Annotated in this window: 55 protein-coding genes (2 of these 55 running past the window's edge); 25 read left to right on the top strand and 30 right to left on the bottom strand. The window is 65.3% G+C overall.

Features of this window, described 5'->3' with window-relative positions:
* Positions 1–1,156, top strand: partial view of a tetratricopeptide repeat protein gene (locus tag ACM42_RS10660; RefSeq protein WP_271527875.1) — the 3' portion only. Its footprint begins 326 nt before the window's first position; only the last 1,156 of its 1,482 coding nucleotides appear in the window; its start codon lies beyond the left edge, outside the window; the stop codon is at positions 1,154–1,156.
* 18 nt (positions 1,157–1,174) lie between these two features.
* On the opposite strand, the gene ACM42_RS10655 is transcribed toward ACM42_RS10660, so the two are convergent.
* The 4 genes from ACM42_RS10655 to ACM42_RS10640 form a co-directional block, all read right to left on the bottom strand.
* Positions 1,175–1,594, bottom strand: coding sequence for a DUF6455 family protein (locus ACM42_RS10655; RefSeq protein WP_271527874.1), 420 nt, complete (start codon positions 1,592–1,594; stop codon positions 1,175–1,177).
* 242 nt (positions 1,595–1,836) lie between these two features.
* Complete coding sequence (locus ACM42_RS10650) at positions 1,837–2,622, bottom strand: hypothetical protein (protein ID WP_271527873.1); 786 nt, start codon at positions 2,620–2,622, stop codon at positions 1,837–1,839.
* Between the two features lie 83 nt (positions 2,623–2,705).
* The gene (gene leuD, locus ACM42_RS10645; RefSeq protein WP_028181050.1) at positions 2,706–3,311 is read right to left on the bottom strand and encodes a 3-isopropylmalate dehydratase small subunit; all 606 of its coding nucleotides are present in this window, start codon (positions 3,309–3,311) and stop codon (positions 2,706–2,708) included.
* 288 nt (positions 3,312–3,599) lie between these two features.
* Positions 3,600–3,998 (bottom strand): metallopeptidase family protein, encoded by a 399-nt coding sequence (locus ACM42_RS10640; RefSeq protein ID WP_271527872.1) that lies wholly within the window; start codon positions 3,996–3,998, stop codon positions 3,600–3,602.
* Between the two features lie 251 nt (positions 3,999–4,249).
* Here ACM42_RS10640 and ACM42_RS10635 point away from each other — a divergent pair, with 251 nt between their 5' ends.
* Positions 4,250–4,531: a hypothetical protein gene (locus ACM42_RS10635; RefSeq protein WP_271527902.1), complete on the top strand. Its 282-nt coding sequence runs from the start codon at positions 4,250–4,252 to the stop codon at positions 4,529–4,531.
* A 317-nt stretch (positions 4,532–4,848) separates the two neighbouring features.
* On the opposite strand, the gene ACM42_RS10625 is transcribed toward ACM42_RS10635, so the two are convergent.
* Complete coding sequence (locus ACM42_RS10625; RefSeq protein WP_271527870.1) at positions 4,849–5,145, bottom strand: DUF1330 domain-containing protein; 297 nt, start codon at positions 5,143–5,145, stop codon at positions 4,849–4,851.
* A 177-nt stretch (positions 5,146–5,322) separates the two neighbouring features.
* Here ACM42_RS10625 and ACM42_RS10620 point away from each other — a divergent pair, with 177 nt between their 5' ends.
* A complete protein-coding gene (locus tag ACM42_RS10620) occupies positions 5,323–5,883 on the top strand; it encodes a hypothetical protein (RefSeq protein WP_271527869.1) in 561 nt (186 codons plus the stop codon).
* A gap of 124 nt (positions 5,884–6,007) precedes the next feature.
* Here ACM42_RS10620 and ACM42_RS10615 read toward each other — a convergent pair whose 3' ends face one another.
* The 7 genes from ACM42_RS10615 to ffh form a co-directional block, all read right to left on the bottom strand.
* On the bottom strand, positions 6,008–6,217 hold the full coding sequence (locus ACM42_RS10615) for a hypothetical protein (RefSeq protein ID WP_271527868.1): 210 nt from the start codon (positions 6,215–6,217) through the stop codon (positions 6,008–6,010).
* Positions 6,218–6,310: 93 nt separating this feature from the next.
* A complete protein-coding gene (gene leuC / locus ACM42_RS10610; protein ID WP_271527867.1) occupies positions 6,311–7,717 on the bottom strand; it encodes a 3-isopropylmalate dehydratase large subunit in 1,407 nt (468 codons plus the stop codon).
* A 325-nt stretch (positions 7,718–8,042) separates the two neighbouring features.
* Complete coding sequence (gene rplS, locus ACM42_RS10605) at positions 8,043–8,423, bottom strand: 50S ribosomal protein L19 (RefSeq protein ID WP_011083318.1); 381 nt, start codon at positions 8,421–8,423, stop codon at positions 8,043–8,045.
* Between the two features lie 110 nt (positions 8,424–8,533).
* On the bottom strand, positions 8,534–9,289 hold the full coding sequence (gene trmD / locus ACM42_RS10600) for a tRNA (guanosine(37)-N1)-methyltransferase TrmD (protein ID WP_271527866.1): 756 nt from the start codon (positions 9,287–9,289) through the stop codon (positions 8,534–8,536).
* A gap of 34 nt (positions 9,290–9,323) precedes the next feature.
* Positions 9,324–9,884, bottom strand: coding sequence for a ribosome maturation factor RimM (gene rimM, locus ACM42_RS10595; protein ID WP_271527865.1), 561 nt, complete (start codon positions 9,882–9,884; stop codon positions 9,324–9,326).
* Positions 9,885–9,893: 9 nt separating this feature from the next.
* Positions 9,894–10,226: a 30S ribosomal protein S16 gene (rpsP, locus tag ACM42_RS10590; RefSeq protein ID WP_028181059.1), complete on the bottom strand. Its 333-nt coding sequence runs from the start codon at positions 10,224–10,226 to the stop codon at positions 9,894–9,896.
* 85 nt (positions 10,227–10,311) lie between these two features.
* On the bottom strand, positions 10,312–11,859 hold the full coding sequence (ffh, locus tag ACM42_RS10585; protein ID WP_271527864.1) for a signal recognition particle protein: 1,548 nt from the start codon (positions 11,857–11,859) through the stop codon (positions 10,312–10,314).
* 388 nt (positions 11,860–12,247) lie between these two features.
* Between ffh and ACM42_RS10580 the strand changes: the two genes are divergently transcribed.
* The gene (locus ACM42_RS10580; protein ID WP_271527863.1) at positions 12,248–13,228 is read left to right on the top strand and encodes an MBL fold metallo-hydrolase; all 981 of its coding nucleotides are present in this window, start codon (positions 12,248–12,250) and stop codon (positions 13,226–13,228) included.
* 197 nt (positions 13,229–13,425) lie between these two features.
* Here ACM42_RS10580 and ACM42_RS10575 read toward each other — a convergent pair whose 3' ends face one another.
* Positions 13,426–14,130: an SIMPL domain-containing protein gene (locus ACM42_RS10575; protein WP_271527862.1), complete on the bottom strand. Its 705-nt coding sequence runs from the start codon at positions 14,128–14,130 to the stop codon at positions 13,426–13,428.
* 5 nt (positions 14,131–14,135) lie between these two features.
* Positions 14,136–14,861, bottom strand: a complete 726-nt coding sequence (locus tag ACM42_RS10570) for a GyrI-like domain-containing protein (RefSeq protein WP_271527861.1) — start codon at positions 14,859–14,861, stop codon at positions 14,136–14,138.
* Positions 14,862–15,096: 235 nt separating this feature from the next.
* Here ACM42_RS10570 and dapF point away from each other — a divergent pair, with 235 nt between their 5' ends.
* Positions 15,097–15,972: a diaminopimelate epimerase gene (gene dapF, locus ACM42_RS10565; RefSeq protein WP_271527860.1), complete on the top strand. Its 876-nt coding sequence runs from the start codon at positions 15,097–15,099 to the stop codon at positions 15,970–15,972.
* Complete coding sequence (mtaB, locus tag ACM42_RS10560) at positions 15,972–17,225, top strand: tRNA (N(6)-L-threonylcarbamoyladenosine(37)-C(2))-methylthiotransferase MtaB (protein ID WP_271527859.1); 1,254 nt, start codon at positions 15,972–15,974, stop codon at positions 17,223–17,225. Before dapF ends, mtaB begins: the two co-directional genes overlap by 1 nt.
* A 33-nt stretch (positions 17,226–17,258) precedes the next feature.
* On the opposite strand, the gene ACM42_RS10555 is transcribed toward mtaB, so the two are convergent.
* Positions 17,259–18,368: a DUF2336 domain-containing protein gene (locus ACM42_RS10555; RefSeq protein ID WP_271527858.1), complete on the bottom strand. Its 1,110-nt coding sequence runs from the start codon at positions 18,366–18,368 to the stop codon at positions 17,259–17,261.
* Between the two features lie 300 nt (positions 18,369–18,668).
* Positions 18,669–19,370, bottom strand: coding sequence for an RluA family pseudouridine synthase (locus tag ACM42_RS10550; RefSeq protein ID WP_271527901.1), 702 nt, complete (start codon positions 19,368–19,370; stop codon positions 18,669–18,671).
* 211 nt (positions 19,371–19,581) lie between these two features.
* Between ACM42_RS10550 and ftsY the strand changes: the two genes are divergently transcribed.
* Both ftsY and ACM42_RS10540 read left to right on the top strand, forming a co-directional pair.
* Entirely contained in the window at positions 19,582–20,523 is a 942-nt protein-coding gene (ftsY, locus tag ACM42_RS10545) for a signal recognition particle-docking protein FtsY (RefSeq protein ID WP_271527857.1), read from the top strand.
* Positions 20,524–20,645: 122 nt separating this feature from the next.
* On the top strand, positions 20,646–21,248 hold the full coding sequence (locus ACM42_RS10540; RefSeq protein WP_271527856.1) for a septation protein A: 603 nt from the start codon (positions 20,646–20,648) through the stop codon (positions 21,246–21,248).
* Positions 21,249–21,403: 155 nt separating this feature from the next.
* On the opposite strand, the gene ACM42_RS10535 is transcribed toward ACM42_RS10540, so the two are convergent.
* The 5 genes from ACM42_RS10535 to ccmA form a co-directional block, all read right to left on the bottom strand.
* Complete coding sequence (locus ACM42_RS10535) at positions 21,404–22,000, bottom strand: DsbE family thiol:disulfide interchange protein (protein ID WP_271527855.1); 597 nt, start codon at positions 21,998–22,000, stop codon at positions 21,404–21,406.
* Complete coding sequence (ccmD, locus tag ACM42_RS10530; protein WP_271527854.1) at positions 21,997–22,182, bottom strand: heme exporter protein CcmD; 186 nt, start codon at positions 22,180–22,182, stop codon at positions 21,997–21,999. Before ccmD ends, ACM42_RS10535 begins: the two co-directional genes overlap by 4 nt.
* Complete coding sequence (locus tag ACM42_RS10525) at positions 22,179–22,964, bottom strand: heme ABC transporter permease (protein ID WP_271527853.1); 786 nt, start codon at positions 22,962–22,964, stop codon at positions 22,179–22,181. The genes ccmD and ACM42_RS10525 overlap by 4 nt, the downstream gene beginning before the upstream one ends.
* Before the next feature lie 91 nt (positions 22,965–23,055).
* The gene (ccmB, locus tag ACM42_RS10520; protein ID WP_271527851.1) at positions 23,056–23,724 is read right to left on the bottom strand and encodes a heme exporter protein CcmB; all 669 of its coding nucleotides are present in this window, start codon (positions 23,722–23,724) and stop codon (positions 23,056–23,058) included.
* Between the two features lie 274 nt (positions 23,725–23,998).
* Complete coding sequence (ccmA, locus tag ACM42_RS10515) at positions 23,999–24,601, bottom strand: heme ABC exporter ATP-binding protein CcmA (protein ID WP_271527850.1); 603 nt, start codon at positions 24,599–24,601, stop codon at positions 23,999–24,001.
* A gap of 241 nt (positions 24,602–24,842) precedes the next feature.
* Here ccmA and acnA point away from each other — a divergent pair, with 241 nt between their 5' ends.
* The 3 genes from acnA (at position 24,843) to ACM42_RS10500 (ending at position 29,500) form a co-directional block, all read left to right on the top strand.
* Complete coding sequence (gene acnA, locus ACM42_RS10510; RefSeq protein WP_271527849.1) at positions 24,843–27,563, top strand: aconitate hydratase AcnA; 2,721 nt, start codon at positions 24,843–24,845, stop codon at positions 27,561–27,563.
* A gap of 233 nt (positions 27,564–27,796) precedes the next feature.
* Positions 27,797–28,573, top strand: a complete 777-nt coding sequence (locus ACM42_RS10505) for a DUF1223 domain-containing protein (RefSeq protein WP_271527848.1) — start codon at positions 27,797–27,799, stop codon at positions 28,571–28,573.
* 555 nt (positions 28,574–29,128) lie between these two features.
* Positions 29,129–29,500, top strand: coding sequence for a DUF2794 domain-containing protein (locus tag ACM42_RS10500; RefSeq protein ID WP_028177741.1), 372 nt, complete (start codon positions 29,129–29,131; stop codon positions 29,498–29,500).
* Between the two features lie 93 nt (positions 29,501–29,593).
* Here ACM42_RS10500 and ACM42_RS10495 read toward each other — a convergent pair whose 3' ends face one another.
* From ACM42_RS10495 to ACM42_RS10480, 4 genes are all read right to left on the bottom strand, one after another.
* Positions 29,594–30,124 carry a GNAT family N-acetyltransferase gene (locus ACM42_RS10495; protein WP_271527847.1) on the bottom strand — a complete coding sequence of 177 codons (531 nt, stop codon included), beginning with the start codon at positions 30,122–30,124 and terminating at the stop codon, positions 29,594–29,596.
* Between the two features lie 135 nt (positions 30,125–30,259).
* Positions 30,260–31,051 carry a Bax inhibitor-1/YccA family protein gene (locus ACM42_RS10490; protein WP_028177739.1) on the bottom strand — a complete coding sequence of 264 codons (792 nt, stop codon included), beginning with the start codon at positions 31,049–31,051 and terminating at the stop codon, positions 30,260–30,262.
* A 270-nt stretch (positions 31,052–31,321) separates the two neighbouring features.
* Entirely contained in the window at positions 31,322–33,892 is a 2,571-nt protein-coding gene (locus ACM42_RS10485; protein ID WP_271527846.1) for an ABC transporter permease, read from the bottom strand.
* Positions 33,889–34,611 (bottom strand): ABC transporter ATP-binding protein, encoded by a 723-nt coding sequence (locus tag ACM42_RS10480; RefSeq protein ID WP_194390809.1) that lies wholly within the window; start codon positions 34,609–34,611, stop codon positions 33,889–33,891. Before ACM42_RS10480 ends, ACM42_RS10485 begins: the two co-directional genes overlap by 4 nt.
* A 55-nt stretch (positions 34,612–34,666) precedes the next feature.
* Between ACM42_RS10480 and ACM42_RS10475 the strand changes: the two genes are divergently transcribed.
* Complete coding sequence (locus tag ACM42_RS10475; protein ID WP_271527900.1) at positions 34,667–35,302, top strand: arylesterase; 636 nt, start codon at positions 34,667–34,669, stop codon at positions 35,300–35,302.
* Between the two features lie 174 nt (positions 35,303–35,476).
* Entirely contained in the window at positions 35,477–36,013 is a 537-nt protein-coding gene (thpR, locus tag ACM42_RS10470) for an RNA 2',3'-cyclic phosphodiesterase (RefSeq protein WP_271527845.1), read from the top strand.
* Between the two features lie 18 nt (positions 36,014–36,031).
* Here the strand turns inward: thpR and ACM42_RS10465 are convergent, their stop codons facing one another.
* Entirely contained in the window at positions 36,032–36,436 is a 405-nt protein-coding gene (locus ACM42_RS10465) for a type II toxin-antitoxin system VapC family toxin (protein ID WP_271527844.1), read from the bottom strand.
* Positions 36,436–36,690: a type II toxin-antitoxin system VapB family antitoxin gene (locus tag ACM42_RS10460; RefSeq protein WP_271527843.1), complete on the bottom strand. Its 255-nt coding sequence runs from the start codon at positions 36,688–36,690 to the stop codon at positions 36,436–36,438. The genes ACM42_RS10465 and ACM42_RS10460 overlap by 1 nt, the downstream gene beginning before the upstream one ends.
* A 196-nt stretch (positions 36,691–36,886) precedes the next feature.
* Between ACM42_RS10460 and zapE the strand changes: the two genes are divergently transcribed.
* The 10 genes from zapE (at position 36,887) to ACM42_RS10410 (ending at position 49,473) form a co-directional block, all read left to right on the top strand.
* The gene (zapE, locus tag ACM42_RS10455; protein WP_271527842.1) at positions 36,887–38,074 is read left to right on the top strand and encodes a cell division protein ZapE; all 1,188 of its coding nucleotides are present in this window, start codon (positions 36,887–36,889) and stop codon (positions 38,072–38,074) included.
* Positions 38,075–38,326: 252 nt separating this feature from the next.
* Entirely contained in the window at positions 38,327–39,295 is a 969-nt protein-coding gene (mdh, locus tag ACM42_RS10450; RefSeq protein WP_028177733.1) for a malate dehydrogenase, read from the top strand.
* Positions 39,296–39,514: 219 nt separating this feature from the next.
* Positions 39,515–40,711 carry an ADP-forming succinate--CoA ligase subunit beta gene (sucC, locus tag ACM42_RS10445; RefSeq protein ID WP_271527841.1) on the top strand — a complete coding sequence of 399 codons (1,197 nt, stop codon included), beginning with the start codon at positions 39,515–39,517 and terminating at the stop codon, positions 40,709–40,711.
* A gap of 4 nt (positions 40,712–40,715) precedes the next feature.
* Positions 40,716–41,195 carry a DUF1579 domain-containing protein gene (locus ACM42_RS10440; RefSeq protein ID WP_271527840.1) on the top strand — a complete coding sequence of 160 codons (480 nt, stop codon included), beginning with the start codon at positions 40,716–40,718 and terminating at the stop codon, positions 41,193–41,195.
* Positions 41,196–41,228: 33 nt separating this feature from the next.
* A complete protein-coding gene (gene sucD / locus ACM42_RS10435; protein WP_028177730.1) occupies positions 41,229–42,113 on the top strand; it encodes a succinate--CoA ligase subunit alpha in 885 nt (294 codons plus the stop codon).
* Between the two features lie 137 nt (positions 42,114–42,250).
* Complete coding sequence (locus ACM42_RS10430; RefSeq protein ID WP_271527839.1) at positions 42,251–45,208, top strand: 2-oxoglutarate dehydrogenase E1 component; 2,958 nt, start codon at positions 42,251–42,253, stop codon at positions 45,206–45,208.
* Positions 45,209–45,388: 180 nt separating this feature from the next.
* Positions 45,389–46,633 (top strand): 2-oxoglutarate dehydrogenase complex dihydrolipoyllysine-residue succinyltransferase, encoded by a 1,245-nt coding sequence (odhB, locus tag ACM42_RS10425; protein WP_028177728.1) that lies wholly within the window; start codon positions 45,389–45,391, stop codon positions 46,631–46,633.
* Positions 46,634–46,687: 54 nt separating this feature from the next.
* Entirely contained in the window at positions 46,688–47,449 is a 762-nt protein-coding gene (locus ACM42_RS10420) for an SDR family oxidoreductase (protein ID WP_271527838.1), read from the top strand.
* A gap of 58 nt (positions 47,450–47,507) precedes the next feature.
* Positions 47,508–48,908: a dihydrolipoyl dehydrogenase gene (gene lpdA, locus ACM42_RS10415; protein WP_271527837.1), complete on the top strand. Its 1,401-nt coding sequence runs from the start codon at positions 47,508–47,510 to the stop codon at positions 48,906–48,908.
* A gap of 34 nt (positions 48,909–48,942) precedes the next feature.
* Positions 48,943–49,473 (top strand): hypothetical protein, encoded by a 531-nt coding sequence (locus tag ACM42_RS10410; protein ID WP_271527835.1) that lies wholly within the window; start codon positions 48,943–48,945, stop codon positions 49,471–49,473.
* Positions 49,474–49,577: 104 nt separating this feature from the next.
* On the opposite strand, the gene ACM42_RS10405 is transcribed toward ACM42_RS10410, so the two are convergent.
* Together ACM42_RS10405 and ACM42_RS10400 are read right to left on the bottom strand one after the other, a co-directional pair.
* Positions 49,578–50,168, bottom strand: coding sequence for a DUF4337 domain-containing protein (locus ACM42_RS10405; protein WP_271527834.1), 591 nt, complete (start codon positions 50,166–50,168; stop codon positions 49,578–49,580).
* Between the two features lie 83 nt (positions 50,169–50,251).
* Positions 50,252–51,217: a tyrosine recombinase XerC gene (locus ACM42_RS10400; RefSeq protein ID WP_271527833.1), complete on the bottom strand. Its 966-nt coding sequence runs from the start codon at positions 51,215–51,217 to the stop codon at positions 50,252–50,254.
* 111 nt (positions 51,218–51,328) lie between these two features.
* Between ACM42_RS10400 and ACM42_RS10395 the strand changes: the two genes are divergently transcribed.
* Positions 51,329–53,536, top strand: a complete 2,208-nt coding sequence (locus ACM42_RS10395) for a primosomal protein N' (RefSeq protein WP_271527832.1) — start codon at positions 51,329–51,331, stop codon at positions 53,534–53,536.
* 231 nt (positions 53,537–53,767) lie between these two features.
* Here ACM42_RS10395 and ACM42_RS10390 read toward each other — a convergent pair whose 3' ends face one another.
* Positions 53,768–54,268, bottom strand: a complete 501-nt coding sequence (locus tag ACM42_RS10390; protein WP_271527831.1) for a septal ring lytic transglycosylase RlpA family protein — start codon at positions 54,266–54,268, stop codon at positions 53,768–53,770.
* Positions 54,269–54,918: 650 nt separating this feature from the next.
* Here ACM42_RS10390 and ACM42_RS10385 point away from each other — a divergent pair.
* Positions 54,919–55,408 carry the 5' portion of a F0F1 ATP synthase subunit delta gene (locus ACM42_RS10385; protein WP_131874110.1) on the top strand. It continues 71 nt past the right edge of the window, so the window shows 490 of its 561 coding nt (coding positions 1–490); it begins with the start codon at positions 54,919–54,921; its stop codon lies beyond the right edge, outside the window.

The following is a 55,408-nucleotide window of genomic DNA, read 5'->3' as shown; positions in this document are numbered from 1 at the left end:
CGATCCCGCCTATGCCAACGCGTACTACAACCGAGGCAATGCCTACAGCAACAAGGGCAACATCGATCGGGCCATTGCCGATTATGCCGAAGCGATCCGCCTGCAGCCGACGAATGCAAACGCGTATTTCAACCGCGGCAACGCCTACGGCAACAAGGGTGACACCGATCGTGCCATCGCGGACTACACTGACGCGATACGCGTGGATCCCACCTATGCGAACGCCTATGTCAATCGCGGGCTGGCCTACGAGAGGCGCGGCGACTTCGCCAGGGCAAGAGCCGACTTCAACGCGACGCTCGGACTGACCCGGAGCGCCACAAGATGGGCTCTGGACAAGGCGCGTGAGCGGCTCTCCGCGCTGCCGCCGCCGCGGCCAGCTACGATCTTGGTCGAGAAAGCGGGCGTCCCTCCGGCTGTCATGGCGCCCGGAGTTGCGAACGGTGATCGCCGTATCGCCCTCGTCATCGGCAACTCGGCCTATGAAAACGTCGCCGCACTGCCGAACCCCGTCCGCGACGCAAGCCTCGTCGCTGATGTGCTGAGGCTCACCGGGTTCGAAGCAGTCACTCTGCTGACCGATCTCCGCAAGGATGCGTTGGTGAATGCCTTGCGCGAGTTCGCTGCACGTGCGGAAACGGCGGACTGGGCCGTCGTATACTATGCCGGACACGGCATGGAGGTCGGCGGAGTCAATTATCTCATTCCGACGGACGCGAGGATCGCGGCGGACCGCGAGATCGGATTCGAAGCGGTGCCGGTCGATCAGGTTCTCAATGCGGCGGAGCGCGCCAGGAAGCTGCGTCTCGTCATCCTCGATGCGTGCCGTGACAATCCATTCGCCGCCCAGATGAAACGCACGATGACGGTGGCGTCGCGTTCGGTGTCGCGAGGTCTCGCCCCGGTCGAGCCGGAGGCGGGCACGCTGGTGGTCTATGCCGCCAAGGACGGCGAGACCGCGCTCGACGGTGACGGGATCAACAGTCCGTTCGCGACCGCCTTCGTCAAGAATCTTCCGACGCCGGGCCTCGAAGTCCGCAGGCTGTTCGATTTCGTTCGCGACGACGTCATGGAGGCGACCGGCCGGAGGCAAAAGCCGTTCAGCTACGGCTCGATCTCCGGACGGCAGGATTTCTATTTCGTGGCTGGCAAGTGACTTCCGACGAGGTGCAACTCAGCGCGGCGCGAGGTCGGCGCGATCGAGCGACTCCAGCGTCGAGGCGTTGGCGCAATAGCCGTGATAGTTCTCCGCGGCGGTGCCGTCGGCGAGATCGCGGTCGCACTGTCCCTTGTGACCGCAGAGCGAGCAGGTCCGCTCCATGTCGCGCAGCAGCAGGGGCTGCGCCCGCCCGAGCCGCTCCGCGCTGATGCCGAGCTGCTCTAGCATCTTCGGGAGTTCGTCGGCGGCGTGCCGGCCGTGACGGACCAGCTCTTCGAGATCATCAGGCGCGATCCGGAGATCATTCGCGATCCGGTCGAAATCGGCGCGATCGAGCTGCCGCATCTCGTTCATCTCGCGGCGATGCTTCAGCCAGTTCGCAAAGGACTCGATGAGGTCCTGAACGATGGGATAGGGCTTGCTTGCGGTGCTCATGGAAAGCTCCATTCGGACGTCGGAATTGGAGCGAACTAAGCACAATGGTGCAGGGGCGCGTTGCGCTGGATCAAACTGGAAAGAAGCCACGGCTTCCGCTGCACCTCTCCCGCTTGCGGGAGAGGGCGACGCGAAACGTCGGGTGAGGGCTTTCTCCTGCTGGGGATTCTCCCATTGCGGAAACACCCTCTCCCCGACCCTCTCCCGCAAGCGGGAGAGGGAGCGCACGTCGTCCGCGGCAACTAGCCAAACCGCTCCGCTGCCCAGGCATACAGGCTGCCCGGAATCGGTTTTTCGCCGCCGCGGCCCTTGGGCGAGATGTGCAGGCCGATGATCTCGGGGCTGGTGACGAGGCCGAGATAGCTCGAGGGGTCGAAGAAAAGTTTCGGCTCGGCATGCACGGCATAGAACGACTGCTTCGGGAGTGCGTTCTGCAATTCACCGGTGCGGCGCGCGAGCGCGGTCAGCGCGGCAGGGCCGTAGATCGCGACGCGAATATCCGAGAGGCGGCTCGAGGCGCCGCGCAGGCGGCGCATGATGAATGTGATGCGGTGGCGCAGCGACAGCCAGTTCGGCGTCAGCTCCTCCTGCTCCATCAGCTCCTCGAACGCGCGCACGATGCCGTGCCCGGGTGGAAGATAGATCACGGAATTGCCGAGCTGGCGCCGCCGCTCCCAGGCGAAGTAGGGCTTTGCCGGATCGATCTCGATGGGCTTCAGGAGCAGCACGTCGGCATCGAGCCAGAGGCCGAGATTCTTCGCCATCAGCTTCATGCGGAAGAAGTCGCTGAACTGCAGCGTGGTCCAGTCGCGCCAGCTGCCGTCCGGCTGCGGCGGCCGCAGCCGTTCCGAGAAGGCGTGCGGCAGGATCGCCTCGGCCTCGGCATTCTCGACGCCAGCCGGAAGGCCGGGAATGGGATCAAAGCTGTAGACCGTGATCTTGTGGCCGGCAGCGAGCTGCGAGCGCAGACAGGTCTGGCGCAGCGCATCCATCGGGCCATGCCAGAAGGTGACGATCTCGGGGAGCATGAGGAAAAGCTATACGGGATAACCGGAGCAAAGAAAAAGCCCCGGCGCGGATGGCGCACCGGGGCTCGAACGAGAATCTGAAGTCAGGCCCAGGCGCGTTCGCGCTTGAGCTTCTCCTCGTAGCTGTCGATCGAGGCCTTCTTCTCCATGGTGAGACCGATGTCGTCGAGACCGTTGATCAGGCAGTGCTTGCGGAACGGATCGATCTCGAACTTGACCTTGCCGCCGTCGGGGCCGCGGATCTCCTGGTTCGGCAGGTCGATCGTCAGCGTCGCGTTGGCGCCGCGCTCGGCATCGTCGAACAGCTTGTCGAGGTCTTCCTGCGAGACGCGGATCGGCAGAATGCCGTTCTTGAAGCAGTTGTTGTAGAAGATGTCGCCGAACGAGGTCGAGATCACGCAGCGGATTCCGAAATCGAGCAGCGCCCAGGGCGCGTGCTCGCGGCTCGAGCCGCAGCCGAAATTGTCGCCGGCGACCAGAATCTTGGCGTTGCGATAGGCGGGCTGGTTGAGAACGAAGTCCGGGTTCTCGCTGCCGTCGTCCTTGTAGCGCTGCTCGGAGAAGAGCCCCTTGCCAAGGCCGGTGCGCTTGATGGTCTTGAGATACTGCTTCGGAATGATCATGTCGGTGTCGACATTGATGATCTTCAGCGGCGCCGCGACGCCTTCCAGCGAGGTGAACTTGTCCATGGTTGCGCTTTCCCGGATGGGTCTAGAGGAACGGGTATTTATCGCGATCGGGGCGGGAATCCTAGGCCGAATTCGGCGGGGCTGCCTTACCTCTCCCGCTTGCGATTGAGCCGGGGTTGGTGCGGCATCGGGACTTCACCTCTCCCGCTGCGCTTGCGGGAGAGGTCGCGCCGGAGGTGCGGGTGAGGGTTCTCTCCTCTGGGGGATTGTCCCGTTGCGGAAACACCCTCTCCCCAACCCTCCCCCGCAAGCGGGGGAGGGGGCGCACCGCCGCTGCGGCGACGCTTCCTACTCCGCCCGTGCCTCGATCGCCGCCATATCGTCGTCGGAGAGGCCGAAATGGTGGCCGATCTCGTGGATCAGGACGTGGCGGACGATATGGCCGAGGCTTTCGTCGTGCTCGGCCCAGTAGTCCAGGATCGGCCGGCGGTAGAGCCAGACCATGTTGGGCAGCCGCGCCACGTCGCCAAGACTCTGCTGGGGCAGGCCGACGCCCTGGAACAGGCCGAGCAGGTCGAACTCGCTCTCGCACCCCATCTCGTCCAGGACCTCCTCGGTCGGGAAGTCGTCGACGCGGACGATCACGCCCTCGCAGAGCTTGCGAAACGACGCCGGCAGGCGCTCGAATACCTCGTGAGCCATCGCTTCCATCTCGGCCAGCGAGGGCGCTTTCAATTCCGTCCACATGGGCTTCTTCTAGTGCGTTTTCGAGCGAAGTGGATACCGGTTTCGCGTGAAGAGGACGCGTCAAAATGGAATCCAGAGCCCTTTCCGATTCCCATCGGAACGGCTCCGGCGCGGGTTCCGCGGCGATGCATCTGGCTTTATAAGCGCGGCGAGGTTGACGGACGCCGCCAAAACGGGGAGCGTGGGGCCGTCATGGGACGTTTCAGGTGGGCGGAAAAATGCGAGCGAAAACAGCGCTGACTCTACTGTGCATGGGGTTGTTTTCGCAGTTTTGCGTCGGCGCGGAAGCCCAGACCGCCAGCCCCGGGATCCGCCTCGCCCAGGCGGTTCCGCCTGACGACATTCCCCCGCCGCGCAAGCGGCCCCCGGCGCGCTTGCGCGTCACGCCCTATTACAGCCCGGACGGTGTCTATCCCCGCTACAATCCGGGTCCCGACGCAGTCCGCGTGTGCAACGCCACCTATGTGCAGGAGTACCGGCCGAGCGGCACCGTGATCGTGCCGCGTGTGAGCTGCTACTGGCGCCGGGGCTGACCGGTTCAATGCCCGCGCCAGCGAACAGCGCGGTGGCCTCGTGGGGTCCGTGATGGCGAGATGGATCGCATTGGCCGTTGCCGTCGCGCTTGCCGCCGGCCTGCCTCGCGCGTCCGCTGCGCAAAGGGTGACCATACCGGAGGCCTCGGCGGGGATCGCGGTTTTCGATGTGCGACGACACGCGCGAACCCGTGACATGGTGCGGCCTGCGGCGCGCCGTGATCCACGCTATTACGCGCGGCCCGTCCACTACCGTCCTTATCCTTACGGCGTGCCCGCACCTTTCGTGTTCAGCTACGGGCCCTTCTGGTGATCCGCTAGCCGGGCGCAAATCCCCTGACCAGCAGCACGGTCGCCTGCGCGCCGGCTTTGCGATCACGCGAGATGTCCTCGTACTCGGGCGAGTTCGAGAAGGCGAGGAACGCGGCCTCGTCGGGAAACGACATCATGACAAGCTTGTCATGCGGCCATGTGCCTTCGAGCACGCGCGGATGTTCGTCGGCGGCGAGCAGCCGTCCGTTGTACTTCTTGAACACGTCGAAGAATCGCGCCTGATAGCGGTCATAGGCCGCGCGGTCCGTCATCTTCAATTGTGCAATGGCGTAGACAGTCATCTGCAAAATTCCTCCCGTCGCGGCACTGCGTCGCATCGCGGGACCCAGCGTCGTTCATTCATGGCGCGTTCACATCGCTCTCCTCAGTTTACCCGAGGGAGCGACCGTTATTGAACAGCAATGGTGCGGCCGAGACGTCGCGACGCAGCCCTGCTGTCCGGATTCAGGGAGGATTCCATGCTGAGAATGTTCGGCCTCGGGACGAGCCCGATGCGCTTGCTCGGGCTTGCGGCCGCCGCGACGCTGATGCTGTCGGCCGGCACCGCGCGTCGCGCTGAAGCTCTCACCTTGATCAATCCGGCGACGTCACCCGCAACGAAGGCTGCGGCCGACGATCTCGTCACGCAGGTTCGCCACGGTGGCGGGCATGGTGGACATGGCTTTCACGGCGGCGGTTTCCGCGGAGGCGGCTTCCATGGCGGCGGGCGACATATCGGCGGTTTCCACGGCGGCGGTTTCCGCGGCGGCCATATCGGCGGCTTCCGTGCCGCGCCGGCCTTTCGTCACGGCCATGTCGGCGGCTACCGCTATGGCGGCTTTCGGCATGGCGGCTACCACCGTCACTGGGGCCATCATCGCCCGCACTACGGTTATCGTCATTTCCACCGACGCTATTATGTGGGCGGATACTATCCCTACTACCACTACCCGCGCCGCTGCCGGATCGTCTGGACCTATTACGGCCCGCGCCGCGTCTGCCACTGGCCGCGCTGGCACTATCCGTACCGCTATTGGTGACGTGGGTGAATTGCTGGCTCTGCATTCGTCATGGCCGGGCTTGTCCCGGCCATCCACGTTCTTGGGGCTTGCGCAGAGAGTTCGTGGATGCCCGGGACGAGCCCGGGCATGACGGAGAGGCTGGTTAGAGCCAATCCTTCAGCTTCCAGGATGCAGACTTCCACCGCATCAAATTCTCGAGCTTCCACTGCCTGAACATCACCGGCGGCCAGCGGCTGAGCCTGGAGGTCTCCTCGACCTCCGGCTTGGTGACGACGCGCAAGGGCGTTGCGCGCCGGCGGTGCTGGCGCGTCGCCTCGCTGATCAGATCGACATATTCCGGCTTGTTGGCCATGAGGCGTGTCCTCGCGAACCGTCGCGGGGACGCAATGTGGGCGACGCGGATTAACGGCGGTTTGCCGCGATCGCTACAATTGCAGGAACTGGCTTACCGCCAGTCCCTGACATCGACGAAGTGCCCTGCGATCGCCGCAGCCGCCGCCATCGCCGGCGATACCAGATGCGTGCGGCCCTTGAAGCCCTGGCGGCCCTCGAAGTTGCGGTTCGAGGTCGAGGCGCAGCGCTCTTCCGGCTTCAGCTTGTCCGGGTTCATGGCAAGGCACATCGAGCAGCCCGGCTCGCGCCATTCGAAGCCGGCCTTGATGAAGATCTTGTCCAGACCCTCGGCTTCCGCCTGCTCCTTCACGATGCCGGAGCCCGGCACGACCATGGCGTTGACGTTCGCTGAAACGGTCTTGCCTTCAGCAATCTTCGCTGCCGCACGCAGATCCTCGATGCGGCCGTTGGTGCAGGAGCCGATGAAGACGCGATCGAGCTTGATGTCGGTGATCCTGGTCCCCGCGGTCAGGCCCATGTATTTCAGCGCGCGATGCTTGGAGATGCGCTTGGCCTCGTCCGCGATCTTGTCGGGATCGGGCACGATGCCGGTCACGGAGATGACGTCTTCAGGCGAGGTGCCCCAGGTCACGATCGGCGGCAGCTTTGCCGCATCGAGGCGCAGCTCGTGGTCGAAATGCGCGCCTTCGTCGGAGCGCAGTGTCTCCCAATAGCGCATCGCCGCATCCCAGGCCGCGCCCTTCGGCGCCTTCGGCCGGTCGCGCAGGAAGTCGTAGGCCTTCTGGTCGGGCGCCACCAGGCCGGCGCGCGCGCCGCCTTCGATCGACATGTTGCAGACCGTCATGCGGCCTTCCATCGAGAGCGCACGGATCGCCTCGCCGGCATATTCCAGCACGTAGCCGGTGCCGCCCGCGGTGCCGATCTCGCCGATGATGGCGAGGATGATGTCCTTGCCCGTCACGCCGTCAGGCAATTTGCCGTCGACGGTGACGCGCATGTTCTTCGCCTTCTTCTGGATCAGCGTCTGCGTCGCCAGCACGTGCTCGACCTCGCTCGTGCCGATGCCGTGCGCGAGCGCGCCGAACGCGCCATGCGTCGAGGTGTGGCTGTCACCGCAGACGATGGTGGTGCCGGGCAGCGTAAATCCCTGCTCGGGGCCGATGACGTGGACGATGCCCTGGCGCCTGTCGAACTCGTTGTAATATTCGACGCCGAATTCCTTGGCGTTCTCGGCCAGCGCCTTGATCTGCTCGATGCTCTCAGGGTCGGGATTCGGCTTGGTGCGGTCGGTGGTCGGAACGTTGTGGTCGACGACGGCGAGCGTCTTCTCGGGCGCATGCACCTTGCGACCCGTTGCGCGCAGGCCTTCGAACGCCTGCGGTGAGGTCACCTCGTGCACCAGGTGGCGGTCGATGTAGAGCAGGCAGGTGCCGTCCTCGGCTTCGTGCACCAGATGGTCGTTCCAGATCTTGTCGTACAATGTGGTCGGCTTGGACATGAGCTTGAGCTCCGGAGAATGTGTGTCAGCGATGAGCGCGGATGGCGCGCGGGCAACAAAATCGTCAGCGCAGCTTTTAGGCTGCGCGCGTAAGCTCTGACGTTGCCGAGGTCGCGAAGCGTCCGAAGAACCGGCCAGGCAGCCGCGAGCGATCGTCGATGACGATGCGTTTGACGGACGAGGGTCTGGTCAGATCTGGAAACATTCTAGAGATATATAGCAGTCCGAATTGGAAGCGCGAGAGCTTTGACGCGCACGGCTGACGCAACAAAAAAGCGCGGAGCCGAGCCCCGCGCTTCTGGAAACTTGCCTGGTGGGGCGAAGCTTACTCGCCGACGGCGGCCTGGCGGTCCTGCTTCTCGACGATGCGGGCCGACTTGCCGCGAAGGTTGCGGAGGTAATAGAGCTTGGCGCGACGCACCTTGCCGCGGCGCACCACCTTGATCGAGTCGATCATCGGCGACATCACCGGGAACACGCGCTCCACGCCTTCGCCGTAGGAGATCTTGCGGACGGTGAAGCTCTCGTTGAGGCCACCGCCGGAACGGCCGATGCAGACACCTTCATAGGCCTGCACGCGGGTGCGGTCGCCTTCGACGACCTTCACGTTGACGATCACGGTGTCGCCGGGGCCGAATTCCGGAATGTCCTTGCCGGCGGACAGCTTGTCGAATTGCTCTTGCTCGAGCTGCTTGATCAGGTTCATGGGTAAATCTCCATCGGCGCGCCCAGCCTTTTCAAACGGGGGCTGCGCGAAATTCGTCTATCCAGCCATTGCGGATGTGGCCGCTCCTATAAGGCAAGCCGGAGCGTTTGTCACCCGTCTGTCTTGCTTTTTGGCGTTTTTTGGCGCCCGGCCCGATTCGGGACGGGGGTCGGCACTTGCGCCCACAAATCCGGCCGCCGGGCCGCCGTCAGGGCCTCCGATTGCGCCCGCCGCCAGCTTGCGACCTTGGCATGGTCGCCCGAGGTCAGGATTTCCGGGATCGGGACCCCCTCGAACAGCTGCGGGCGGGTGTATTGGGGGTATTCGAGCAGCCCGTCCGAAAAGCTCTCTTCGGTTCCCGAGGCCTCCTTGCCCATCACCCCGGGCAGGAGCCGCACACAGGCGTCGATCAGGGCCAGGGCCGCGATCTCACCCCCGGACAGGACGTAGTCGCCGATCGAGACCTCCTCGAGGCCCCGTCCGTCGATCACCCGCTGGTCCACTCCCTCGAACCGCCCGCAGACGATCAGGGGGCCGGGGCCCCTGGCCAACTCCGTGACCCGGGCCTGGGTCAATGGCCGGCCGCGCGGGCTCATCAAGAGGCGCGGCCGCTCCGGGCCGATCTCCGCTGCATCGATGGCGGCGGCCAGAACATCCGCGCGCAGCACCATGCCCGGGCCGCCGCCGGCCGGGGTGTCGTCGACACTGCGGTGGCGGTCGGTGGCTGAGGCGCGGATGTCCCGCGCCTCGAGCTGCCAGAGCCCGCCTGCCAGCGCTCGGCCGGCCAGGCTCACGCCCAGCGGTCCCGGAAACATCTCCGGAAACAGCGTCAGCACCGTCGCGCGCCAGGGTGAGGGGTTGGTCATTGCAGTCAGCTTAGCCAAAAACCACAGCCTGTGGTTATGGGTCCCCACTTTCGCGGGGACGGCCTGGCGAGAGAGCCTCGTCGTCGCGCTCCTCGCCCTCGATTTCCTGCGGCAGCGCGATCACCACGCGCCCGCCGGCGAGATCGACTTCCGGCACCACCGCGTTGGAGAACGGCAGCAGCAGCGTCGGGCCCTTGGGCGGGGCGATCTCGATGATGTCGCCGGCGCCGAAATTCTGGATCGCGACGACGCGGCCGAGCGCCGCGCCGTCCGTGGTGACGGCAGCGAGCCCGATCAGATCGGTGTGATAATATTCGTCCGCGTCGGTCGCGGGCAGCTTGTCGCGCGGAACGTAGAGCTCGATGCCGTTGAGGCGCTCGGCTTCATCACGGGTCGTGACGCCCTTGAACGTCGCGACCAGATGATCTTTCGCCTCGCGCGCCGTTGCGACCTCGAACTGGCGCTTGCCGTCCTTGGACAGCAGCGGGCCGTAGTGCCTGATGGCGAAGGGATCTTCGGTGAAGGTCCACAATTTGACCGCACCGCGCACACCATGCGCGGCGCCGATCCGCGCGACGCAGACCAGCGCCGACATGATCTGGCCTTAGCCCTTCGCGGCGGCTTCGGCCTGCGCCTTGCGCTCCTTGCGCGGCACGGCCTTTTCGGGGTTGTTGCGCGCTTCGCGCTTCTTGACGCCGGCAGCGTCGAGGAAACGCGCCACGCGGTCCGACGGCTGCGCACCCTTGGCGACCCAGGCCTTCACCTTCTCCAGGTCGAGCTTGAGGCGCGCCTCGTTGTCCTTCGGCAGCAGCGGATTGAAATAGCCGAGACGCTCGATGAAGCGGCCGTCGCGCGGAAAGCGCGAGTCGGCAACGACGACGTGATAGACGGGACGCTTCTTGGTACCTGCGCGGGCGAGGCGGATGACGACGGACATTCAGTTCTCCTTCAAAGTACAGTTTGTTCGGTTGATTGGTATTCCGCGTTGCGCGGGACCGGTGCGGTCCCCCGCGACGAATTCCTCATTTCTTCTTGCCCGGAAATCCGCCGAGACCCGGCAGCGTGGGCTTGCCGCTCAGCCCGGTCAGTCCAGGAAGGTTGGGCAGACCTTGGCGAAGCCCAGCCGGCAAATCCTTCGGCAGGTTCGGCAGGCCCTGCCCGCCGCCGCCCTGCATCTTCTCCTGCAGCGCCTTCATCTCTTCCGGAGAGGGAGGCTTCATGCCGCCGCCAAAGCCCATGGCCTGCGCGATGCCGGCGAGTGGGCCGCGCTTGCCCGAGCCCATGGCCTTCATCACGTCGGCCATGTTCCGGTGCATCTTCAGGAGCTTATTCACCTGCTCGACGCTCTGGCCGCTGCCTGCGGCGATGCGCTTCTTGCGGCTCGCTTTCAAGAGGTCCGGATGACGGCGCTCGTCGCGCGTCATGGAATCGATGATCGCGACCTGGCGCTTCAGGATCTTGTCGTCGATGCCGGCCGCCGCGATCTGGTTCTTCATCTTGGAGATGCCGGGCATCATGCCCATCAGCCCGCTGATGCCGCCCATGTTCGTCATCTGCAGCAGCTGCTCGCGCATGTCGTTGAGGTCGAACTGGCCCTTGCGCATGCGCTCGGCCGTGCGCGCGGCCTTTTCGGCGTCGATGTTGGCGGCGGCGCGTTCGACCAGCGACACCACGTCGCCCATGCCGAGGATGCGGCCGGCGATACGATCAGGGTGGAAATCCTCCAGCGCGTCGGTCTTTTCACCGGTGCCGAGCAGCTTGATCGGCTTGCCGGTGACCGCGCGCATCGACAGCGCGGCGCCGCCGCGGCCGTCGCCGTCGACGCGGGTCAGCACGATGCCGGTGAGGCCGACGCGTTGGTCGAAGGCACGGGCGAGGTTCACGGCGTCCTGACCGGTGAGCGAGTCCGCCACCAGCAGCACTTCATGCGGGTTCGCCGCGGCTTTGATCGCGGCCGCCTCGGCCATCATCTCTTCGTCGAGCGTGGTGCGGCCGGCGGTGTCGAGCAGCACGACGTCGTAGCCGCCGAGCTTGCCGGCTTCCAGCGCGCGCTTCGCGATCTGCTGCGGCTGCTGGCCTGCGACGATCGGCAGGGTCGGAATGTCGAGATCGCGGCCGAGCACGGCGAGCTGCTCCATCGCCGCCGGGCGATAGACGTCGAGCGAGGCCATCAGCACCTTGCGCTTGTCGCGCTGGACCAGGCGGCGGGCGAGCTTTGCGGTGGTGGTGGTCTTACCGGAGCCTTGCAGACCGACCATCATGATCGGCACCGGCGGCACGGAATTGACGTCGATGGTCTGACCTTCGGCGCCGAGCGTGTTGATCAGCTCGTCATGGACGATCTTGACCACCATCTGGCCGGGTGTGACCGACTTGACCACGGTGGCGCCGATCGCCTGCTCGCGGACGCGCTCGGTGAAGCTGCGCACCACCTCCAGCGCGACGTCGGCTTCCAGCAGCGCGCGGCGCACCTCGCGCATCGCGGCGTCGACGTCCTTTTCGGTCAGCGCGCCGCGCCCCGTCAGACGATCGAGAATGCCGCCAAGCCGTTCCGACAGATTGTCGAACAATGCCGTTGTCCCTTGTCCTGCTCGCCGAAAAAAGCGATCTTCCAAACACCTTTGCGCCCGAGGGCGCACAGCGCTGTCGGGCGTTGACCTCTGGCCTCCAGGGCCAGTCGGCGGGTCGAAAAGAAAGCCTTTCCGAGAAAGTGGCGGGGTTAAACGCCGCTCCCGCCCAAAAGTCAAGGAAAGTTAGGGTGCCGGGGCGCCCTTGATAAGGCAAGATACTGAAAATGTGACCTTTTTGGCCACGGGTTCCTTTTCTGCCCGCCCGGCCCATATAGCCGGTGATGTCTTACCGCCCGACCATACTTACGAATCCGCCCGTCACCCGACTTTTGGGAGCTGCTCGCGGGCACCGGTGCTCTGGTCGGCGTCCTCGCTCTGGATCTTCCACATGAAAACCCATGACGGCCCCGCCTCCGACCATTTCGACGGCCTGCACTTCTTCGATCCGGACGGGGCGCCGCCGAAATCGCTTCGCGAGGTGCTGCGCTGGCAATTTGGCGGCGGACGGCAGCGCGCGAAATGGCCCGTGTGGGCGCCGAGCCCGCATGCCGACATCCCGCCGGAGCGCGTCGAGGGCGGCAGGGCGCGGCTCTCCTTCGTCGGCCACGCCAGCTGGCTGATCCAGGCCGGCGGCCTCAACATCCTGGTCGATCCGGTCTGGTCGATGCGGGTCGCGCCCGTCGCCTGGGCCGGGCCGAAGCGGCACAACGATCCCGGCATCGCCTTCGAGAAGCTGCCGAAGATCGATGTCGTGCTGGTCTCGCACGGGCACTACGATCATCTGGATATCGCGACGCTGTCGCGGCTCACCAAGAATTTCGCCCCGCGCGTCGTCACCCCGCTCGGCAATGACGTCACGATGCGCGGCGCCGATCCCACCATCAAGGTCGAGGCCTTCGACTGGCACGATCGCGTCGAACTCGGCGGCGGCATCGCCGTGCATCTGGTGCCGACCCGGCACTGGACCGCGCGCAGCCTGTTCGATCGCAACAAGGCGCTGTGGGCGAGCTTCGTGCTGGAGACGCCGGCCGGCAGGATCTACGTCGTCTGCGATTCCGGCTATGGTGACGGCAGGCACTTCCGCCGCGTCGCCGATAGGCACGGGGCACTGCGCCTCGCGATCCTCCCGATCGGCGCCTACGAGCCGCGCTGGTTCATGCGCGACCAGCACATGAACCCGGAAGATGCCGTGAAGGCGCTGCTCGACTGCGGCGCCGAGCAAGCGCTCGGGCACCATCACGGCACGTTCCAGCTGACGGATGAAGCGATCGACGCGCCGGCGAAAGCCTTGGTGGAAGCGCTCGATGCCGCGAAGATTCCGCAGGAAAGATTCGTGGCGATGAAGCCTGGGCAGGTGGTGGAGATTTAGGCTCGCTGCCTCCACGCATACAGCTCGTCGTCCCGGGGCGCGACGAAGTCGTGAGCCCGGGACCCATAGCCACGGGCAGATGTTTGGCGAAGGCTCGGAGTTACCTGTGTCGCGTCATAACCACTCCTCGTGGTTATGGGTCCCCGCTTTCGCGAGGACGACACTGTTGTTGAAGCGGCAGTGTGCCCTCTTGCGGCTCACTGCCCCGGCTTGATCGCCCAGCTCACATTCACCGTTACCGACAGCGTTTCCTCGCCCGGCGCCACCGCGGCCTGCGGTGCTGCGGCCATTGGCGCTGCCATGCGGCCCTTGAAAAGCGGCACCGGGCCGCCGCCCTCGGTGACGCTGAGCGGCGCGCCCAGCGTCACGCCGGTGGCCTTGGCATAGACCTCCGCCTTGCGTCGCGCATCGGCGATCGCCTGCTCGCGCGCATCGTCGAGCAGCTTCGACGCCTGGGTTACCTCGAAGGAGATGTTGCCGATGTCGTTGGCGCCGGCGCTGACCAGTGTGTCGATGACGCCGGCGACCTTGGTCACGTCGCGAATCTTCACGGTGACGCGGTTGCTCGCGCGGAAGCCGACCACGGGCGAGGCGCCGGTGGATTTGTTCTGGCCGTATTGCGGCTGCAGCGACAGGCGCGATGTCTGGTAGTCCTTCTCGGCGATCCCCGCGCCCTTCAGCGCCAGCAGCACCTTGCCCATCGCGGCATTGTTGGCGTCGGAAGCTTCCTTCGCCGTCTTGGCGTCGTTGGCGACGCCGGCATCGATCTGCGCGAGATCTGGGGCCGCGGAAATCGTGGCTTCGCCGCTCACCGAAATGGCGGACGGAAAATCGTCGGCGCGTGCGGGCGCCGTCAGCAGTGCGGTGGCGAATATGGCGGCGAGCAGGGCAGGTTTTTTCATCGGTCTCACTTCAGCGGCACGAAAACGTTGATCACGAGCTTGTCCTCGGCCGTCTTCAGGGGATCGGTGAGGTACTCCTCGATGAAGGTGTCCTTGGCTTCCAGCTTCTTGTCGTCGAGGTGATTGGTGATCGCCTCATAGGTGTTGTCCATGTTGTCGTAGGAGCCGCGATGGACGAATTTCAGGGCCCTGCCCTCCGGCGATTTGCCGATGCTCATGTCCTTGGACAAGTTCTTCGGATCCTGGTCGACCGGGATCTCGGCAAGGAAGGTGAAGCCGGTGTCGTCGGTCGAGGTGTAGACGATCATCGGATTGCCGGCTTGCTTGATGCCCTGCTTGTCCAGCAGCGTGTTCAGTGCCTTGAAGGCGTCGATCAGCGTGTCGAAGGCCGAGTCCCAATTGGCAGTGCCCTTGACCATCACGACCTTCCTGGCTTCGAGCGTGGTCTCGAGGCCGAAGGGATCGGCGGTCTGCACCGGGGCGGGCGTCGCGGCGGCCGCTGGTGGGGCCGTCGGGGCGGGCGACGGTGAGGCGCTGGCCGCCGGCGACGGGCTTGCCGCCGGGGCTGGCGAAGCGCTTGCGGCTGGGGCGGGTGCCGCCGACGGTGCAGGCGAGGGGCTTGCCGACGCGGCCGGTGCCGGGCTGGGTGTCTGTGCCGGAGCCCCGGACAGGCCAATCGACATGGCCGCCGGGATCAGCGCGGCCAGAGCGAGACGACGAAAACCAGTCATTCTATTCTCCCCAAGGCCTGGATTCACCAAGGCCCAAATTCATCAAGGCCTTACCCACCAAGGCCTCAACCTGGCCGCGCGTCCCGGTTCGCGCGAACCGCGCCGTTCTAACACGCGAGCGCCGAATTCGTCCCATGACAGATGCGTCATGGCCGATGTCCTGGCTCGCGGCCGCAAATCACTGGCCAAGCCGGCAAGGATCGCCATATAAGGCAGGCGAAATTCGGGAATTTTCATGAGCGCGCTGGCCAACCACGCATTTGCCAAGATGAACGGCATCGGCAACGAGATCGTCGTTGTCGACATGCGCGATTCCGCAGGCCGGGTGACGCCGGACGATGCGCGGGCGGTGGCGTCTGTGCAAGGCGGCATCGCCTATGACCAGCTCATGGTGCTGCAGAAGCCGCGGCTGGACGGCACCGAAGCCTTCATCCGCATCTACAATCATGACGGCTCCGAGGCCGGGGCCTGCGGCAACGGCATGCGCTGCGTCGTGCGCCGCATCTTCGAGAAGACCGGGCAGACCGCCGCGACCTTCGAAACGGCCGCCGGCCTGCTCAATGCCTGGCAGGGGCCAGCGGCCGATCTCTACACCGTGGACATGGGTGTGCCGAAGTTCGGCTGGCAGGACATTCCGCTGGCGGAAGAGTTTCGCGACACCCGCTACATCGAATTGCAGATCGGACCGATCGACAATCCGATCCTGCATTCGCCCTCCGTGGTGAGCATGGGCAATCCGCATGCGGTGTTCTGGGTCGAGGACGTCAACGCCTATGATCTCGGCCGCTTCGGTCCGCTGCTCGAAAACCATCCGATCTTCCCCGAGCGCGCCAACATCACGCTCGCCCATGTCGTCGATCCCCAGCACATCACGATCCGCACCTGGGAACGCGGTGCGGGCCTGACCAAGGCGTGCGGGTCGGCCGCTTGCGCCACGGCGGTCGCCGCGGCGCGGCTGAAGCGCGCAGAGCGCAAGGTCGAGATCACGCTGCCCGGCGGCAAGCTCGGCATCGAATGGCGCGAGCGCGACGATCACGTGCTGATGACCGGCACGGCGACCTTCGAATATGAGGGCACCTTCGATCCGGCGCTGTTCGCGCCGGCCACGTGATGGGCGTCGAGGTCGTCACCTTTGGCTGCCGCCTCAATGCGTTCGAGGCCGAGGTGATCCGCAGCAAAGCGGAAGACGCAGGCCTTTCAGACACCATCGTCATCAACAGCTGCGCCGTCACCAACGAGGCGGTGGCGCAGGCGCGCCAGTCGATCCGCAAATTGAAGCGCGAGCGGCCCGGTGCGCGCATCGTCGTCACCGGCTGTGCCGCGCAGACGCAAGCTGCGATGTTCGCCGACATGGCCGAGGTCGATCGTGTCGTCGGCAATGACGACAAGCTGCACGGCGATGCGTGGCGCGAGACGCAGGCGGCGTTCGACGTCGGCGCCAGCGAGAAGATCGCCGTCAGTGACATCATGGCTATCAGGGAGATGGCGCCGCATCTCGTCGATGGCTATGCGAGCGGCCTGCCGCGTGTGTTCGTGCAGGTGCAGAACGGCTGCGACCATCGCTGCACCTTCTGCATCATCCCGTTCGGCCGCGGCAATTCGCGCTCGGTGCCGATGGGTGCCGTGGTGGAGCAGGTGCGGACACTGGTCGAGCGGGGTCATGCCGAGATCGTGCTGACTGGCGTCGACCTCACCAGCTACGGCACCGATCTGCCGGGCGCGCCGAAGCTCGGCATGCTGACCAAGCAGATCTTGCGGCACGTGCCGGAGCTGAAGCGCCTGCGCATCTCCTCGATCGATTCGATCGAGGCCGACGACGATCTGCTCGATGCCATCGCCGACGATGCGCGGCTGATGCCGCATCTGCATCTGTCGCTGCAGTCAGGCGACGACATGATCCTGAAGCGCATGAAGCGGCGGCATTCGCGGCAGGATGCGATCGCGTTCTGCGACCAGGTCCGCCGTCTGCGCCCGGACATCGCCTTCGGCGCCGACATCATTGCGGGCTTTCCGACCGAGACGGAGGAGATGTTCTCGCATTCGCTCGACCTCGTCGAGGAATGTGGGCTGACATTCCTGCACGTCTTCCCCTATTCGCCGCGGCCCGGCACCCCGGCCGCGCGGATGCCGCAGGTTGCGGGCGCAGCGATCAAGGACCGTGCGAGGCGGTTGCGTGCAGCCGGTGAAGCCGCACTGCAGAAGCGGCTACAGGCCGAGGTCGGCGCAACGCGCGATGTGCTGATCGAGAGCGCGGGGCAGGGCCGCACGGAGCATTATCTTCCGGTGGCTGTTGCAGGCGAGCGTGTCGGAAGCATCGTGCGGCTTGAGATTACTGCCAGTGATGGCGCGCGTCTGATCGTATAAGCCGCTCGCTCTTCCCCTCTCCCTTGCAGAGTCCTACGACGCCCGCACCTGCCAGAACCGCAGCGTGCGCCGCGCGGCCTCCGTCGTCATTCTCGCAAAATGATCCTGCGCCCTGGCGAGATCGGCCGGCTTCATCGCGCCCGTCGCGTACCGGCTTTCGAGCACGGCGGCTGTCGTCTCCCAGCCGAGCTGCGCGGCCTTGCACGGCACCAGCAGACCGTCCTCGCGCAAGCTCTGCATCAGCGGGCGAATCACCTCGACCGTCGACCCGGATAGCGCCGCAAGGCTCGCCACGGTCTCCTCATAGCGCCGTTGTCTGGCGAAGCCGAGCAGCGCCGCCTCATCAAGCTGGCCGGTCGCCTTGAGGCCTGCGATGGCGCGCTTGGCGCCTTCGAAATCGCGGACACCGGACATCTCGCGCTCGACGCCGATGGTGACGGCTGCGATCGCGCTCTGGATTTCCTCGAACAGATGCGGCGGCGCGCGCGACAACAGGCGGGCGCGCACGGCATCCGTCGCCGAGCGCAGCAATTGGCGGCGCAGATCCGATGGCAAATCGACGCGAACGCCGACGCTGACGGCGAGCTCCGGATCGCTCTCGGCCTGTCCGACGATGATGGCAAATCCGCCTCCGGAGACGCGCGCGCCGGGATTGGCGGCGAGCCGCCGGCTGACGCTGGGATAGCGGCGCGCCAGCAGCGCGTCGGTGACGATCTCCTTCAGCCACCAGCGTCCGGCGATCGCGAGCAGATGCGGCTCACCCTTGCTGGAGGCGATCTTCACCAGTTCGCCGTCGTCGAGGCGCGCGGATTCCTGCAGCACGGGACCGGCGATGCGGATCTCGTCATTGTTGGCGAGGCGGCGGATCACGGACGGCGGTGCCTGCGCGACCGGCGCGAGCTGTGCGCTGATCTCGGCGAGTGCGACGCGTGCGCCCATGTCGGCGATGGCGCGCAGCTCGATGGTGCCGATCAGGCGCTCGAGCACGTCGTCGAACAGTGCGATCTGCTCGTCGTCAAAGCTGCCGGCGGAAGACAGGAACAGGTTGGTGACGCGCCGGGCCGTCTCCAGCCCCTTTTCCGGCGAGCCTGCCCGAATCGCGGATTCGACCTCGTCGGTGACCGATTGCTGGGCCTTGGACATCACGCGCTGCTCGTCCCGAGCGGTTAACGGAAGCTTTTTCTAAGCAACCGTTATCATTAGAGCGGAGCGCTGAAGGTTTGGTAAACCATGCACCGGCGAGAATAGGGCGATCGCTGCCACGGAACGGATGCGTTCCCTCTCCCGCTTGCGGGAGAGGGTTAGGGAGAGGGTGTCTCGTCAATGGGACCATCCCCAAGCGGAGAAAGCCCTCACCCGGCGCTCCGGCGCCGACCTCTCCCGCAAGCGGGAGAGGTGAGAGAGCTCGTGGCGCGATTTGTGTAACCAAAAGCCGGCTGGCGCCTATTCCCCATTCCACCCGCAAGCCCTGAGCTTCTCGTGCATGTGCGGCGGGGCCGGCGCCACGACGCGGATCGGCTCCTTGTTCCGGGAGATCGGCACCACGATCTCGCGGGAATGCAGGTGCAGGCGCGGCTCGCCGAAGCGCGGGCCGTTGCCGTAAATGTTATCGCCGAAGATCGGCCAGCCGGTCGCGGCCGAATGCACCCGCAATTGATGGGTCCGGCCGGTGACGGGTTCCATGGCAAGCCAGGTCAGACCCTCGCCCCGACCCAACACCTTCCAATTGGTGATGGCCTTCTGCCCCTCCGGGTCGGGCTTCTGCCACCAGCCGCGCTCGGCATTGAGCCGGCCGAGCGGCATGTCGATGGTGCCTTCGTCTTCAGTGGGGCCGCCCTCGACCACGGCCCAGTAGGTTTTGCCGATCTTGCCGTGCTTGAAGAGGAGGCCGAGCGATGCGGTCGCCTTGCGATGGCGGCCGAGCACGAGGCAGCCGGAAGTGTCCTTGTCGAGCCGGTGAGCCAGCACCGGCGGCCGCGGCAGGCCGAAGCGCAGCGCGTCGAAGGAATCCTCCAGATTGGCGCCGCCCTTGGGACCGCGATGCACGGGAAGGCCGGCCGGCTTGTTGATGACCAGCATCAAGCCGTCGCGATGGAGCACGCGCGACAAAATCTCCTCGGCGGTCAATTCGGGAACATCGAGCAATTGCAAGACTTTCGTTTAATCGCCGGAACGGCTAACACACCAGTGCGGCGGATTTGGCATTCGCTCGGTGTTCGCCGCAAGCGCGAAGCGAATGCCAAATCCAAAAGCCGCACTGGCAAAGAAATTTTCGCTCGGGCCGCTCTTCGATTTGAAGTTCCTAACCGAACTTGCGGCAAGAGAGTAGGAACTTCAAATCGGCGGCACGAGCACCATGAACGATACCTCCGAGACCCCCAAGCTGAGCTGGTGGCGCCGCCTGTCCAACGGGCTGAAGCGCACGTCGTCCTCGCTGGGAACAGCGGTCGCCGACCTCGTCACCAAGCGCAAGCTCGACCGCGCCATGCTCGACGACATCGAGGACGTGCTGCTGCGCGCCGACCTCGGCACCTCGGTCGCGGTGCGGATCGCCGACGCCGTCGGCACGGGGCGCTACGACAAGGCGATCTCGGCGGACGAGGTCAAGGACGTCGTCGCGACCGAGGTCGAGAAGGTGCTGGCGCCGGTCGCAAAGCCACTCGAGATCGATGTGGGCAAGAAGCCGTTCGTCATTCTCGTCGTCGGCGTCAACGGCTCCGGCAAGACCACCACGATCGGAAAGCTCTCGCAAAAATTCGCGTCCGAGGGCCGCAAGGTAATGCTGGCCGCCGGCGACACGTTTCGCGCGGCGGCCATCGAGCAGCTCAAGGTCTGGGGTGAGCGCACCAGGACGCCCGTTATCGCGGGCGCACAGGGCTCGGATTCGGCCAGCCTCGCCTTCAACGCGCTGACGGCGGCGAAGGAGCAGAGCGTCGACGTGCTCCTGATCGACACCGCCGGCCGCCTGCAGAACAAGGCCGAGCTGATGAACGAGCTCGAAAAGGTCGTGCGCGTCATCCGCAAGGTGGATGCCAGCGCGCCGCACGCGGTGCTGCTGGTGCTGGATGCCACCGTCGGCCAGAACGCGCTGTCGCAGGTCGAGGCCTTCCATCGCACCGCAGGGGTCACCGGCCTCGTGATGACCAAGCTCGACGGCACCGCGCGCGGCGGCATCCTGGTGGCGCTCGCGGAGAAATTCAAGCTGCCGGTGCATTTCATCGGCGTCGGCGAAGGCGTCGACGATCTCGCGCCGTTCACCGCGCGTGACTTCGCCCGTGCCATCGCCGGAATCGAATAGCGTCATCCTTCGAGACGCCGCTTGCGCGGCTCCTCAGGATGAGGTCGTGCCACACATGAGGTCCTCATCCTGAGGAGACCGCGAAGCGGTCGTCTCGAAGGATGGGAGAGACGGAAGAGAGAATGGACAAGACCCAGCCGCATCCGCTGTTCAAGCTCGCGACCGAGCTCGGTCCGCTGCTCGTGTTCTTCTTCGTGAATGCGAAGTTCAATCTGTTCGCCGCGACCGGCGCATTCATGGTCGCGATCGTGGTGGCGATGGCCGCCTCCTATGTGGTGACGCGCCACATCCCGATCATGGCGATCGTGACGGGCGTGGTCGTGCTGGTTTTCGGCACGCTGACCCTGGTGCTGCACGACGAGACCTTCATCAAGGTCAAGCCGACCATCATCTACGGCCTGTTCGCCGCGATCCTCGGCGGCGGCCTGTTGTTCGGCCGCTCCTTCATCGCCGTGATGTTCGACCAGATGTTCAACCTGACCCCGCAGGGCTGGCGCATCCTCACGCTGCGCTGGGCGTTGTTCTTCGCCGGCATGGCGGTGCTGAACGAGATCGTCTGGCGCACCCAGAGCACCGACTTCTGGGTGAACTTCAAGGTGTTCGGCGTGACGCCCATCACGATGATCTTCGCCATCGCCCAGATGCCGCTGACCAAGCGCTACCACCTCGAGCCGGTATCGCTGGAGACCAGCGAGGCGGAGGCGGGGGATGTGAGCAAGGGGTAGGGCGAAACGTCGACCCACATACCGCTGTCATTCCCCGCGAAAGCGGGGAATCCAGTACGCCGCGGCTTCTCCGTATACGTCTGACGTCTCTGGAATACTGGATCGCCCGATCAAGTCGGGCGATGACAGTTGAGTGTGTCGCACGAGCGCGGCGATCAGCTCCCCGCCGCCTTCAGCGCCTTCTCCATCTGCGGCATCAGCACCGTCCGCAGATTGTCCGGCGTGATCGGCCCCACCAGCTTGTAGACGATGGTGCCCTCGCGCCCGACGACGAAGGTCTCCGGCACGCCATAGACGCCCCATTCGATCGAGGCGCGGCCGTTCGCGTCCACGCCGACGCGGCCGAACGGGTTGCCGTAGCGGCCGAGGAAGCGGCGCGCGTTGTCGGAGGCGTCCTTGTAATTGATGCCGATCAGCTGGAAGCGCTTGTCCTTGGCGAGCTCGGTCAGGAGCGGCGCCTCGTCATGGCACGGCACGCACCAGGACGCCCAGACGTTGACCAGGCTGACCTTGCCCTTGAACGCGGCGGGATCGAGCCCCGGCACCTGGGCGCCATCGTCCTGCAATCCCTCCAGCGGCGGCAGCGCCGTCTGCGGCGCCGGCCGACCGATCAGCGCGGAGGGAATCCGCGAGGGATCGCCGCTGCCGAGCCGGAACCAGAACAGCAGCGCAAGTCCGATGAAGGCGATCAGCGGCAGCACCATCAGGAAGGTGCGGCGCTGCGGCGGGGCGGAGGTCGACTGATCGCTCATCGCAGCTCCGTCGCGCTGCGGCCTGAACGACGGGTGATGCCGCGCTCCTCCAGTTCGCGCAGGCGCTGCGTCTGGCTGCGATAATCGAGCACGATCCAGCCGATCAGGATCGCGACCACGACGGCCGCCGCGGCATAGGACGTCACGATGAAAGAGGCGTAGGGACCGAGCGACATGATCAAGCGGCCCCGACTTCGTTTGAAGTGTTTTCTCCACGCGAACCGCTTTCGCTCGAAAACGCGATGCGGCTCGCCTGCATCATCTGCAGCGAGCGGACGCGGCGGCGCAGGATCTCGTTGCGCATCGCAGCCAGGTGCAGCGTGACGAACAGCAGCGTGAACGCGATCGCCATCACCAGCAGCGGAATCAGGAACGACTTGTCGAGGGCCGAGCCGCCCATGCGCATCACCGAGGCCGGCTGGTGCAGCGTGTTCCACCAGTCGACAGAGAACTTGATGATGGGCAGGTTGATGGCACCGACCAGGGTGAGCACCGCAGCCGCACGCGCCGCACGCGAGGGATCGTCGACCGCGCGCCACAGCGCCATCAGGCCGAGATACATCAGGAACAGGATCAGCACCGAGGTCAGCCGCGCATCCCATTCCCAATAGGTGCCCCACATCGGCCGGCCCCACAGCGAGCCCGTGAGCAGCGCAAGGAAGGTGAAGCTGGCGCCGATGGGAGCGGCAGCTTTGGCGGCGACGTCGGCAAGCGGATGCCGCCACACCAGCGTGCCCAGCGAGGCGATGCTCATCACGCCCCAGACGAACATGGACAGCCAGGCATTGGGCACGTGGATGAACATGATCTTCACGGTTGCGCCCTGCTGGTAGTCGTCGGGCGCGTAGGCAGACTGGTAGAGGCCGATCGCGAGCAGGATGACGGTCGCGGCCGCGAGCCACGGCAACACCCGCGCCGTGAGCGCGAGGAACCGTGTCGGATTGGCGAGGTCGATCAGCGTCATGGTATCCTGATAATCACCGGGGGCCGCTCAGGCAATCAGCACGAAAGGCCGCAGCGAAAATTGATCGGAGTCAAGGTCAGTCGAGCTCATCTCAATCGAGACCATGGCGCAGGCTCGCCGCCGCCGCGAACGGGCCGATGACGAGGCTGACCAGGGACAGCGCGCAGAGGATCGAGAACGGCGCCCCGAACGTCATGGGACCGACGATCACGGCCTGCGAGGCCGCAACGCCGAAGATCAGCACGGGAATCGACAGCGGCAGCACGAGAACGGCCATCAGCAGACCGCCGCGGTGCAGCGTCACTGCCAGTGCCGCGCCGATCATGCCGGTGAAGGTCAGGGCCGGCGTGCCCGCCAGCAGCGTCAGCGCCACCGCACCGGTTGCGACCATGTCGAGGTTGAGCAACAGGCCGAGCACGGGGGTTGCGACGATCAGCGGCAGGCCGGCGGCCAGCCAATGCGCCAGCGCCTTGGCGGCGCAGGCGAGTTCCAGCGGCGTCCGGCTCATCGTGATCAGGTCGAGCGAGCCGTCCTCATGGTCGGCCATGAACAGTCGGTCGAGGGTGAGCAGGCTCGCCAGCAGTGCGCCAAGCCACAGGATCGCCGGCCCGAGCCGCGACAGCAGCGCCAGATCCGGCCCGACCGCGAACGGCATCAGCACCACCACGGTCAGGAAGAACAGCACGCCAATCAGCGCCCCGCCCCCGACGCGCAGCGCGATCCGGATGTCCCGGCGAATGAGGGCGCCAAGGGCGGTCATGGGGTGACCTCGCCGAGTGATACGGCTGCGTCGGAGCCTGGCCGCGAGCACCCTGCGCTCCCTCCCCCCTTGTGGGGGAGGGTAGGGGAGGGGGGTAGCCCCGGGAGGGATGGTTGTCGGGGGCGGGCGGCCAGCAACAGAGCGCCTGCTTCCCCAACACATGAAGCGAGAGGTCCTGCCGTGTGGCACCCCCCTCCCTGACCCTCCCCCACAAGGGGGGAGGGAACGGAGAGAGCGCCGGCCGGCCACTTGGAAAACTGAGGGTCGATGAATTTCACGCGGCACCCCCGATCCGCAGCTCCCGCGAATCGATCCCCAGCGGCGCGTGGGTGGCGGCGATGATCAGGCCGCCGCGCGACAGGTGCTCATGCATCAGGCCGCCGAACATGTCCTGGCCGGCCACGTCCAGCGCCGTGGTCGGCTCGTCCAGGAGCCAGACCGGGCGCCGCACGGTCAGCAGCCGGGCCAGCGAGAGCCGGCGGCGCTGGCCGGCGGAGAGGAAGGCGGCCGGAAGATGGGTCGCGTGGTCGAGGCCGACTTTGGCGAGGCTCTCGGTCGCGTCGCAACGCTCGCCGCCGAGAAAATCAGCCCAGAAGACCAGATTTTCCGCAACGCTCAGCGCCGGCTTCAGGGCATCGCGATGGCCGAGATAGTGACACTGCTCCGGCACCGTCAGCTCGGCGTCGCCCCCGTCCAGCGCGATCGTCCCGGCGGCGGGAACGAGCAGGCCCGCGATCAGCCGCAGCAGCGAGGTCTTGCCCGATCCGTTGCGACCCGTCACCGCCACGGCTTCGCCCGAGCCGGCCGCGAATTCGAGGCCGGCGAACACCTCGCGTCCGCCTCGTACGCATCTGAGCCCGTGACCTGAAAGCCGCATCTCGCCTCGTTTCAACCCACTCAAAGCCAGGCCTCAGGAAATCTTGGGGTAGCGCATGGGAATTTTTGGCTCGCGGATTGCTGCGGCACGATTGTGGCTGTGGCGGCGCCGTTAGAAAGCTTCTATAAGCCCGGAACTACTTGATGCAGCAACTCAACCTGCCCCTGCAAGCGGCCCAGCCTGATACGCTAACGGTGTTAAAATACCCTGCCGGGTATAACTAACAATTGGGATCTCCTACATGACCTCGCTCGACAGCTTCAAATGCAAAAAGACCCTCAAGGTCGGCGCCAAGACCTATGTGTATTACAGCCTGCCCACGGCCGAGAAGAATGGTCTGAAGGGAATTTCGAAACTTCCCTATTCGATGAAGGTCCTGCTCGAGAACCTGCTGCGCAACGAGGACGGCCGCTCGGTCAAGAAGGAAGACATCGTCGCGGTGTCGAAATGGCTGCGCAAGAAGTCGCTGGAGCATGAGATCGCCTTCCGTCCCGCGCGCGTCCTGATGCAGGACTTCACCGGCGTGCCCGCGGTGGTCGACCTCGCCGCGATGCGCAACGCGATGCAGAAGCTCGGCGGCGATGCAGAGAAGATCAATCCCCTGGTTCCCGTCGATCTCGTCATCGACCACTCCGTGATCGTGAACTTCTTCGGCGACAACAAGGCCTTCGGCAAGAACGTCACCGAGGAATACAAGCAGAACCAGGAGCGCTACGAGTTCCTGAAGTGGGGCCAGAAGGCGTTCTCGAACTTCGCCGTCGTGCCGCCCGGCACCGGCATCTGCCACCAGGTCAACCTCGAATATCTGGCCCAGACGGTCTGGACCAAGAAGGAGAAGATGACGGTCGGCAAGAAGACCGGCACCTTCGAGGTCGCTTATCCCGACTCGCTCGTCGGCACTGATTCGCACACCACCATGGTCAACGGTCTCGCCGTGCTCGGCTGGGGCGTCGGCGGCATCGAGGCGGAAGCCTGCATGCTCGGTCAGCCGCTGTCGATGCTGCTGCCCAACGTCGTCGGCTTCAAGCTGAAGGGCGCGCTGAAGGAAGGCGTCACTGCGACCGATCTCGTGCTGACCGTGACGCAGATGCTGCGCAAGCTCGGCGTGGTCGGCAAGTTCGTCGAGTTCTTCGGCCCGGGCCTCGACCATCTCTCGGTCGCGGACAAGGCCACCATCGCCAACATGGCGCCCGAATATGGCGCGACCTGCGGCTTCTTCCCGGTCGATGCCGCCGCGCTCGATTATCTCAAGACCTCGGGCCGCGCCTCGGCGCGGGTGGCGCTGGTGCAGGCCTATGCCAAGGCACAAGGCCTGTTCCGCACCGCCAAGTCGCCCGACCCGGTGTTCACGGAGACGCTGACGCTCGATCTCGGCGACGTCGTGCCGTCATTGGCCGGCCCGAAGCGGCCCGAAGGCCGCATTGCGCTGCCCGCGGTCGCGGAAGGCTTTTCGCTCGCACTCGCCAGCGAGTACAAGAAGGCCGCGGAGCCGGCGAAGCGCTTCCCGGTCGAAGGCAAGAACTACGATCTCGGTCATGGCGATGTCGTGATCGCCGCCATCACCTCCTGCACCAACACCTCGAACCCGAGCGTGTTGATCGGCGCCGGCCTGCTCGCCCGCAATGCGGTGAAGAAGGGCCTGAAGGCCAAGCCCTGGGTGAAGACCTCGCTCGCGCCGGGCAGCCAGGTGGTCGCGGAATATCTCGCGAATTCCGGCCTTCAGGCTGATCTCGACAAGGTCGGCTTCAATCTGGTCGGCTTCGGCTGCACCACCTGCATCGGCAATTCCGGTCCGCTGCCGGAGGAGATCTCGAAGTCGATCAACGACAACGGCATCGTCGCGGCCGCCGTGCTCTCCGGCAACCGCAACTTCGAAGGCCGCGTCTCGCCGGACGTGCAGGCGAACTACCTGGCCTCGCCGCCGCTGGTCGTCGCCTATGCGCTCGCCGGCAGCGTCACCAAGAACCTTGCCGCCGAGCCGCTCGGCGAGGGCAAGGACGGCAAGCCGGTGTATCTGAAGGACATCTGGCCGACGACGAAAGAGATCAACGCCCTCATGAAGAAGTTCGTGACCGCGTCGATCTTCAAGAAGAAGTATGCCGACGTGTTCAAGGGCGACACCAACTGGCGCAAGATCAAGACGGTCGAGAGCGAGACCTATCGCTGGAACATGTCTTCGACCTATGTGCAGAACCCGCCTTATTTCGACGGTATGAAGAAGGAGCCGGAGCCGGTCACCGACATCGTCGAGGCGCGCATCCTCGCCATGTTCGGCGACAAGATCACCACCGACCACATCTCGCCGGCCGGTTCGATCAAGCTGACCTCGCCGGCTGGCAAATATCTCAGCGAGCACCAGGTGCGTCCGGCCGACTTCAACCAGTACGGCACGCGCCGCGGCAACCATGAAGTGATGATGCGCGGCACCTTCGCCAACATCCGCATCAAGAACTTCATGCTGAAGGGCGCCGACGGCAACATTCCGGAAGGCGGCCTGACCAAGCACTGGCCCGACGGCGAGCAGATGTCGATCTACGACGCCGCGATGAAGTACCAGCAGGAGCAGGTGCCGCTGGTGGTGTTCGCCGGCGCCGAATACGGCAACGGCTCCTCGCGCGACTGGGCCGCGAAGGGCACGCGTCTGCTCGGCGTGCGCGCCGTGATCTGCCAGAGCTTCGAGCGCATCCACCGCTCCAACCTGGTCGGCATGGGCGTGCTGCCGCTGACCTTCGAGGAAGGCACCTCATGGTCGTCGCTGGGCCTGAAGGGCGACGAGAAGGTCACGCTGCGCGGCCTCGTCGGCGACCTCAAGCCGCGCCAGAAGCTGACCGCGGAGATCGTCTCCGGCGACGGTTCGCTGCAGCGCGTTTCGCTGCTCTGCCGTATCGATACGCTGGACGAGCTCGACTACTACCGCAACGGCGGCATCCTGCACTACGTGCTGCGCAAGCTCGCGGCGTAAGCGCGGATTTGTGAACGATGGCTCACTGCGAAGTGAGTAGAAGCCCAAACGAAGGCGGCCTATCAAAGGCCGCCTTCGCGCGTTTGCGGTACGTTTCAGATGGGCCCGCCCGGCGGAAAACCTTCCCTTGGACGGTTGGCTGGACGGACGAATGTACCGCGCCCCGTAAGACTACGGTGACCATCCGGCGATAAGAATCCCCTTCCCACGAGCAATGGTGTGCGGCGTTCGACATGACGACAATGACGGCTTCTCATCCGATTTCGCGCTGGTCCAATGCCCTCTGGACGGGAGCTCTCGGCATCTGCGCGATCATCGCCGTCATCCGTCCCGCTCAGGCTGATCCCCGCGCCGTTGTTGAATTGTTTACCTCGCAGGGCTGCTCCTCCTGCCCGCCCGCCGACCAGATCATCGGCGATCTCTCGAAAGACCCGTCGATCATCGCGTTGAGCATGCCGATCGACTATTGGGACTATCTCGGCTGGAAAGACACGCTGGCGGACTCGCGCTTCTCTGCACGGCAGCGTGCCTATTCGCGGATGCGCGGCGACCGTGAGGTCTACACGCCGCAGGCCGTCGTCAACGGCTCAACGCATGTCATCGGCAGCGATCGCGCCGGCATCGAGAATGCGATCGGCAAGACCGACAAGGGCACCGGCGTGATGAGCGTGCCGGTGACGATGTCACTGTCGGGCAAGCACATCAACGTCTCGGTGGCCGCAAGCAAGGAGCCCGCGGTCTCGCACGGCGAGGTCTGGATCTGCTCGATCGCCAAGTCGGTGCCGATCGCGATCACCCGCGGCGAGAATCGCGGACAGCAGGTCACCTATCACAACGTGGTACGCAACCTGCTCAAGGTCGGCGACTGGACCGGCCGTCCGGAAAGCTGGACGGTGCCGATCGAGAACCTCACGCGCGACGGCGTCGACGGCGCGGTGGTCTATGTCCAGGACGGCAGCCGGGAGAAGCCCGGCCCGATGCTCGGCGCGGCGTACACGTCGCTGCATTGAAGCGCAGAGGTACTCAAGACAATCAGGCTCTCGTCATTCCGGGGCGCCCCAGTTGGCGCGAGCCCGGGATCCATTGATCCATCATCTGAGCTGAGAAATGGATTCTCAGGTGCGCAATTGCGCACCGTAGCTCGCGCTTCGCGCGCCCCGGAATGACAGCGGCCGGCAACATCCCGACACAAACAAAAAAGGACCAACTTGCGTTGGCCCTCCTTGCCGTGCGTACAGACCCGATCCTGTTCGACCCCGGGGGGCTGGGGGCTGAGGAATCCGGAACCGAAAGGACCGGGTCAACGCACGGAAGCCCTTATCGCAATGCAGGGCGGCAGGCGGTGGGCGGAAAAACGGCGATACTATGATTCCTGCTAACGATCCCGTGACGGTTTGCCGCGACAAAGTTCCACCCCTGCGTGTGCCCTGACCCGGGGCCGATTCGGTGGGTTGAGCCCCTTGCGGCGCGGAACGGTTGGCGCGATCATGCAATTGTCATGAGCCGCGGTTCCGGGGACGGTCTTCGCGGACGCGGTCATGGCGTGCGATGAGGAGGCGCTTCCCATGAGCCTGATGTCGGAGGATGCCGATCCGAGCGAGCAGCGCGCGGCGGCGCGCCCCGCCGCTGCGAATGCGCAGCCGAACCGGGTGACGTTCAACCGGCTCGAGCTGCACCGGATTCTCAATCTCTACGGCCGCATGGTCGCCGACGGCGAGTGGCGCGACTACGCCATCGACTTTCTGAAGGACCGCGCCGTGTTCTCGGTCTATCGCCGCGCCTCGGAAGTGCCGATCTATCGCATCGAGAAGGACCCGCGGCTCGCGCGCAAGCAGGGCATGTACAGCGTGATCTCGGCGACCGGGCTGATTCTGCGCCGCGGCCATGAGCTTGAGCGGGTGTTGCTGGTGATCGATCGGAAGCTGGCGGTGGTGTGACGGGACTTTCGCAGCCCGGATGAGCGCAGCGACATCCGGGTCTTGTCTCGCAGCGTTCCCCGGGTATCGCTGCGCTCACCCGGGCTACAGAACCTACCTCTTCGGCACCGTGCTTGCGCCCTCGCCGAGGTCGCGCTGCATCATCACCGTGTCCAGCCAGCGGCCGAATTTCAGCCCGACATTGGGATGCGTGCCGATCATCTTGAAGCCGGCTTTGGTGTGCACGCCGATCGATCCGGCATTGGCGGAATCGCCGATCACGGCGATCATCTGGCGAAAGCCGCGCGCCTCGCATTCGGTGATCAGCCGTTCCAGCAGCAACGAGCCGACACCGCGGCGGTGGAAGGCGGGGTCGAGATAGATCGAGTTCTCCACCGTGAAGCGGTAGGCCGGCCGCGGCCGGTAGGCGCCGGCATAGGCATAGCCGGCAATGCTGCCATCGAGCATGGCGACGAAATAGGGATAGCCGCCGTCGATCAGCGTGCGGTAGCGACGCGTCATCTCGGCGAGGTCGGGTGGCTCCAGCTCGAATGTCGCCGTGCCCTCGCGGACGGCCTGCTGGTAGATGGCGGTGATGGCGGGAAGGTCGGCCTCGGTGGTGGGCCTGATTTCGGGTGCGGACATGGCGGCAAGATAGCAGCGGTATTGCAACGAGCAACGCTGTTTCCGCATGCGTCATGGTCGGGCATGACGGAGTGTTACGCATACAAAAACCCCGGCCTCTCGGCCGGGGTTCATGTCGTTCACTCAGGTCGTCGCTTACTCGCGCTGGCCGAGCAGCTGCAGCAGCAGCGTGAACAGGTTGATGAAGTTCAGGTACAGCGACAGCGCGCCGGTGATGGCCGCACGCTCTGCGATGTCACCGCCGGCCGAGGCGTAGCCGTAGATGTAGTCGTTCTTCAGCCGCTGGGTGTCCCAGGCGGTGAGGCCCGAGAACACCAGCACGCCGACCACCGACACGATGAACTGCAGCATCGAGCTGGCCAGGAACAGGTTCACCAGGCTGGCGAGGACGATGCCGATCAGGCCCATGAACAGGAACGAGCCCATTCCGGTCAGGTCACGCTTGGTGGTGTAGCCGTAGAGGCTGAGGGCACCGAAGGTCGCCGCGGTGATGAAGAACACCCGCACGATCGAGGTGTGCGTGAACACCAGGAAGATCGACGACAGCGAGATGCCCATCAGCGCCGAGAACACCCAGAACAGGATCTGGGCGGTCGAGGGGGCGAGACGGTTGATGCCTGCCGAGATCACGAACACCATCGCGAGCGGCGCGAGCATGAACAGCCACTTCAGGGGGCTGACGAACATGGCGTAGCCGAACGGCGTCAGGAACAGCTTGCCGACGCGGACCGCTTCCGGGGTCGCAACGTCGGTCACGGCGGCCATGTAGACGCCGAGGGCGGCAAGGCCAGTGATGGCCAGGCCAATGGTCATGTAGTTGTAGATGCGCAGCATGTAGGCGCGCAGGCCGGCATCGACCGTCGCGGCGTCAACACGCCCGGCGGCCCTGCCGAAAGGAGAAGCGTAGTTACGGTCTAGGTCCGACATGGTCGAATTCCCGTTGGTTGGTCCGGTCCGGCACGAGGGTCGCCATGCCGCCGGTTCGTCAAATTCTATCTCGGATACCGATGCCAGCCGACTAAATTCTGGCTAACAATCGGGGCTCCGAACCCATCCGATATGTGGGAAACTAACACATTCGCTGCAACCGTCCACGCGCGGCTGAATGTCGCCCTCACCCACAATCCGGACGAGTAGTCGTGGTTAATCGCAGGAATCGTGCGATTCCGCTCCCGCGCGGCGACCCGCTACATTTTGTCACAAATTCCGCAACACCGTCGCGGGCTTTTTGTTCAAGGCCAGCAGCGTGCCGGCGAGTCCCAGCCCGACGGTGACCACGAGGGCGGCCGCGACCACGCCGGCCGCGCTGCCGGCCTGCCAGACGAAGCTCAGCGTCATCAGCCGCGTCACGATCATCCAGGCTGCGATGCTGCCGGCGATCACGCCGAACACCGCGGTGGCGAGGCCGATCAGGAGGTATTCGAGCGCATAGGCGCCCAGCAGCCGCAGCCGCGTCGCGCCCAGGGTCTTGAGGATCACCGCATCGTAGACGCGGTGGCGGTGGCCGGCTGCGAGCGCCCCGCCCAGCACCAGGATCGCCGAGATCAGGGTGACGGCACTGGCGCCGCGGATCGCCAGCGCCAGGTTGGTCACCACCGAGCCGACCGTCTCCATCACCTCGCGTACGCGCACGCTCGTCACCATCGGATAGGCGTCGGCCACCTGCTTGATGATCTTGCCGTCGCCCGCGGCGTGGCCGCCGGCCTCGGTCAGCGTTGCGATATGGGTATGCGGGGCGCCCTTGAAGGCGTTCGGCGAGAAGACGAGGACGAAGTTTATGCCGAGCCCCTGCCAGTCGATGGTGCGCAGATTGCCGATTTTCGCCGGGATGTCGCGCCCGAGCACGTTGACCACGATCTCGTCGCCGAGCTTGAGGCCGAGTCCGTCGGCGATCTTCTTCTCCATCGAGACCAGCGGCGGCCCGGAATAATCGGCGCTCCACCACTCGCCCTCGACCACCTTGGAACCTTTCGGCAGGTCGCCGGTGTAGGTCAGGCCACGGTCGCTCTGCAGCACCCATTCGGAATCGGTGGTCGGCTTGAGTTCCTCGGCGCGCACGCCGCGCGCCGCGACGATGCGCCCGCGCAGCATCGGCACATCCTCGACCTTCGCGCCGGGAGCGATCTGGCGCAGATAGCCGTCGAACTGCTCGGCTTGCGCGCTCGGGATGTCGATGAAGAAAAAGGATGGCGCCTGATCGGGCAGAGCTGCGAGGAACTGCCGGCGCAGATTGCCGTCGATCTGGGTGATGGTGACGAGCACGGCGAGCCCGAGCCCCAGCGACAGAACGACCGAGGGCGTCAGCGCACCCGGCCGGTGTATGTTGGCGATCGCCAGCCGCAGCATCGGCAGCCGCGTCCGCGGCAGCCGCCGTGCGCCTGCCATCAGCAGGGCGGCGATGCCGCGCAGCAGGGCGAACACGACGACCGAGGAGGCGACGAATACCGCCGCGATGCGCTTGTCGAAGGAGAGGCCGATCACGACGGCCATGAGCAGGGCGATCACGAGCCCCATGAACACCAGATAGCCCAAGCGCGGCCGGTGCCATTCCGAGCTGATGGTGTCGCGGAACAGCGCTGCGACCGGCACGTCGTGCACGCGGCCGAGCGGCCACAGGCCGAAGGCCAGCGCGGTCAAGAGGCCGTAGACGAAGGACAGCGCGAGCTCGTCGGCATGCACGGCCGGCACCACCGGCAGCGGGAGCAGCTTGCCGAACAGCCCGACGATCGCGAAGGGCATGGCGGCGCCGAGCACGAGGCCGATCACCGAGCCGATGCCCGCGAGCAGCATGACCTGCGCAAGATAGATGCCGAAGACGTCGCGCCCGGTGGCGCCGACGGCCTTGAGGGCCGCGATCACCTCGAGCCGGCGGTCGATATGGCTCTTCACGGCATTGGCGACGCCGACGCCGCCGACCAGCAGCGCCGCGAGGCCGACCAGGGTCAGGAACTGCGTGAAGCGGCTGATGTTGCGCTCGAGCTGCGGCGAGGCATTGGAGCGGCTGCGGATCTCCCAGCCGGCCTGCGGCGCGGCGTTGCGGGCGTCCGCGATGAAGGCTTCGGTGGCGCGCTCGTTGTTCGCGGCATCGGGCAGCTTGACCCGGTAGACCCAGCGCACCAGGCTGCCGGGCTGGATCAGGCCCGTGGCGCGCAAGGCTCTCTCGCTGATCAGGAAGCGTGGCCCGAAGCCGATGCCGCCGGCGAGCTTGTCGGGCTCGGATTCGACCGTCGAGCGGATCTGGAAGGTCGCCGCGCCGATGGTGACGCGGTCGCCGGTCCTCAGCGAGAGCCGCGCCAGCAACGTCGGATCGGCGGCGGCGCCGAATGCGCCGTCACGCTCCGCGAGCAGGTCGGACATCGGCAGGGGCGGTGCCAGCGTCAGCTGGCCCAGCAACGGATAGGTGTCGTCGACCGCCTTCATCTCGACCAGCGCCAGCTTGCCGTCGGTCGTGCGCGCCATGCCGCGCAAGGTCGCCGCCGTCGACAGCGTGCCGCGCGAGCGCAGGAAGGCGACCTCTTCGGGCTTGGCCTCACGCTGGAACAATACGAAGGAGACGTCGCCGCCGAGCAGCGTGCGGCCTTCGCGCGCGAGACCATCGGAGAGGCTCGCGGACACCGAGCCGACGCCGGCGATCGCCATCACGCCGAGCGCGATGCAGGCGATGAAGACATAGAAGCCGCGCAGGCCCCCGCGCAATTCGCGCAGCGCGTAACGCAGCGACAGCGCGACGCCGCCCGGCCTCGCGAATGGTTCGACTGCCGCGCTCATGCCGGCGCAGACTGCGTGTCGATGCGCCCCGAGCGCAGGCGGATGACGCGATCGCAGCGATGCGCGAGCGAGGAATCGTGCGTGACCAGCACCAGGGTCATGCCGCGCTCGGCGTGCTTGCTGAACAGGAGATCGACGATCTGTTTTCCGGTTGTCTCGTCGAGATTGCCGGTCGGCTCGTCGGCGACGAGGATCGCGGGATCGGGCGCCAGCGCGCGCGCGAGCGCAACGCGCTGCTGCTCGCCGCCGGAGAGCTGCGTCGGATAGTGATGCAGGCGGTCGCCGAGCCCGACCGATTGCAGCTCCTGCGCCGCGCGCCGCGCAGCATCGGGATTGCCGGCAAGCTCGAGTGGCACGGCGACGTTCTCCAGCGCCGTCATGGTCGGAATCAGGTGGAAGGACTGGAAGACGATGCCGACCTGGCGGCCGCGGAAGCGGGCCAGCGCGTCCTCGTCGAGGGCATTGAAAGGCGTGCCTGATACCACCACCTCTCCGCTATCAGGACGTTCCAGCCCCGCCATCACCATCAGCAGCGTGGATTTGCCCGAGCCTGACGGGCCGATCAGGCCGATCGTCTCGCCCGAGGCGACCCGCAGGCTGATATCCTTGAGGATGTGAACGCGTGCCGCGCCCGTGCCCAATGAGAGATTGACGTTGGAGATGGCGATGGTGTCCGCGGCGGTAGCGGCGAGCGAAGAGGGGTCGATGCGAGTGTCCATGGTCCGGTCATATGGCAACTCCGACAGCGCGGTCGAGAGGCGTTACGGATTGTTCATGCACATAGCCGTGTTGATGCTCGCTTTGATGACGATCGCGCCCCCCGCTTGGGCGGAAGCGACAAAGCCGATCAGGCTCGTCGTTCTCGGCGATTCCCTCAGCGCCGGTCTGGGCCTTCCGGCCCAGGAAGCGTTTCCCCAGAAGCTCAAAAAAGCGTTGCAAACCAAAGGCATAGAGGTTGAAATGATCAATGCCGGGGTGTCCGGCGACACCTCCTCCGGCGGCCGCGACCGGCTCGACTGGTCGGTGCCCGATGGAACTGATGGCGTCATCGTCGAGCTCGGCGCCAACGACGCCTTGCGCGGCATCGATCCTGACCTGACGCGCGCCGCGCTGACCGACATCATCCAGCGGCTTAAGGCGCGCAAGATCGCGGTGATGCTCTGCGGCATGCTGGCGCCGCCGAATTACGGCACTGACTATGCCGCGCGCTTCAATTCGATTTATCCGGATCTGGCGAAAAAATTCGATGTGCCGCTCTACCCGTTCTTCCTCGAGGGCGTTGCGGCCGACGCCAAGCTCAACCAGGCCGACGGCATTCATCCGACTGCGGCCGGCGTCGACATCATCGTCGCCAACATCCTGCCCACAGTGGAGGCATTCCTTGGCACGATAGCTGAGCAACAGCGTTGAAATGCGGGCAGCGCTAACCCTAATTCCCAGGGTTTTCCCGGGATGGCCCGCGCGGTGCTTCGCAGAGTCACACAACTGCGATAGGAATCAGGGTACCGGTGATTCGTCACCGGCTCTAAAATTTGGATATGGTCTTTCCCAAGGATCATGCCCAAGCATCGGGAGTGCGAAACGATGCCGCGTTTGTTCACGGGTCTGGAAATTCCGGCCGAGATCGGCCACTCGCTTTCCAACTTGAGGGGCGGCCTTCCCGGCGCCCGCTGGATTGATCCCGAAAATTATCACGTCACCTTGCGCTTCATCGGCGACATCGACGGCGCGTCCGCCAACGAGATCGCCTCGCTGCTGTTTCGCGTCGACCGCAAGCCTTTCGAGGTGAAGGTGCAGGGGCTCACGAGCTTTGGCGGCCGCAAGCCGAGGGCAGTCGTCGCGACGATCGCGCCGAGCAAGCCGCTGATGGAATTGCAGGCCGAGCTCGAACGCATGATGCAACGGATCGGCCTCGATCCTGAAGGACGCAAGTTCATCCCGCACGTCACGCTGGCCCGGCTGTACGACGCCTCCGACCGCGACGTCGCCGACTATCTCTCGCTGCGCGGCTACTTCCCGAGCAAGGCGTTCATGGCGGAGCGCTTCGTGCTGTTCTCCTCGCGAGCCTCCACCGGCGGCGGGCCGTATGTCGTCGAGGACGCCTACGAGCTGTGCGCGTGAACTCTTCACTCCTGCGCGCTATCGAAGCGGCGCAATGCCTGATAGGCCGATGTCGGTCTTCGCGAAGTCCTCGCCTTTGAACAGCAGAGGTTCGCTGCGGGTGACGGCCAGCGCGTAGGAAAAACAATCACCGTAATTGAGTGATGCGGCGTGACGTCCCTTGCCGTAGCGCCGCCAGGCGCGCCGTGCAGCATCGACTTGTTGGGCGTCGACCGGCACGATCTCGGCGCCGATCTTGACGAGCCAGAGATCGAACTCGCGCCCGCCCGCATCACCTAGCCGCGTCTCGATCACCATCGTTGCTTCAAGCACCGTTGCTGCCGAGATCAGGCGGATCGGATCGTCTACGATCAATCGCTCGATATCCGCCGCATCGTCTTCGTCGAGTGCGATTGCCACGATTGCCGATGTATCGATCACCATCAGCGCGGCAGTCCATGCTCGTCGTATCCGAGAATTTCCTCAGGCGTGCGATCATCCAGGACGCGCATCTCGCTCCAGCGCCGCCTGATCTCCGCCATCTCTTCCAGCAGCGCGTCTTTACGAGTTTGACCGCCGAGCCGGCGCAGTCGCTCCTCGATGGCGCGCTTGGTGGCGGTCGTGATGGTCTCGCCGGTCAGTTGCGCGAGGCTCCGCGCCAACTGCTCCGTCTCGGGATCCTTGATGCTGAGCGCCATGCTGAGGTTCCTTGGTTCCTTATCAGGTATATTCTACCTCGTTGGAACGCAAGATTTGATTCTTAGGAGGGGGCTCGGTTGATCCCGGCGTAGCGGGTTTGAGCTTGCAACCGTCCCCTCCCGGGGGAAGAAGCGCATAAGCCGTTGCGCCAATACGCAGTTGCAATTTCCGCCCATCTCTGGCGGTAAAGGGCGCATGCTCACCACCCCCGGTTCCTCTTTCCGCCAGGCATACCAGGCCCAGATCGCTTCCGGCGCGATCGAGCCCGATGCCGCGCAGGCCGAGGTCGCCGAGGCCTATGCGGCGCTCGACCAGCGGCTCGCCACGTACAAGCCGCAGCGCAAGCAGGGTCTGCTCGCCCGCCTGTTCAGCAGCAATGACAAGGACGAGGCGCCGCGCGGGCTCTACATCCATGGCGAGGTCGGCCGCGGCAAGACCATGCTGATGGATCTGTTCTTTCAGCACTCTGCCGTCGAGCACAAGCGCCGCGCACATTTTCACGAGTTCATGGCGGATGTGCACGAGCGCATCTACGACTATCGCCAGAGCATCGCGCGCGGCGACATCGCCGACGGCGACGTCATCGCGCTGACCGCGAACGCGATCTTCGAGGAGAGCTGGCTGCTCTGCTTCGACGAATTCCACGTCACCGACATCGCGGACGCGATGATCCTGGGGCGCCTGTTCGCCAAGCTGTTCGAGCTCGGCACCGTGGTGGTCGCGACCTCCAACGTCGCGCCGGACGATCTCTACAAGGGCGGCCTGAATCGCTCGCTGTTCCTGCCCTTCATCAAGCAGATCACCGACCACATGGACGTCGCGCGGCTCGACGCGCGCACCGACTTCCGGCTGGAGAAGCTTCAGGGCGTGCCGATGTGGCTGACGCCGGCGGATGGCGATGCGGAAGCCGCGCTGGACCGCGCCTGGAAGCGGATGTCAGGCGGCGCCAAATGCAGGTCGCGCGACATTTCGATCAAGGGACGCATCCTGCACGTGCCGTGCTCGGCCCATGGCGTGGCGCGGTTCTCGTTCGCCGACCTCTGCGAGAAGCCGCTCGGCGCATCCGACTACCTCAGGCTGGCGCACGATTATCACACCATCCTGGTCGACCATATTCCAGTGATGGACCTCTCCCAGCGCAACGCAGCCAAGCGATTCATCACCCTGATCGACGCCCTCTATGACAACGCCGTGAAGCTGATGGCTTCGGCCGACGCGAACCCGATCTCGCTTTATCTCGCCCATGAGGGCGTTGAGGCCATGGAGTTCAAGCGGACCGCCTCGCGCCTGATCGAGATGAGCTCGGAATCCTATCTGGCGCTGGCTCACGGCCGCAAGGATTCCACCGCCAGCGGCTCGACCAAGGGCCTGGTCGAGACTTAAGTCCTATTTGCCAGCGCCATCATTCCGGGGCGTCGCGAAGCGGCGAGCCCGGAATCCATCGCGCCAAAAACTCTGCCGCCCGATGGATTCCGGGCCTGCGCCTGTCGGCGCATCCCGGAATGACGGACCCAGTATGGCTGCCATCGCGCCAAGCCCGACAATTGGGCATTCGGCGACTTGAACGGGGGAGACGAAAGGGATAACCACCCGTCTCAGTTTTCCCCTCCTTACGTGTCTAAAGGACAGGTTCACATGGCGCGCGACAAGATTGCTTTGATTGGCTCCGGTCAGATCGGCGGAACGCTGGCTCATCTCATCGGCCTGAAGGAGCTGGGCGACGTGGTGATGTTCGACATCGCCGAGGGCGTGCCGCAGGGCAAGGCGCTCGACATCGCGCAGTCCTCGCCGGTCGACGGCTTCGACGCGCACTACAGCGGCGCGAACTCCTACGAGGCGCTCGACAACGCCAAGGTCTGCATCGTCACCGCCGGCGTGCCGCGCAAGCCCGGCATGAGCCGCGACGACCTCCTCTCGATCAACCTCAAGGTCATGGAGCAGGTCGGCGCCGGCATCAAAAAGTACGCGCCCGACGCTTTCGTCATCTGCATCACCAACCCGCTCGACGCCATGGTCTGGGCGCTGCAGAAGGCGAGCGGCCTGCCGCACAAGAAGGTCGTCGGCATGGCCGGCGTGCTGGATTCGGCACGCTTCCGCTACTTCCTGGCCGACGAGTTCAACGTCTCGGTCGAGGACGTCACCGCCTTCGTGCTCGGCGGCCATGGCGACACCATGGTGCCGCTCGTGAAGTACTCCACCGTCGCCGGCATCCCGCTGCCCGACCTCGTCAAGATGGGCTGGACCTCGCAGGCGCGCCTCGACGAGATCGTCGACCGCACCCGCAACGGCGGCGCCGAGATCGTCAACCTGCTCAAGACCGGCTCGGCCTTCTATGCCCCGGCCGCGTCCGCGATCGCGATGGCCGAGAGCTATCTGAAGGACAAGAAGCGCGTGCTGCCCTGCGCCGCCTATCTCAACGGCGAGTACAGCGTGAAGGACATGTATGTCGGCGTGCCCGTCGTGATCGGCTCCAAGGGTGTCGAGCGCGTGGTCGAGATCGAGCTCGCCGGCAAGGACCGGGAGGCCTTCGACAAGTCGGTCGGCGCGGTGCAGGGCCTGGTCGATGCCTGCAAGAAGATCGCCCCCGATCTTCTCGGCCGCTAAGCCGCAAGCAATACCCCGCCGAAGATCGAAACCCGGTCTTCGGCGGTTTCACTTCCGGAGCCCGGCTCACTGACTTGTCCAAGGCCGGGCGGGTTCCGGCTCAGTCCAGATCTCGAAGTCAAAGAATCCAGGTTGCAGTTCCTGTGGTATATGGTATGCCAGCCACAAGACTGAGGTGGGCCCATGGGGTCACCGCCCGCGGGTTCAGGGAGCGACCATATGAATATCCATGAATATCAGGCCAAAGCGCTGCTGGGCGAGTTCGGCGTGCCGATCTCCAAGGGCGTCCCGGTCCTCAAAGCCGCCGACGCTGAAGCTGCGGCCAAGGCGCTGCCTGGTCCGGTCTGGGTGGTGAAGAGCCAGATCCACGCCGGCGGCCGCGGCAAGGGCAAGTTCAAGGAGGCCTCTGCCGGCGACAAGGGCGGTGTCCGCATCGCCAAGTCGGCTGCCGAGGTCGCCGAATTCGCCAAGCAGATGCTGGGCGCGACGCTCGTGACCGTGCAGACCGGCCCGGCCGGCAAGCAGGTCAACCGCCTCTACGTCGAGGACGGCTCCGACATCGACAAGGAGTTCTATCTCTCCATCCTGGTCGACCGCGAGACCTCGCGCGTCTCCTTCGTGGTCTCGACCGAAGGCGGCGTCAACATCGAGGACGTCGCGCACAACACGCCCGAGAAGATCGTGACGTTCTCGGTCGATCCCGCCACCGGCATCATGGGCCATCACGGCCGCACCGTCGCCAACGCGCTGAAACTCTCCGGCGATCTCGCCAAGCAGGCCGAGAAGCTCACCGCGCAGCTCTACGCCGCCTTCGTCGCCAAGGACATGTCGATGCTGGAGATCAACCCGCTGGTGGTGACCAAGCAGGGCCAGCTCCGCGTGCTCGACGCCAAGGTGTCGTTCGACGACAACGCGCTGTTCCGTCACCCCGAGGTGCTCGCGCTGCGCGACGAGACCGAGGAAGACGCCAAGGAAATCGAAGCGTCCAAGTACGACCTCAACTACGTCACGCTCGACGGCAACATCGGCTGCATGGTCAACGGCGCGGGTCTTGCCATGGCGACGATGGACATCATCAAGCTCTACGGCATGTCGCCGGCCAACTTCCTCGACGTTGGCGGCAGCGCCAGCAAGGAGAAGGTCGCGGCCGCCTTCAAGATCATCACCGCGGATCCCAACGTGAAGGGCATCCTGGTCAACATCTTCGGCGGCATCATGAAGTGCGACGTGATCGCCGAGGGCGTCACGGCGGCGGTTCGTGAAGTCGGCCTCAACGTGCCGCTGGTGGTTCGCCTTGAAGGCACCAATGTCGAGCTCGGCAAGAAGATCATCGATGAATCCGGACTGAACGTCGTTGCGGGCGACAATCTCGACGATTCCGCGCAGAAGATCGTGAAGGCCGTCAAGGGAGGCTAAGGCCATGGCCCAGGACCATCTCGCCGCATCATCTCCGCTTCCCGAGCACGCGCGTCTCGCCGCGTTCGCCGGCGAATGGAATGGCGAAGAGGTGGTCTTCCCGTCGCGCTGGACGGAAGGCGGGCCGGCGACCTCTCGCGTCGTCGCCCGCATGGACCTCAACGGGTTCTACCTGATCCAGGATTCGGCTCAGATGCGCGACGGCAAGCAGGTCTTCGCCACTCACGGCATCTTCACCTACGATCGTGACGACCGGACCTACAAATTGTTCTGGTACGACTCGCTCGGCTACACGCCGCCCTCGCCCGCTTCGGGCGGGTGGGTCGGCAAGACCCTGACGCTGGTGCGCGGCTCGCTCCGCGGCAATGCGCGCCACGTCTACGAGATCATCGACGACGATTCCTATTCGTTGAAGATCCAGTTCTCGCCGGACGCGGAAGGCTGGGCCGACGTGCTCACCGGCGTCTACCGCCGCATCCACTGACCTCTCACTCGTTAGTTCGCGAAAGCAGACCTCATGTCCATCCTGATCGACAAGAACACCAAGGTCATCTGCCAGGGCTTCACCGGCAAGAACGGCACCTTCCATTCGGAGGCCGCGATCGCCTACGGCACCAAGATGGTCGGCGGCACTTCGCCCGGCAAAGGCGGCTCGACGCATCTGGGCCTGCCGGTGTTCGACACCGTGCGCGAGGCGCGTGAGAAGACCGGTGCCGATGCGTCGGTGATCTACGTGCCGCCGCCGGGCGCGGCGGACGCGATCTGCGAAGCCATCGACGCCGAGATCCCGCTGATCGTCTGCATCACCGAGGGCATTCCTGTTCTCGACATGGTGCGGGTGAAGCGTTCGCTGGCCGGCTCCAAGTCGCGCCTGATCGGGCCGAACTGCCCCGGCGTCATGACCGCCGGCGAGTGCAAGATCGGCATCATGCCGGCCAATATCTTCAAGACCGGCTCGGTGGGCATCGTCTCCCGCTCGGGCACGCTGACCTATGAGGCCGTGTTCCAGACCTCCCAGGAAGGCCTCGGCCAGACCACGGCGGTCGGCATCGGCGGCGACCCGGTCAAGGGCACCGAGTTCATCGACGTGCTGGAGATGCTGCTCGCCGACCCCAAGACCGAATCGATCATCATGATCGGCGAGATCGGCGGCTCCGCCGAGGAGGACGCAGCCCAGTTCCTCAAGGACGAGGCCAAGCGCGGTCGCAAGAAGCCGATGGTCGGTTTCATCGCCGGTGTCACCGCCCCTCCCGGCCGCCGCATGGGCCATGCCGGCGCGATCATCTCGGGCGGCAAGGGCGACGCCGGTTCCAAGACCGAAGCGATGAAATCGGCTGGAATCACCGTGTCTCCGTCGCCTGCACGCCTCGGTCATACGCTTGCCGAAAAGTTGAAGGGCTAGTTCACTTCTTCGTGCTTTTCCGGGCGAAGTTTCGCAGCAAATAGGGTAAAGGGTGCCTGTCGCGCCGAGCCTCTGCCGGGGAGCTCGGCGCCAGCGCCGTTTGTTATGCGCGAACCGAAATCGCCAGGAACTCCAGTATGTCTCGCCAGGACGCGAACGCAGCCTTTGCCTTGTCTTCCTTTTTGCAGGGCACCAACGCCACCTACATCGACGAAATCTACGCCCGCTATGAAAAGGACCCATCCTCGGTCGACGCCGAGTGGCAGGAGTTCTTCAAGAGCCTGAAGGACCAGCCGGACGACGTCCGCAAGAATGCCCAAGGCCCGTCCTGGGAGCGTGCCAACTGGCCGCTGACGCCCCAGGACGATCTGACCTCGGCGCTCGACGGCAACTGGGCCGAAGTCGAGAAGACGGTCGGCGGCAAGATCGCCGCCAAGGCGCAGGCCAAGGGCGCCGACATCTCCTCCGCTGATCTGCTCCAGGCCACGCGCGACTCCGTCCGCGCCCTGATGCTGATCCGCTCCTACCGCATGCGCGGCCACTTCCACGCCAAGCTCGACCCGCTCGGCATCGAAGCCCCGCGCAACCGCGAGGAACTCGACCCGCGCACCTACGGCTTCAGCGAGGCCGATTTCGACCGCAAGATCTTCCTCGATCACGTGCTCGGTCTCGAATACGGCAGCTTGCGCGAGATCACCGCGATCTGCGAGCGCACCTACTGCCAGACGCTCGGCGTCGAGTTCATGCATATCAGCAATGCCGCGCAGAAGGCCTGGATCCAGGAGCGCATCGAGGGACCCGACAAGGAGATCTCGTTCACCCGCGAGGGCCGCCGCGCCATCCTGATGAAGCTGGTCGAAGCCGAGGGCTTCGAGAAATTCTGCGACACCAAGTTCACCGGCACCAAGCGCTTCGGTCTGGACGGCGGCGAATCCCTGATTCCCGCGCTCGAGCAGATCATCAAGCGCGGCGGCAATCTCGGCGTGAAGGAGATCGTGCTGGGCATGCCGCATCGCGGCCGCCTCAACGTGCTGACCCAGGTGATGGGCAAGGCACACCGCGCGCTGTTCCACGAATTCAAGGGCGGCTCGGCCAACCCCGACGCGGTCGAAGGCTCGGGCGACGTCAAATATCACCTCGGTGCCTCCTCGGACCGCGAGTTCGACGGCAACCGGATCCATCTGTCGCTGACCGCCAACCCCTCGCATCTCGAGATCGTCGATCCCGTCGTGCTCGGCAAGGTGCGTGCGAAGCAGGACCAGCACGGCGATCCGCCGGACATGCGCATCTCCGTCATGCCGCTCCTGATGCATGGCGATGCCGCTTTCGCCGGCCAGGGCGTGGTGGCGGAATGCTTCGGCCTGTCCGACCTGAAGGGCTACCGCACCGGCGGCTCCGTGCACTTCATCGTCAACAACCAGATCGGCTTCACGACCTATCCGCGCTACTCGCGCTCCTCGCCCTATCCGTCCGATGTGGCGAAGATGATCGACGCGCCGATCTTCCACGTCAATGGCGACGACCCGGAAGCCGTGGTGTTCGCGGCCAAGGTCGCGACCGAGTTCCGGCAGAAATTCCACAAGCCCGTCGTCATCGACATGTTCTGCTACCGCAGGCATGGCCATAACGAGGGCGACGAGCCGGCCTTCACCCAGCCGGTGATGTACAAGCGGATCGCGGCGCATCCCTCGACGCTGGAGCTCTACTCGCGGCGCCTGATCAGCGAGGGCGTGATCACCGAGGGCGAGGTCGAGAAGGCCAAGGCCGACTGGCGCGCCCGGCTCGATGCCGAATTCGAGGCCGGCACCTCCTACAAGCCGAACAAGGCCGACTGGCTCGACGGCAAATGGGCGGGCTTCAAGATCGCCGACCAGGAAGAGGACGCCCGCCGCGGCGTCACCGGCGTCGATCTGCCTGTGCTGAAAGACATCGGCCGCAAGATCACCAAGGTACCGGACGGCTTCCGCGTCCACCGCACCATCCAGCGCTTCCTGGAAAACCGCGCCAAGGCGATCGACAACGGCGTCGGCATCGACTGGGCGACCGGCGAGGCGCTGGCGTTCTGTACGCTGCTGCAGGAAAACCACCATGTCCGCCTGTCCGGACAGGACTCGGAGCGCGGCACCTTCTCGCAGCGCCACTCGGTCCTGATCGACCAGGAGGACGAGAGCCGCTACACGCCGTTCAACCATCTCGGCAGCCAGCAGGGCCATTACGAGGTCATCAACTCGCTGCTGTCGGAAGAGGCCGTGCTCGGCTTCGAATACGGCTATTCGCTCGCCGAGCCGAACACGCTGACGCTCTGGGAAGCCCAGTTCGGCGACTTCGCCAACGGCGCGCAGGTCGTGTTCGACCAGTTCATCTCCTCGGGCGAGCGCAAATGGTTGCGCATGTCCGGTCTCGTCTGCCTCCTGCCGCACGGCTATGAGGGCCAGGGGCCGGAGCACTCCTCGGCGCGCCTCGAGCGCTTCCTGCAGATGTGCGCGGAAGACAACATGCAGGTGGTCTACCCGACCACGCCGGCGAACTACTTCCATGCGCTGCGCCGCCAGCTGCATCGCGAGATCCGCAAGCCGCTGATCATGATGACGCCGAAATCGCTGCTGCGTCACAAGCGGGCGGTGTCGCGTCTCGAGGAGCTGGCGAAGGGCACGACCTTCCATCGCATCCTCTACGATGACGCCCAGATGCTGCCGAACGAGGCGATCAAGCTCGTTCCGGACGAGAAGATCCGCCGCATCGTGCTCTGCTCCGGCAAGGTCTATTACGACCTCTACGAGGAGCGCGAGAAGCGCGGCATCGATGACATCTACCTGATGCGCATCGAGCAGCTCTATCCTGTGCCGCTGAAGGCGCTGGTGGCCGAGCTGTCGCGCTTCAAGAAGGCCGAAGTGGTGTGGTGCCAGGAAGAGCCCCGCAACATGGGTGCATGGCACTTCATCGAGCCCTATCTGGAATGGGTGCTGAACCAGGTGAACGGCGCAAGCCGGCGTCCGCGTTATGTCGGCCGCGCCGCTTCCGCTGCGACCGCCACGGGTCTGATGTCCAAGCATCAGGCGCAGTTGAAGGCGTTCCTGGACGAAGCACTGAGCTGAATTTTTTCGAACTGCGTCATGCCCCGCCTCGTGCGTAACCGCGCACTGGAGCGGGGCATCCAGTACGCCGTGGCGTCCGTGCAGAGTACGAACGTCCGGTTTGCTGGATGGCTTGCTTTTCGCAGGCGATGACACACCCGCACTTATGACCGCATTGGCGATCTCCTTAAGGAAAAGACCATGACTGAAATTCGTGTGCCGACGCTCGGCGAATCCGTCACCGAGGCCACCATCGGCCGCTGGTTCAAGAAGGCCGGCGATCCGGTCGCCGTCGACGAGCCCTTGGTTGAGCTCGAGACCGACAAGGTCACCATCGAAGTTCCGGCGCCCTCCGCGGGCACGCTGAGCGAGATCATCGCCGCCGACGGCGCGACCGTCGCCGTCGGTGCGCTGCTCGGGCAGATCACCGAGGGGGCCGGTGCCGCCAAGCCCGCCGCCGCTCCCGCCAAGCCGGCCGCTGCTCCAGCCGCAGCCGCTGCGGCTCCGGCTGCCGCCGCCGCTGCGCCGAAGGCGCCGCCGGCCGATGCGCCGCTCGCTCCGTCCGTGCGCAAGCTGTCGGCCGAGACCGGCATCGACGCCTCGACCGTCCCCGGCTCCGGCAAGGACGGCCGCGTCACCAAGGGCGACATGTTAGCTGCGATCGAGCGCGCCGCCTCCGCACCGACCCCGGTCAACCAGCCCGCCGCCGCCGTGCAGGTTCGCGCGCCGTCGCCGGCCGATGACGCCGCCCGCGAAGAGCGCGTCAAGATGACCCGCCTGCGCCAGACCATCGCGCGCCGCCTCAAGGACGTGCAGAACACCGCGGCCATGCTCACGACCTTCAACGAGGTCGACATGACCAACGTCATGGCGCTGCGTGCGCACTACAAGGACGCGTTCGAGAAGAAGCACGGCGCCAAGCTCGGCTTCATGGGCTTCTTCACCAAGGCCGTCGTGCAGGCGCTGAAGGACATCCCGGCCGTCAATGCCGAGATCGACGGCACCGACCTGATCTACAAGAACTACTACCACATCGGCGTCGCCGTCGGCACCGACAAGGGCCTCGTCGTGCCCGTAGTGCGCGACTGCGACCACAAGTCGATCTCCGACATCGAGAAGAGCATCGCCGATTTCGGCCGCCGCGCCCGTGACGGCCAGCTCAAGATCGACGAGATGCAGGGCGGCACCTTCACCATCACCAATGGCGGCATCTACGGCTCGCTGATGTCGACCCCGATCCTGAACGCGCCGCAATCCGGCATCCTCGGCATGCACAAGATCCAGGAGCGGCCGATGGTCGTCGGCGGCAAGATCGAGGTTCGTCCGATGATGTATCTGGCCTTGTCCTACGATCACCGCGTCATCGACGGCAAGGAAGCCGTCACCTTCCTGGTCCGCGTCAAGGAGAGCCTGGAAGATCCGGCGCGCCTGGTGCTCGATCTCTGATCCCTGCTGCTCTGCGAGCGCCGTCGCGATCAACGCGGCGGCGCGTGTCGAACCATGGAGGTGCGCGTGACCGATAAAGTCGTTGTCATCACCGGCGGTAGCCGCGGCATCGGGCGGGCGACCGCGATTGCGGCGGCCGCGCGCGGCTATCGCGTCGTGGTCGGCTATGCCAGCAACAAGAAGGCCGCCGACGAGGTCGTCGCGCAGATCGAGGCCGCCAACGGCAAGGCCACCGCGGTGAAATGCGATGTCGCCGAGGAAAGCGACATCCTCGCCCTGTTCAAGGAAGCTGACAAGCTGGGCACGCTTGGCGCGCTCGTCAACAATGGCGGCATTGTCGGCAAGAGCGGCGTGCGGGTCGACGAGATGTCGGCCGAGCGCATCCAGCGCGTGATGGCGGTGAACGTGACCGGCTCCATCCTCTGCGCGCGCGAAGCCATCAAGCGGATGTCGACCAGGCACGGCGGCGAGGGCGGCGTCATCGTCAACCTCTCGTCCGTCGCTGCCAGGCTCGGCGCACCCAACACTTATGTCGATTACGCCGCGTCCAAGGGCGCGGTGGATTCCTTCACCGTCGGCCTCGGCTACGAGGTCGCGGGCGAAGGCATCCGCGTTGCCGCGATCCGCCCCGGCCTGATCGACACCGAGATCCACGCCGCCGGCGGCGAGCCCGACCGCGCCCATCGTCTGGCCCATATGGTGCCGATGAAGCGCGTCGGCACCGCCGAGGAAATCGCCAACGCCATCGTCTGGCTGATGTCGGACGAGGCCTCCTACGTCACCTCAGCCATTCTCGATGTGTCCGGCGGACGCTGACGCGCCGCGCGGACGCTGACACATCCTCATCACGCCAAACCTCACGGGACTTTCTCTCATGGCTACCTACGATCTCGTCGTCATCGGCACCGGACCGGGCGGATATGTCTGCGCGGTACGCGCTAGCCAGCTCGGCATGAAAGTCGCCGTGGTCGAAAAGAACGCCACGCTCGGTGGCACCTGCCTCAATGTCGGCTGCATGCCGTCGAAGGCGCTGCTGCACGCCTCCGAGATGTTCGAGGAAGCCGGCCATTCCTTCGCGAAGATGGGCGTGTCGGTCTCGTCGCCGAAGCTCGATCTGCCGGCGATGATGAACTTCAAGCAGCAGGGCATCGACGGCAACGTCAAGGGCGTCGAGTTCCTGATGAAGAAGAACAAGATCGACGTGCTCAAGGGCACCGGCAAGATCCTGGGCACCGGCAAGGTCGAGGTCTCCGCCGACGGCAAGTCGCAGACGATCGACACCAGGAACATCGTGATCGCCACAGGCTCCGACATCGCGCGCCTCAAGGGCATCGAGATCGACGAGAAGCGCGTCGTCTCCTCGACCGGCGCGCTGTCGCTCGACAAGGTCCCCGGCAAGCTCCTGATCGTCGGCGCCGGCGTGATCGGCCTCGAGCTCGGCTCGGTCTGGCATCGTCTTGGCGCCGAAGTCGTGGTCGTCGAATTCCTCGACCGCATCCTGCCCGGCATGGACGGCGAGATCGCCAAGCAATTCCAGCGCATCCTCGAGAAGCAGGGCTTTGCGTTCAAGCTGGGGGCCAAGGTCACCGCGGTCGACACCTCGGGCAAGACGCTGAAGGCGACGATCGAGCCCGCTGCCGGCGGTTCGGCCGAGACGCTGGAAGCCGACGTCGTGCTCGTCAGCATCGGCCGCGTGCCCTACACCGACGGTCTCGGCCTGAAGGAAGCCGGCGTCGCGCTCGACGCGCGCGGCCGCGTGCAGATCGATCCGCATTTCGCCACCAGCCTCAAGGGCGTCTACGCCATCGGCGACGTCGTCGCGGGCCCGATGCTCGCGCACAAGGCCGAGGATGAGGGCGTTGCGGTCGCGGAGATCATCGCCGGACAGGCCGGCCACGTGAACTACGACGTCATTCCGGGCGTCGTGTATACCACTCCGGAAGTGTCCTCCGTCGGCAAGACCGAGGAGGAGCTGAAGCAGGCGGGCATCGGTTACACCGTCGGAAAGTTTCCGTTCACCGCCAACGGCCGCTCTAAGGTCAACCAGACCACTGACGGTTTCGTGAAGATTCTCGCAGATGCGAAGACCGATCGCGTGCTCGGCGTTCACATCATCGGCCGCGAAGCCGGCGAAATGATCCATGAAGCCTGCGTTCTCATGGAATTCGGCGGCAGTGCGGAGGATCTCGCGCGCACCTGCCACGCCCATCCGACCCGCTCGGAGGCCGTCAAGGAAGCCGCGCTTGCGGTCGGCAAGCGGGCCATCCATATGTAGGCACGCGCCCAGCACCGAATCGGGCGGGAAACACATGCTGCGCCGCGTCCTTCAACCGGTCTGGGTCCTGCTTGCGATCATCTTCCTGATCGAAGCCTGGCTGTGGGACCATCTCGAACCGATCGTTGCCAAGGTCGTCGCAGCCATCCCGCTGGCGCGGTTCAAGCATTGGCTGACGGAGCGCGTCAATGCGCTGTCGCCCGCCATGACGCTGATCGTGTTCGCGGTCCCCATCGTCCCGCTGTTTCCGCTCAAGCTGGTCGGCCTCTGGCTGCTCGCGCACGAATACTGGACCAGCGCAGTCTTCACGATCGTGTTCGCGAAGCTGGTCGGCGTCGGCGTCACCGCCTTCGTGTTCGACGTGACGCGCCACAAGCTCCTGGAGATGCACTGGTTCGAGCGGATCTATGATCTGGTGCTGAAGGTGCGCGCCAAGGCCGCCGAACTGGTCGATCCGATCAAGCGCCGCATCCGCGAGCTGATCGCCGGCGACGGCGAGGGGTGGTCCTCCCGCACGCTCCGCCTGATCCAGCGCTTCCGCAAGAGCGTGCATCAGGCGCGGTGATCTTCACCACAATGACGGTCAAGTAGCCCGGATGAGCGCAGCGATATCCGGGATCTCTCGTTGTGGCTTCCCGGATATCGCTGCGCTCATCCGGGCTACAGGCCCTAATGCAAATGCAGGAAATGCGGCCACCACAGGCCGAGCGCGGTCATGAAGAGACCGGCGAGCGTCAGCACGCCGCTGACATAGGCGAGCGCGAGCATGCCGGTAATGATGGTGGCAGAGGCCAGCACGATGCCGATCTGGAAGGCGGCCGACGCCAGCTCGAAGTGATGGTATTTCGCGGTCGCCTCGTCGCGGTCATGCTGGGCGTGCTTGGCCTTCTCGGCGAGCTGCTCGGTGCCTTCGCCGGTCTCGGGCTCGGAGCGGTAGCGCTGTGCGGTCTTGGTCCAGTCGTCGACCTGCTTCTGCACCGTCGCCTTCACGGCATCATCGGTCGTGCCGGCCAGCGTCAGCTTGCCCTGCTCGGCCGCAGTAATCACCACGGTGCGGCGGATGCTTTTGGCCTGGAAGAACGCCCAGAGATTGGCGGCCTCGACGTTCTTGCTGATCGATTCGGTCTGGGCGCCCTTGCCGAGCGTCTCCGAGATCGCCAGGAACAGCGCCAGCACCGCGATCAGGAGCGCGATCTTCTTGTTCGAGCCGGACGCGTGTTCGGCGTGCTCGGCGTGCTCCATGCTTTCATGTGCGCCCATAAATCTCTCCTGCCTCGGTTCCCCACGATTTGACCGAACCGTGGGCGCCGCGCAAGAGGCACGCGAGCTATGACGAGAGTGTGTCAGCGCCGCGGATGCGCGCTCGCATAGACTTCCAGCAGCCGCTCGGAATCGATGCCGGTATAGATTTGCGTGGTCGAGAGCGAGGAATGGCCGAGCAATTCCTGGATGGCGCGTAAGTCGCCGCCGCGCGAGAGCAGATGCGTGGCGAAGGAGTGCCGGAGCGCGTGCGGCGTGGCGCTGTCGGGAAGGCCCAGTGCGCCGCGCAGCCGCTCCATCGCGAGCTGGATGATGCGCGGGCTCAAGGGCCCACCGCGCGCGCCGACGAAGATCGGTCCCTCCGCGGGTAGCGAATACGGGCACATCGAAACGTATTCCTGCACGAGCGCGAGCACGTTCTGCAGCACCGGCACCATCCGGGTCTTGTTGCCTTTGCCTGTCACGACCAGCACGTCGCCTTCGCCGGGACGCGGCACCTCGCGGCGCTTTAGGCCGAGCGCTTCGGAGATGCGCAGGCCCGAGCCATACAGCAGCGCCATCACCGCGGCATCGCGCGCCAGGATCCAGGTCTCGCGGTCCTCGCCGGCGCGCTCGTCGGCATCGGCCAGACGTTTTGCGGAGGCCATCGGCAGCGGCTTCGGCAGGCTCTTCGCAACCTTTGGCGCGCGGATCGCGGACAATGCGCCGACCTTGCCCTTGCCCTCGCGTTCGAGGAAGCGCCCGAACGAGCGCAGGCCCGCCAGCGCGCGCATCAGGCTGCGACCGGCAATGTCGTCGGCCCGGCGCATCGCCATGAAGGCGCGAACGTCGGTGGCCTCCAGCGATGCAAACCGTTCGAGCGTCACCCGCTCGCCCCAATGCGCACAGAGAAAATCCAGGCACTGCCGCAGGTCGCGGCCATAGGCCTCGAGCGTCTTCGGCGACAGCCGCCGCTCGGCACCGAGATGCGACAGCCAGCGTGCCATCTCCTGCGCGATCGAGGGGTCGGCGCTGGCGAGCTCGATTCTTGGGGCTGCGGCTTTGCTCATGCGCTCTGGACGTGGTGATTCCGCACAGTATATCGCATCACACTCGTTTATCGTTCGCTAAGGCCGGCCCGCGGCGCTAGCCTGAAGTCCCCGAGTTCCGATTCTCCACCCATGGATCACACACCGCGCAGCCCCGCCTCCGCCCACGCGACCGGCATGGTCGACGTGCTGGTGCCGGTCGCGCTCGACCAGACCTATTCCTACAAGGTGCCGCGCGGGATGGAGCTGAAGGCGGGCGATCTTGTCGGTGTGCCGCTCGGGGCCCGCGAGGTGCTGGCGGTGGTCTGGGGCGAGAACGCCAATCCCGATCCGCGCCTGCACAATCGCCTCAAGGAGGTCAGCGAGAAGCTCGACATCCCGCCGCTGAAGCCCGAGCTGCGTTCGGTGGTCGACTGGGTCGCCAATTACACGCTGAGTCCGCGCGGCATGGTGCTGCGTATGTGCCTGCGCATGGGCGAGAATCTCGGCCCGGAGCGGGTGCGCGCCGGCGTTCGCCTGGTCGGCGATCCCCCGAAGCGGCTGACGCCGGCACGGCAGCGGGTGATCGCGGTGCTGTCCGACCGGCTGCTGCACAGCAAGTCCGAGGCGGCCAAGGAAGCGGGCGTCTCCTCAGGCGTGATCGACGGCCTCGTCGACGAAGGCACGCTCACGGTCGAGCCGATGCCGCCGCCCCCGCCGCCGCCCGCGCCAGATCCTGATTTCGGCCGGCCGGATTTCTCGCCGCTGCAGCGTGCCGGTGTGGATGCGATGCGCGCGCTCGCGGCCAACGGCACCTTTCACGTCGCGCTGCTCGACGGTGTCACCGGCTCGGGCAAGACCGAGGTCTATTTCGAAGCCGTGGCCGAGGTGATCCGTCGCGGAAAGCAGTCGCTGATCCTGATGCCGGAGATCGCGCTCACCGGCCAGTTCCTCGACCGCTTCGCGCAGCGCTTTGGCGTGCGGCCGCTCGAATGGCATTCCGAACTCACCCCGCGCACCCGCGCGCGCAATTGGGCCGCGATCTCCGAAGGTTCAGCGCCGGTCGTGGTCGGCGCGCGCTCGGCGCTGTTTCTGCCCTATGCCAATCTCGGCCTCATCATCGTCGATGAAGAGCACGACCAGGCCTACAAGCAGGACGACGGCGTGCATTACCACGCCCGCGACATGGCGGTGGTGCGCGCGCATATCGCCAGGATTCCGGTCGTGCTGGCCTCCGCGACGCCTTCGGTGGAGTCCGAGGTCAATGCGCGCAAGAGCCGCTACCAGCGCATCGCGCTGCCCTCGCGCTTCGGCGGCCAGCACATGCCGCATATCGAGGCGATCGATCTGCGCCGCGAGCCGCCCGCGCGCGGCCGCTTCATCTCGCCGCGGCTTGCCGGCGAGATCAGAATCGCGATCGAGCGGCGCGAGCAGGCGCTGCTGTTCCTCAACCGCCGCGGCTATGCACCGCTGACCTTGTGCCGTGCCTGCGGCCATCGCTTCGCCTGCACCATCTGCGATGCCTGGCTGGTCGATCATCGCTTCCGCCAACGCCTCGTCTGTCATCATTGCGGCTTCTCGATGCCGCGCCCGCATATCTGTCCGAACTGCTCGGCGGAGGAATCGCTGGTCGCGGTCGGGCCCGGCGTCGAGCGCCTGCAGGAGGAGGCGGCCGCGCTGTTCCCGGAAGCGCGCACCATGGTGCTGTCCAGCGATCTCATCACCTCGATCGAGACGATGCGCTCGGAGCTCGCCGAAATCGCGGAGGGTCGCGTCGACATCATCATCGGCACGCAGCTCGTCGCAAAAGGCCACAATTTCCCGCGGCTCAATCTGGTCGGCGTGGTCGATGCGGATCTTGGCCTCAGCAACGGCGATCCGCGCGCCGCGGAGCGCACCTGGCAATTGCTCAATCAGGTGATCGGCCGCGCCGGCCGCGAGCAGGGCCGTGGCGTCGGCTATCTCCAGACCCACCAGCCCGATCATCCCGTGATGAAGGCGCTGATCGCCTGCGACCGCGAGGCCTTCTACGACAGCGAGATCGAGCTGCGCGAGAAGACGCTCTATCCGCCGTTCGGCCGGCTCGCGAGCCTGATCATCTCGGCAGGCGACCGGCCGAGCGCGGAAGGTTTCGGCCGCAAGCTCGTCGCGCTGGCGCCGCGCGACGAACGCGTCGTGGTGCTGGGGCCGGCGGAAGCGCCGCTCGCCGTCATCAAGGGCCGCTATCGCTTCCGCATCCTGGTGAAATCGGCGCGCGGCTTCGATCTGTCGGACTATTTGCGCAGCTGGCTCGCGGTGTGCCCGAAGCCATCAGGCAATCTCAAGCTCGAAGTGGATGTCGATCCGCAGAGCTTTTTGTAAGCGCCACTGTCACCAAATGCTTGGTCGTCATTCCGGGGCGCGACGAAGTCGCGAGCCCGGAATCCATTCCTCCACCAACTCTGCCGCGCGATGGATTCCGGGCTCGGGCTGCGCGCGCCCCGGAATGACGACAAAAAAAGCCCGCGGTCCCCCAAGACCACGGGCTTGTCTCACGCGCGCAGCAAACTGATGGAAACTGCGCGTGTGAGGAGAGGCGCTTGAAACGCCCCTTTAGGAGACGACTTCCGCGGTGACGCGGCCGACGCCGGCACCGGTGAGGCCGATGGCGCGGGCAGCGCCGGTGGAGAGGTCGAGGACACGGCCGCGAATGAACGGACCGCGGTCATTGATGGTGACGACCACGCTCTGGCCGCGATGGGTGACACGCAGCTTGGTGCCGAACGGCAGCGAACGGTGGGCCGCGGTCATGGCGTTCTGGTTGAAGCGCTGGCCCGACGCCGTCCGGCTGCCGGACTCGTTGCCGTAAAAGGAAGCCATGCCGGAGAAGCTGTGGCCCGTGCCGGAGGTCGGCGTCATCGACGCATTGGCGTTGCGCCAATCGGAGGTCGCGTTGGTGTCGGTCTGGGCGTGGTGGCGGTGTTGGTGATGCCGGTGATGCCGGGATTTTGCGGAAGCTTCGGTGGCAGTTCCACCGATGAGGAGGGTTGCGGCGACGAAAGCGATCGCCGTGCGCGGCCGGGTCACAAAGCCCAGCGTCTTCAAAGACAGCATTTACTGGTCCCTAAGCTAGTATTGCCACATATGTGGCTAGTGGAGCCCCCATCAGTTTGCGAGCGGGTTGGCGTTTCGATTCCCAATGAGGCGTGAATTGGGCAGTAAATTGAGTATGTTTCGTCATGAAACATCTTGTTACCGTTGTACGATAATCAGCGGATGTTTCGTAATCTTCGGCTTTAACGATTCCTTAACCTCATGATTACTTCGTAATACTGTAAAACGAAGTGATCGCTTCGATTGTTCAGAATTCGGTAAGTATTCGGCCAGTGGAACCAGCCACTCCAGAATCACGCCTCTGCGATCCGTGTTCATGGCCGCTATGCGCTAGGGGCAGGAACCAACCGCGGGGAGGCTCCCGGCAATTTCCACGACGCGGGAGACCATCGGTCCGAACGCGTCAGCGCCGCCCTCGCGGCGTCGCCCGCTGCGACGAACTGGCGGGAGAACCGCGTGCCTTTAATTTGGCGTCATGTTGCACCTGCGCGCCTGCTATGTTAGCAAAGCCGCGATTTTAACGAGCCCGGCACCTCCCGTGCTGGTCGAAAATCGAAGTCCCGCTTGAATTCCAAGGGCTTGGATCGCTAGGCGCCGCTTCGTGGCGACGGTTTTTCCCTTGCGAGTTTGACAGCAAAAAGAGCGCGTCTGTGGCTGCAGAAGATACGTCCGTTTCAGGTGTGTCCGGCCGTTATGCAACGGCCTTGTTTGAACTGGCCCGCGACCAGAAAGTGGTCGACGAGGTCAAAGCCGATCTCGACAAATTCGATGCCTTGCTGAACGAAAGCGCGGATCTCAAGCGCCTCGTCCGCAGCCCGGTGTTCGCGGCCGACGCCCAGTCCCGGGCCCTCTCGGCCGTGCTGGCCAAGGCCGGCATCGCCGGCATCTCCGCCAACTTCCTCAAGGTGCTGACCGCCAACCGCCGCCTGTTCGTGGTGGCGGACGTCATTCGCGGCTACCGCGCCCTCGTCGCCAAGTTCAAGGGTGAGACGACGGCCGACGTCACCGTGGCGGAAGCGCTCTCGGACAAGAATCTCGATGCCCTCAAGGTTGCCCTGAAGTCGGTGACCGGCAAGGACGTCGCGCTGAACGTGAAAGTCGATCCCTCGATCATCGGTGGCCTCGTCGTCAAGCTGGGCA

It is taken from the genome of Bradyrhizobium sp. CCBAU 25338 (genome assembly GCF_028128965.1).
Taxonomy (GTDB): Bacteria; Pseudomonadota; Alphaproteobacteria; order Rhizobiales; family Xanthobacteraceae; genus Bradyrhizobium; species Bradyrhizobium liaoningense.
This window is presented reverse-complemented; position numbering and strand designations above follow the sequence as displayed.

What these genes read in the sequence shown, in the direction of transcription:
- ACM42_RS10655 (WP_271527874.1), bottom strand. Translation starts at nt 1,594, where the DNA reads ATGAGCACCGCAAGCAAGCCCTATCCCATCGTTCAGGACCTCATCGAG.
- ACM42_RS10650 (WP_271527873.1), bottom strand. Translation starts at nt 2,622, where the DNA reads ATGCTCCCCGAGATCGTCACCTTCTGGCATGGCCCGATGGATGCGCTG.
- leuD (WP_028181050.1), bottom strand. Translation starts at nt 3,311, where the DNA reads ATGGACAAGTTCACCTCGCTGGAAGGCGTCGCGGCGCCGCTGAAGATC.
- ACM42_RS10640 (WP_271527872.1), bottom strand. Translation starts at nt 3,998, where the DNA reads ATGTGGACGGAATTGAAAGCGCCCTCGCTGGCCGAGATGGAAGCGATG.
- ACM42_RS10635 (WP_271527902.1), top strand. Translation starts at nt 4,250, where the DNA reads ATGGGGTTGTTTTCGCAGTTTTGCGTCGGCGCGGAAGCCCAGACCGCC.
- ACM42_RS10625 (WP_271527870.1), bottom strand. Translation starts at nt 5,145, where the DNA reads ATGACTGTCTACGCCATTGCACAATTGAAGATGACGGACCGCGCGGCC.
- ACM42_RS10620 (WP_271527869.1), top strand. Translation starts at nt 5,323, where the DNA reads ATGCTGAGAATGTTCGGCCTCGGGACGAGCCCGATGCGCTTGCTCGGG.
- ACM42_RS10615 (WP_271527868.1), bottom strand. Translation starts at nt 6,217, where the DNA reads ATGGCCAACAAGCCGGAATATGTCGATCTGATCAGCGAGGCGACGCGC.
- leuC (WP_271527867.1), bottom strand. Translation starts at nt 7,717, where the DNA reads ATGTCCAAGCCGACCACATTGTACGACAAGATCTGGAACGACCATCTG.
- rplS (WP_011083318.1), bottom strand. Translation starts at nt 8,423, where the DNA reads ATGAACCTGATCAAGCAGCTCGAGCAAGAGCAATTCGACAAGCTGTCC.
- trmD (WP_271527866.1), bottom strand. Translation starts at nt 9,289, where the DNA reads ATGACCAACCCCTCACCCTGGCGCGCGACGGTGCTGACGCTGTTTCCG.
- rimM (WP_271527865.1), bottom strand. Translation starts at nt 9,884, where the DNA reads ATGTCGGCGCTGGTCTGCGTCGCGCGGATCGGCGCCGCGCATGGTGTG.
- rpsP (WP_028181059.1), bottom strand. Translation starts at nt 10,226, where the DNA reads ATGTCCGTCGTCATCCGCCTCGCCCGCGCAGGTACCAAGAAGCGTCCC.
- ACM42_RS10580 (WP_271527863.1), top strand. Translation starts at nt 12,248, where the DNA reads ATGAAAACCCATGACGGCCCCGCCTCCGACCATTTCGACGGCCTGCAC.
- ACM42_RS10575 (WP_271527862.1), bottom strand. Translation starts at nt 14,130, where the DNA reads ATGAAAAAACCTGCCCTGCTCGCCGCCATATTCGCCACCGCACTGCTG.
- ACM42_RS10570 (WP_271527861.1), bottom strand. Translation starts at nt 14,861, where the DNA reads ATGACTGGTTTTCGTCGTCTCGCTCTGGCCGCGCTGATCCCGGCGGCC.
- dapF (WP_271527860.1), top strand. Translation starts at nt 15,097, where the DNA reads ATGAGCGCGCTGGCCAACCACGCATTTGCCAAGATGAACGGCATCGGC.
- mtaB (WP_271527859.1), top strand. Translation starts at nt 15,972, where the DNA reads ATGGGCGTCGAGGTCGTCACCTTTGGCTGCCGCCTCAATGCGTTCGAG.
- ACM42_RS10555 (WP_271527858.1), bottom strand. Translation starts at nt 18,368, where the DNA reads ATGTCCAAGGCCCAGCAATCGGTCACCGACGAGGTCGAATCCGCGATT.
- ftsY (WP_271527857.1), top strand. Translation starts at nt 19,582, where the DNA reads ATGAACGATACCTCCGAGACCCCCAAGCTGAGCTGGTGGCGCCGCCTG.
- ACM42_RS10540 (WP_271527856.1), top strand. Translation starts at nt 20,646, where the DNA reads ATGGACAAGACCCAGCCGCATCCGCTGTTCAAGCTCGCGACCGAGCTC.
- ACM42_RS10535 (WP_271527855.1), bottom strand. Translation starts at nt 22,000, where the DNA reads ATGAGCGATCAGTCGACCTCCGCCCCGCCGCAGCGCCGCACCTTCCTG.
- ACM42_RS10525 (WP_271527853.1), bottom strand. Translation starts at nt 22,964, where the DNA reads ATGACGCTGATCGACCTCGCCAATCCGACACGGTTCCTCGCGCTCACG.
- ccmB (WP_271527851.1), bottom strand. Translation starts at nt 23,724, where the DNA reads ATGACCGCCCTTGGCGCCCTCATTCGCCGGGACATCCGGATCGCGCTG.
- ccmA (WP_271527850.1), bottom strand. Translation starts at nt 24,601, where the DNA reads ATGCGGCTTTCAGGTCACGGGCTCAGATGCGTACGAGGCGGACGCGAG.
- acnA (WP_271527849.1), top strand. Translation starts at nt 24,843, where the DNA reads ATGACCTCGCTCGACAGCTTCAAATGCAAAAAGACCCTCAAGGTCGGC.
- ACM42_RS10505 (WP_271527848.1), top strand. Translation starts at nt 27,797, where the DNA reads ATGACGACAATGACGGCTTCTCATCCGATTTCGCGCTGGTCCAATGCC.
- ACM42_RS10500 (WP_028177741.1), top strand. Translation starts at nt 29,129, where the DNA reads ATGAGCCTGATGTCGGAGGATGCCGATCCGAGCGAGCAGCGCGCGGCG.
- ACM42_RS10495 (WP_271527847.1), bottom strand. Translation starts at nt 30,124, where the DNA reads ATGTCCGCACCCGAAATCAGGCCCACCACCGAGGCCGACCTTCCCGCC.
- ACM42_RS10490 (WP_028177739.1), bottom strand. Translation starts at nt 31,051, where the DNA reads ATGTCGGACCTAGACCGTAACTACGCTTCTCCTTTCGGCAGGGCCGCC.
- ACM42_RS10485 (WP_271527846.1), bottom strand. Translation starts at nt 33,892, where the DNA reads ATGAGCGCGGCAGTCGAACCATTCGCGAGGCCGGGCGGCGTCGCGCTG.
- ACM42_RS10480 (WP_194390809.1), bottom strand. Translation starts at nt 34,611, where the DNA reads ATGGACACTCGCATCGACCCCTCTTCGCTCGCCGCTACCGCCGCGGAC.
- ACM42_RS10475 (WP_271527900.1), top strand. Translation starts at nt 34,667, where the DNA reads ATGCACATAGCCGTGTTGATGCTCGCTTTGATGACGATCGCGCCCCCC.
- thpR (WP_271527845.1), top strand. Translation starts at nt 35,477, where the DNA reads ATGCCGCGTTTGTTCACGGGTCTGGAAATTCCGGCCGAGATCGGCCAC.
- ACM42_RS10465 (WP_271527844.1), bottom strand. Translation starts at nt 36,436, where the DNA reads ATGGTGATCGATACATCGGCAATCGTGGCAATCGCACTCGACGAAGAC.
- ACM42_RS10460 (WP_271527843.1), bottom strand. Translation starts at nt 36,690, where the DNA reads ATGGCGCTCAGCATCAAGGATCCCGAGACGGAGCAGTTGGCGCGGAGC.
- zapE (WP_271527842.1), top strand. Translation starts at nt 36,887, where the DNA reads ATGCTCACCACCCCCGGTTCCTCTTTCCGCCAGGCATACCAGGCCCAG.
- mdh (WP_028177733.1), top strand. Translation starts at nt 38,327, where the DNA reads ATGGCGCGCGACAAGATTGCTTTGATTGGCTCCGGTCAGATCGGCGGA.
- sucC (WP_271527841.1), top strand. Translation starts at nt 39,515, where the DNA reads ATGAATATCCATGAATATCAGGCCAAAGCGCTGCTGGGCGAGTTCGGC.
- ACM42_RS10440 (WP_271527840.1), top strand. Translation starts at nt 40,716, where the DNA reads ATGGCCCAGGACCATCTCGCCGCATCATCTCCGCTTCCCGAGCACGCG.
- sucD (WP_028177730.1), top strand. Translation starts at nt 41,229, where the DNA reads ATGTCCATCCTGATCGACAAGAACACCAAGGTCATCTGCCAGGGCTTC.
- ACM42_RS10430 (WP_271527839.1), top strand. Translation starts at nt 42,251, where the DNA reads ATGTCTCGCCAGGACGCGAACGCAGCCTTTGCCTTGTCTTCCTTTTTG.
- odhB (WP_028177728.1), top strand. Translation starts at nt 45,389, where the DNA reads ATGACTGAAATTCGTGTGCCGACGCTCGGCGAATCCGTCACCGAGGCC.
- ACM42_RS10420 (WP_271527838.1), top strand. Translation starts at nt 46,688, where the DNA reads ATGGAGGTGCGCGTGACCGATAAAGTCGTTGTCATCACCGGCGGTAGC.
- lpdA (WP_271527837.1), top strand. Translation starts at nt 47,508, where the DNA reads ATGGCTACCTACGATCTCGTCGTCATCGGCACCGGACCGGGCGGATAT.
- ACM42_RS10410 (WP_271527835.1), top strand. Translation starts at nt 48,943, where the DNA reads ATGCTGCGCCGCGTCCTTCAACCGGTCTGGGTCCTGCTTGCGATCATC.
- ACM42_RS10405 (WP_271527834.1), bottom strand. Translation starts at nt 50,168, where the DNA reads ATGGGCGCACATGAAAGCATGGAGCACGCCGAGCACGCCGAACACGCG.
- ACM42_RS10400 (WP_271527833.1), bottom strand. Translation starts at nt 51,217, where the DNA reads ATGAGCAAAGCCGCAGCCCCAAGAATCGAGCTCGCCAGCGCCGACCCC.
- ACM42_RS10395 (WP_271527832.1), top strand. Translation starts at nt 51,329, where the DNA reads ATGGATCACACACCGCGCAGCCCCGCCTCCGCCCACGCGACCGGCATG.
- ACM42_RS10390 (WP_271527831.1), bottom strand. Translation starts at nt 54,268, where the DNA reads ATGCTGTCTTTGAAGACGCTGGGCTTTGTGACCCGGCCGCGCACGGCG.